At 62.5% G+C, this 57,671-nt stretch carries 44 protein-coding genes and 4 pseudogenes (2 of these 48 only partly in view); 29 read left to right on the top strand and 19 right to left on the bottom strand.

Features of this window, described 5'->3' with window-relative positions; genetic code table 11:
* The 9 genes from AQUI_RS0103445 to AQUI_RS0103485 form a co-directional block, all read left to right on the top strand.
* On the top strand, window positions 1–1,849 hold the 3' portion of the coding sequence (locus tag AQUI_RS0103445; RefSeq protein WP_027256255.1) for a CocE/NonD family hydrolase. The gene continues 131 nt to the left of window position 1, outside the view; 1,849 of the gene's 1,980 nt are visible here — the last part of the coding sequence; its start codon lies off the left edge, out of view; it ends in the stop codon at window positions 1,847–1,849.
* 22 nt (window positions 1,850–1,871) lie between these two features.
* The gene (locus tag AQUI_RS0103450; protein WP_027256256.1) at window positions 1,872–3,434 is read left to right on the top strand and encodes an ABC transporter substrate-binding protein; all 1,563 of its coding nucleotides are present in this window, start codon (window positions 1,872–1,874) and stop codon (window positions 3,432–3,434) included.
* Window positions 3,435–3,531: 97 nt separating this feature from the next.
* The gene (locus AQUI_RS0103455) at window positions 3,532–4,470 is read left to right on the top strand and encodes an ABC transporter permease (protein ID WP_027256257.1); all 939 of its coding nucleotides are present in this window, start codon (window positions 3,532–3,534) and stop codon (window positions 4,468–4,470) included.
* Between the two features lie 10 nt (window positions 4,471–4,480).
* Entirely contained in the window at window positions 4,481–5,338 is an 858-nt protein-coding gene (locus AQUI_RS0103460; protein WP_027256258.1) for an ABC transporter permease, read from the top strand.
* A complete protein-coding gene (locus AQUI_RS0103465) occupies window positions 5,335–6,315 on the top strand; it encodes an ABC transporter ATP-binding protein (protein ID WP_027256259.1) in 981 nt (326 codons plus the stop codon). The genes AQUI_RS0103460 and AQUI_RS0103465 overlap by 4 nt, the downstream gene beginning before the upstream one ends.
* The gene (locus AQUI_RS0103470; protein WP_027256260.1) at window positions 6,312–7,250 is read left to right on the top strand and encodes an oligopeptide/dipeptide ABC transporter ATP-binding protein; all 939 of its coding nucleotides are present in this window, start codon (window positions 6,312–6,314) and stop codon (window positions 7,248–7,250) included. The genes AQUI_RS0103465 and AQUI_RS0103470 overlap by 4 nt, the downstream gene beginning before the upstream one ends.
* On the top strand, window positions 7,247–8,035 hold the full coding sequence (locus AQUI_RS0103475) for an SDR family NAD(P)-dependent oxidoreductase (protein WP_027256261.1): 789 nt from the start codon (window positions 7,247–7,249) through the stop codon (window positions 8,033–8,035). The genes AQUI_RS0103470 and AQUI_RS0103475 overlap by 4 nt, the downstream gene beginning before the upstream one ends.
* A gap of 18 nt (window positions 8,036–8,053) precedes the next feature.
* Complete coding sequence (locus tag AQUI_RS0103480; RefSeq protein WP_027256262.1) at window positions 8,054–9,676, top strand: amidohydrolase; 1,623 nt, start codon at window positions 8,054–8,056, stop codon at window positions 9,674–9,676.
* 5 nt (window positions 9,677–9,681) lie between these two features.
* A complete protein-coding gene (locus AQUI_RS0103485) occupies window positions 9,682–11,178 on the top strand; it encodes a M81 family metallopeptidase (protein WP_027256263.1) in 1,497 nt (498 codons plus the stop codon).
* Window positions 11,179–11,234: 56 nt separating this feature from the next.
* Here AQUI_RS0103485 and AQUI_RS0103490 read toward each other — a convergent pair whose 3' ends face one another.
* The 4 genes from AQUI_RS0103490 to AQUI_RS0103505 all read right to left on the bottom strand — a co-directional run bounded on the left by AQUI_RS0103490 (window position 11,235) and on the right by AQUI_RS0103505 (window position 14,740).
* On the bottom strand, window positions 11,235–11,738 hold the full coding sequence (locus AQUI_RS0103490) for a universal stress protein (protein ID WP_027256264.1): 504 nt from the start codon (window positions 11,736–11,738) through the stop codon (window positions 11,235–11,237).
* A 16-nt stretch (window positions 11,739–11,754) separates the two neighbouring features.
* On the bottom strand, window positions 11,755–13,095 hold the full coding sequence (locus AQUI_RS0103495; protein ID WP_027256265.1) for a TRAP transporter large permease: 1,341 nt from the start codon (window positions 13,093–13,095) through the stop codon (window positions 11,755–11,757).
* A gap of 21 nt (window positions 13,096–13,116) precedes the next feature.
* Complete coding sequence (locus AQUI_RS0103500; RefSeq protein ID WP_027256266.1) at window positions 13,117–13,653, bottom strand: TRAP transporter small permease; 537 nt, start codon at window positions 13,651–13,653, stop codon at window positions 13,117–13,119.
* 73 nt (window positions 13,654–13,726) lie between these two features.
* On the bottom strand, window positions 13,727–14,740 hold the full coding sequence (locus AQUI_RS0103505; RefSeq protein ID WP_027256267.1) for a TRAP transporter substrate-binding protein: 1,014 nt from the start codon (window positions 14,738–14,740) through the stop codon (window positions 13,727–13,729).
* A 166-nt stretch (window positions 14,741–14,906) separates the two neighbouring features.
* Here AQUI_RS0103505 and AQUI_RS0103510 point away from each other — a divergent pair, with 166 nt between their 5' ends.
* The gene (locus tag AQUI_RS0103510) at window positions 14,907–15,836 is read left to right on the top strand and encodes a LysR family transcriptional regulator (RefSeq protein WP_027256268.1); all 930 of its coding nucleotides are present in this window, start codon (window positions 14,907–14,909) and stop codon (window positions 15,834–15,836) included.
* A 95-nt stretch (window positions 15,837–15,931) separates the two neighbouring features.
* Here the strand turns inward: AQUI_RS0103510 and AQUI_RS0103515 are convergent, their stop codons facing one another.
* Entirely contained in the window at window positions 15,932–16,381 is a 450-nt protein-coding gene (locus AQUI_RS0103515) for an Lrp/AsnC family transcriptional regulator (protein WP_027256269.1), read from the bottom strand.
* A gap of 307 nt (window positions 16,382–16,688) precedes the next feature.
* Here AQUI_RS0103515 and AQUI_RS31765 point away from each other — a divergent pair.
* The 5 genes and pseudogenes from AQUI_RS31765 to AQUI_RS30575 form a co-directional block, all read left to right on the top strand.
* Window positions 16,689–17,042 (top strand): annotated as a pseudogene (locus AQUI_RS31765) (hypothetical protein); the annotation flags it as partial.
* Between the two features lie 108 nt (window positions 17,043–17,150).
* Window positions 17,151–18,193, top strand: a pseudogene (locus AQUI_RS29120) (methyl-accepting chemotaxis protein); the annotation flags it as partial.
* Window positions 18,194–18,893: 700 nt separating this feature from the next.
* Window positions 18,894–21,152: a methyl-accepting chemotaxis protein gene (locus tag AQUI_RS0103530; RefSeq protein WP_027256270.1), complete on the top strand. Its 2,259-nt coding sequence runs from the start codon at window positions 18,894–18,896 to the stop codon at window positions 21,150–21,152.
* A 246-nt stretch (window positions 21,153–21,398) separates the two neighbouring features.
* A pseudogene (locus AQUI_RS27120) lies at window positions 21,399–22,375 on the top strand (IS30 family transposase).
* Between the two features lie 70 nt (window positions 22,376–22,445).
* Window positions 22,446–22,769, top strand: coding sequence for a hypothetical protein (locus AQUI_RS30575; RefSeq protein ID WP_156916744.1), 324 nt, complete (start codon window positions 22,446–22,448; stop codon window positions 22,767–22,769).
* 46 nt (window positions 22,770–22,815) lie between these two features.
* Here AQUI_RS30575 and AQUI_RS0103545 read toward each other — a convergent pair whose 3' ends face one another.
* Complete coding sequence (locus AQUI_RS0103545) at window positions 22,816–24,141, bottom strand: ISNCY family transposase (protein WP_027256271.1); 1,326 nt, start codon at window positions 24,139–24,141, stop codon at window positions 22,816–22,818.
* Between the two features lie 190 nt (window positions 24,142–24,331).
* Between AQUI_RS0103545 and AQUI_RS27125 the strand changes: the two are divergent.
* Window positions 24,332–25,314 (top strand): annotated as a pseudogene (locus tag AQUI_RS27125) (IS30 family transposase).
* Between the two features lie 40 nt (window positions 25,315–25,354).
* Here the strand turns inward: AQUI_RS27125 and AQUI_RS0103555 are convergent.
* The 6 genes from AQUI_RS0103555 to AQUI_RS0103580 all read right to left on the bottom strand — a co-directional run bounded on the left by AQUI_RS0103555 (window position 25,355) and on the right by AQUI_RS0103580 (window position 31,114).
* A complete protein-coding gene (locus tag AQUI_RS0103555) occupies window positions 25,355–26,044 on the bottom strand; it encodes an ABC transporter ATP-binding protein (protein ID WP_027256272.1) in 690 nt (229 codons plus the stop codon).
* Window positions 26,041–26,796 (bottom strand): ABC transporter ATP-binding protein, encoded by a 756-nt coding sequence (locus tag AQUI_RS0103560; protein ID WP_027256273.1) that lies wholly within the window; start codon window positions 26,794–26,796, stop codon window positions 26,041–26,043. Before AQUI_RS0103560 ends, AQUI_RS0103555 begins: the two co-directional genes overlap by 4 nt.
* Window positions 26,789–27,772: a branched-chain amino acid ABC transporter permease gene (locus AQUI_RS0103565; protein ID WP_027256274.1), complete on the bottom strand. Its 984-nt coding sequence runs from the start codon at window positions 27,770–27,772 to the stop codon at window positions 26,789–26,791. Before AQUI_RS0103565 ends, AQUI_RS0103560 begins: the two co-directional genes overlap by 8 nt.
* Window positions 27,773–27,774: 2 nt before the next feature.
* A complete protein-coding gene (locus AQUI_RS0103570) occupies window positions 27,775–28,695 on the bottom strand; it encodes a branched-chain amino acid ABC transporter permease (protein ID WP_027256275.1) in 921 nt (306 codons plus the stop codon).
* 67 nt (window positions 28,696–28,762) lie between these two features.
* Window positions 28,763–29,899: an ABC transporter substrate-binding protein gene (locus AQUI_RS0103575; RefSeq protein WP_027256276.1), complete on the bottom strand. Its 1,137-nt coding sequence runs from the start codon at window positions 29,897–29,899 to the stop codon at window positions 28,763–28,765.
* Window positions 29,900–30,232: 333 nt separating this feature from the next.
* Window positions 30,233–31,114, bottom strand: a complete 882-nt coding sequence (locus tag AQUI_RS0103580) for a LysR family transcriptional regulator (RefSeq protein WP_027256277.1) — start codon at window positions 31,112–31,114, stop codon at window positions 30,233–30,235.
* Between the two features lie 140 nt (window positions 31,115–31,254).
* Between AQUI_RS0103580 and AQUI_RS0103585 the strand changes: the two genes are divergently transcribed.
* The 5 genes from AQUI_RS0103585 to AQUI_RS0103605 all read left to right on the top strand — a co-directional run bounded on the left by AQUI_RS0103585 (window position 31,255) and on the right by AQUI_RS0103605 (window position 38,774).
* Complete coding sequence (locus AQUI_RS0103585) at window positions 31,255–31,875, top strand: glutathione S-transferase family protein (protein WP_027256278.1); 621 nt, start codon at window positions 31,255–31,257, stop codon at window positions 31,873–31,875.
* Between the two features lie 63 nt (window positions 31,876–31,938).
* Complete coding sequence (locus AQUI_RS0103590) at window positions 31,939–33,990, top strand: 2Fe-2S iron-sulfur cluster-binding protein (RefSeq protein ID WP_027256279.1); 2,052 nt, start codon at window positions 31,939–31,941, stop codon at window positions 33,988–33,990.
* A 144-nt stretch (window positions 33,991–34,134) separates the two neighbouring features.
* Window positions 34,135–36,540: a GcvT family protein gene (locus tag AQUI_RS0103595; RefSeq protein ID WP_027256280.1), complete on the top strand. Its 2,406-nt coding sequence runs from the start codon at window positions 34,135–34,137 to the stop codon at window positions 36,538–36,540.
* Between the two features lie 4 nt (window positions 36,541–36,544).
* Complete coding sequence (locus AQUI_RS0103600; RefSeq protein ID WP_027256281.1) at window positions 36,545–38,101, top strand: trimethylamine methyltransferase family protein; 1,557 nt, start codon at window positions 36,545–36,547, stop codon at window positions 38,099–38,101.
* 1 nt (window position 38,102) lies between these two features.
* Window positions 38,103–38,774, top strand: a complete 672-nt coding sequence (locus AQUI_RS0103605) for a TetR/AcrR family transcriptional regulator (RefSeq protein ID WP_027256282.1) — start codon at window positions 38,103–38,105, stop codon at window positions 38,772–38,774.
* Between the two features lie 127 nt (window positions 38,775–38,901).
* Here the strand turns inward: AQUI_RS0103605 and speB are convergent, their stop codons facing one another.
* Entirely contained in the window at window positions 38,902–39,867 is a 966-nt protein-coding gene (speB, locus tag AQUI_RS0103610) for an agmatinase (protein WP_027256283.1), read from the bottom strand.
* A 128-nt stretch (window positions 39,868–39,995) separates the two neighbouring features.
* Here speB and AQUI_RS0103615 point away from each other — a divergent pair, with 128 nt between their 5' ends.
* Entirely contained in the window at window positions 39,996–40,889 is an 894-nt protein-coding gene (locus AQUI_RS0103615; protein WP_027256284.1) for a LysR family transcriptional regulator, read from the top strand.
* Between the two features lie 473 nt (window positions 40,890–41,362).
* A complete protein-coding gene (locus AQUI_RS31120) occupies window positions 41,363–41,914 on the top strand; it encodes a TonB-dependent receptor (RefSeq protein WP_027256286.1) in 552 nt (183 codons plus the stop codon).
* A gap of 245 nt (window positions 41,915–42,159) precedes the next feature.
* On the opposite strand, the gene AQUI_RS0103630 is transcribed toward AQUI_RS31120, so the two are convergent.
* Window positions 42,160–43,029 carry a LysR substrate-binding domain-containing protein gene (locus AQUI_RS0103630; protein ID WP_027256287.1) on the bottom strand — a complete coding sequence of 290 codons (870 nt, stop codon included), beginning with the start codon at window positions 43,027–43,029 and terminating at the stop codon, window positions 42,160–42,162.
* Window positions 43,030–43,144: 115 nt separating this feature from the next.
* On the opposite strand from AQUI_RS0103630, the gene AQUI_RS0103635 reads away from it, so the two are divergent.
* The 5 genes from AQUI_RS0103635 to AQUI_RS0103655 all read left to right on the top strand — a co-directional run bounded on the left by AQUI_RS0103635 (window position 43,145) and on the right by AQUI_RS0103655 (window position 49,618).
* Window positions 43,145–44,182 (top strand): sterol desaturase family protein, encoded by a 1,038-nt coding sequence (locus tag AQUI_RS0103635; protein ID WP_027256288.1) that lies wholly within the window; start codon window positions 43,145–43,147, stop codon window positions 44,180–44,182.
* 350 nt (window positions 44,183–44,532) lie between these two features.
* The gene (locus AQUI_RS0103640; protein ID WP_027256289.1) at window positions 44,533–46,041 is read left to right on the top strand and encodes an FMN-binding glutamate synthase family protein; all 1,509 of its coding nucleotides are present in this window, start codon (window positions 44,533–44,535) and stop codon (window positions 46,039–46,041) included.
* A 43-nt stretch (window positions 46,042–46,084) separates the two neighbouring features.
* Window positions 46,085–47,758, top strand: a complete 1,674-nt coding sequence (locus AQUI_RS0103645) for an acetolactate synthase large subunit (RefSeq protein ID WP_027256290.1) — start codon at window positions 46,085–46,087, stop codon at window positions 47,756–47,758.
* Complete coding sequence (locus AQUI_RS0103650; protein WP_027256291.1) at window positions 47,755–49,140, top strand: aldehyde dehydrogenase family protein; 1,386 nt, start codon at window positions 47,755–47,757, stop codon at window positions 49,138–49,140. The genes AQUI_RS0103645 and AQUI_RS0103650 overlap by 4 nt, the downstream gene beginning before the upstream one ends.
* Before the next feature lie 133 nt (window positions 49,141–49,273).
* Complete coding sequence (locus tag AQUI_RS0103655; RefSeq protein ID WP_027256292.1) at window positions 49,274–49,618, top strand: RidA family protein; 345 nt, start codon at window positions 49,274–49,276, stop codon at window positions 49,616–49,618.
* Window positions 49,619–49,707: 89 nt separating this feature from the next.
* On the opposite strand, the gene AQUI_RS0103660 is transcribed toward AQUI_RS0103655, so the two are convergent.
* The 4 genes from AQUI_RS0103660 to AQUI_RS0103675 all read right to left on the bottom strand — a co-directional run bounded on the left by AQUI_RS0103660 (window position 49,708) and on the right by AQUI_RS0103675 (window position 56,079).
* Window positions 49,708–51,399, bottom strand: a complete 1,692-nt coding sequence (locus AQUI_RS0103660; protein ID WP_027256293.1) for a BCCT family transporter — start codon at window positions 51,397–51,399, stop codon at window positions 49,708–49,710.
* 223 nt (window positions 51,400–51,622) lie between these two features.
* Window positions 51,623–53,044 carry a carnitine 3-dehydrogenase gene (locus AQUI_RS0103665; RefSeq protein WP_027256294.1) on the bottom strand — a complete coding sequence of 474 codons (1,422 nt, stop codon included), beginning with the start codon at window positions 53,042–53,044 and terminating at the stop codon, window positions 51,623–51,625.
* Between the two features lie 152 nt (window positions 53,045–53,196).
* Window positions 53,197–54,114 (bottom strand): 3-dehydrocarnitine:acetyl-CoA trimethylamine transferase BcoG, encoded by a 918-nt coding sequence (gene bcoG / locus AQUI_RS0103670; protein ID WP_027256295.1) that lies wholly within the window; start codon window positions 54,112–54,114, stop codon window positions 53,197–53,199.
* 18 nt (window positions 54,115–54,132) lie between these two features.
* Window positions 54,133–56,079, bottom strand: coding sequence for an acetoacetate--CoA ligase (locus AQUI_RS0103675; protein WP_035919767.1), 1,947 nt, complete (start codon window positions 56,077–56,079; stop codon window positions 54,133–54,135).
* Window positions 56,080–56,207: 128 nt separating this feature from the next.
* Between AQUI_RS0103675 and AQUI_RS0103680 the strand changes: the two genes are divergently transcribed.
* Entirely contained in the window at window positions 56,208–57,194 is a 987-nt protein-coding gene (locus AQUI_RS0103680; protein ID WP_027256297.1) for a GlxA family transcriptional regulator, read from the top strand.
* On the opposite strand, the gene AQUI_RS0103685 is transcribed toward AQUI_RS0103680, so the two are convergent.
* Window positions 57,191–57,671, bottom strand: the 3' portion of a protein-coding gene (locus tag AQUI_RS0103685) for an AraC family transcriptional regulator (protein ID WP_027256298.1). 410 nt of this gene lie beyond the right edge of the window; only the last 481 of its 891 coding nucleotides appear in the window; its start codon lies off the right edge, out of view; its stop codon occupies window positions 57,191–57,193. The two genes, AQUI_RS0103680 and AQUI_RS0103685, sit on opposite strands and share 4 nt — an antisense overlap.

Below are 57,671 nucleotides of genomic sequence, written 5' to 3' on the forward strand. Positions count from 1 at the left end.
TGACGGCACCGCTGCGCGGGACGAGACCACACACAGGGTGTTTGCTGCGGAAAGTTATGCCTGCCTGCGGGTGGACATTGCTGGCACCGGCGACAGCGACGGCGCGTTTGACGACGAATATTCCGAACAGGAGCTGCGCGACGGCGAGGCTGTTCTTGCCTGGATCGCAGCGCAGTCCTGGTGCACCGGGCGGGTGGGGATGATCGGGATCTCCTGGGGCGGGTTCAACGGATTGCAGCTGGCCTTCCGCCAGCCGGAGGCGCTGAAAGCGGTGGTCACCGTGGCCTCGGCCGTGGACCGTTATGCGGACGACATCCACTTTATGGGTGGCTGTCTGGTGGGCGACAATGCCAATTGGGGCGCCCACATGTTTGCCTATCTGACCCGGCCCGCAGACCCGGAGCTGCGCCCGGATTGGCGCGATGACTGGATATCGCGGATGGAAAATGTGCCGTTCAGCGCCGCGGACTGGATGCTCCATCCGCGGCGGGACGGGTATTGGAAACACGGCTCCGTCTGCGAGGACTGGTCTGCAATCCAGGCACCGGTTCTGGCCATTACCGGCTGGGCCGACCCTTATGTGAATACCCCGCCCGCCCTGGCAGCCAATCTGAGCGTGCCCGCCAAAGCGATGACCGGCCCCTGGGAGCATCGCTATGCGCATCTGTCCAAACTGGCACCGGCCGATTTCCATTCCGAGGTGCTGGGCTGGTTCGACCGCTGGCTGAAGCAGGAGGAAAACGGCGCCGAGGATCTGCCCGCCTACCGCGCCTTTATGCAAGAGCATTTCAACCCCACTGCCTCGGCCTCCCCGCGCAAAGGCCGCTGGGTGGCCGAGGCAGACTGGCCTTCGCCGAATGTGTCCGAAGCGGCCTGGCATCTGGTGCCGGGAGGCTTTGCGGAAACGGCAGGGCAGGGGGTGCTGGCTGTCCGCTCGCCCGCCCATGCGGGGCAGGCCGGGGGTTATTTCTGTCCGGGCATGCGGATAGATAATGAGCTGGCAGGCGATCAGTCCGAGGATGACGCGCTGTCGGTCTGCTTTGACAGCGCCGCGCTGGATGCACCGCTGGAGCTGCTGGGGCGGGCCCGGCTGCGGCTGCGCTTTGCAGCGGACAAGCCGGCGGCGCAGATCACCGCGCGCCTGTGCGATGTTTCACCCGAAGGCGTGTCGCAACGGATCACCTTCAGGCCGCTGAACCTGACCCACTGCACTAGCCACGAGACGCCGGAACCGCTGGTGCCCGGACAGGTCTATGAGGCCGAGATCGCGCTCAATGAATGCGGGCACCGCTTGCGGGCGGGCCATAGGCTGCGCTTGGCGTTGTCGACCTCCTATTGGCCGATGATCTGGCCCGCACCGGAGGCCGCGGGGGTCACCCTGCATCTGGAAGGCTGCGCGCTGTATCTGCCGGTGCGCGCGGCGAGTGCGGAAATCGACCCGGCCAATCCCGGCCCGGCGCAGGATTATCCGGTGCTGCGGGCCGCGGAACTGCGCGCGCCTGCGGCCCGTTCGGAGCGCAGGGTGCTGGAAGACGGCACCGTGCTGCTGGAAACCTTCGATGACTTCGGCGAGACGCGGGATCCCTATCACGGGCTGGCCACGGGCAGCCATGTTACGATGCGCTATGCCATTCACCCCGGCGATCCGGCCTCGGCCCGGTTTGAAACGCAGTGGCGTTTCACCTTTGAACGGCAGGGCTGGCAGGTCGCCATCGATACCGAAAACACCATGTTTTGCGACGGGCGGAATTTCTATCTGACCCGGAAATTGCGCGCCACCGAAGGCGCGGATGAAACGGAAGTCCTGACAAAGGAATGGGCTGAAACCCTTCCGCGCGGGCTTCTTTGATCTGATCTTAAGGGAGGAAACCATGAAGATCGAATGGACCAAAGCGCCGGTGGGGCGCCGCAATTTTCTGAAAGGCGCAACCGCGCTCGGGGCGGCGGCTGCGCTGCCGATGGGCTTGGGAGGCCGTGCCATGGCGGCAGAGGGCGGCACTTTGCGGGTGCGCTCCTACGGTGATCTGCAAAGCATCGACCCGGCGTTTTCCAAAGGGGTGATCGACGAAGAAATCCACGCCTCGATCTACAACAAGCTGATCCAGTACAAACCCGGCCGCGAATGGGACTGGCAGATGGACGCCGCCGCGATGATCGAACAGGGCGACGAGACCCACATCAAATTCGCGCTGCGCGATGACATCGGTTTTACCAACGGCTTTGGCGCGATGACCGCCGAAGACGTGAAGTTCAGCTTTGAACGCATCGTCGCGGATGAAACCGAAAGCCCGAACAAACCCGACATGGGCCCGCTGAGCCACGTCGAAGTGACCGGCGAGCGTGAAGGCACCATCGTGCTGAAGGAACCCTTTGCGCCGCTGTGGAGCATCGCGCTGCCTTATATCACCGGCAATATCGTGTCGAAAAAGGCCTGGGAGGCCGCGGGCGGCAAGGCAACCACTGATCCGCTGGCGGAATCCGGCCCCTACCTGCGCGACAGCTGGTCGCCGAAGGAAAAAACCGTCTTGAAGCGCAACCCGGACTGGAAGGGTGATGCCCCGGCCTGGGATACCATCGAGATCCTGCCGATTGACGATGAAAACACTGCAGAGATCGCCTTTGAAGCGGGTGAGCTGGATTTCACCCGCGTCTCGTTGGGGTCGGTTCAGCGTTACCGCGACGGGGTGCCGAATGGCGGCACGCTGCTGGAATACCCGTCGCTGTATTACACCTGGCTGGGCATGAACCTGGATCACCCCAAGCTGCAGAACAAGAAGCTGCGGCAGGCGATCCAGCACGCGATTGATGTGCCCTCGGTTCTGGAGGCGGCCTATTTCGGGGCGGTGGACCCCTCAACAGGCATCATCGCGCCGGGCCTTGCCGGCAACCGTCCGCAATCGCTGGTGCCGCCGCAGGCGGATTTCGCAAAAGCGGCGGAACTGCTGGCGGAATCCGGTGAGACCAACGTCACCCTGAAGCTCGACACGCTGAACAAGACCACCTTCACCACTGCGGCGCAGGTGATCCAGGCGACGCTGGCGCAGATCGGTATCACGGTTGAAGTCAACGTGCTGGAATCCGGTGCCTTCTGGGCCAGCGCCGACAACGAGGACCTGCAGCTGGTGCTGAACCGCTACTCGATGACACCGGACCCGTATTACGCTACCTCGTGGTTCACCACCGAGCAGGTCGGCCACTGGAACTGGGAGCGCTTCAGCAATGATGAATACGACCAGATCCATACCTCGGCCTCGCAGCTGACCGATCAGGCCAAGCGGGCCGAGATGTATCAGCGGGCGCAGGATCTGATGGAAGAAAGCGGCGCCTACCGCTTCCTCACCCATGAGGCGACGCCGGTGATCCACTCGGCAGGTGTTGTCCCAGCATTGCGGCCCGACGGGCTGGCGCTGCTGCGCTACTTCGGCAAGGCCTGATCCTCCCCCAAGGCCTGACCGATGGGCACGGCTGCAATTTGCGGTGCAGCCGTGCCGAATACCTTCCGCACAGCGAGAACAAGGGAGCCATGCGGCCATGTTACTTTATGCACTCCGGCGCTTTGGGCTGGCGCTGCTGATCCTGATCGTGGCGGTCACCGTCATGTTCCTGATGATCCGCGCCGTGCCCGGCGATCCGGTCCAGATCATGTTGGGCCCGCGCGCCACGCCAGAACTGCAGGCGCGCCTGACGGCGGAGCTGGCGCTGGACCAGCCGGTCTGGAAACAGCTTGTCATCTTTTACGGCAACCTTTTGCAGGGCGATCTGGGGATTGATGTGTTCTCTGGCCGCTCGGTGACCGATATCGTGTTCCAGCAGTTGCCGCATACCCTGTGGCTGATCCTGGGTTCGATCATCTGGTCCGCCACCCTGGGGATCGGGCTGGGGGCCTATGCGGCAGCCCATCCCAATACCTTGATCGACCGTGTCACCGCAGCGATTTCCGTCAGCTTTGTTGCTGCCCCCGCCTTTGTGGTGGCGCTGCTGTCGCTGCTGGTCTTTGCCGTGCATCTGCAATGGTTCCCGGCCATCGGAGCCGGAGAAGGTTTCTGGGACCGTCTGAACCATCTGGTGCTGCCGGCCTTTGCTATCGGCCTCAGCTGGGTTGGCTATATCGCCCGGCTGGTGCGCGCCTCGATGCTGGAGGTGATGGGCGAGAGCCATATCCGCACCGCCCGCGCCTTTGGCATCAACGAGCGCCGGGTGGTGATGGTCTACGCGCTGCGCATCGCCATTCTGCCGGTGGTTACGGTGATCGGCGTCGGCATGGGCTTCCTGCTCTCGTCTGCCGTCTTTGCCGAGATCGTCTTTGCCCGCCCTGGCCTTGGCAAGCTGGTGATCGACAGCATCACCACCCGAAACTATCCGATCGTGATGGGATCCGTGTTGATCTCGACCGGCCTGTTTGTGGTCTCCACTGCACTGGCCGATCTGATCAACGCCTGGCTCGATCCCCGCGCTCGCACGGCGAATTAAGGAGGGCGTTATGACCAAATCCCGTTCCGAACTGGGCCAGATCATTCACGGCGTCGCCCGTGACCCGCTGGGGCTGATGGGGCTGATTATCGTCGGCACCATTGTGTTCTGCGCCGTCTTTGCCGTCTGGATTGTGCCCTATGATCCCGTGGCGATGAATATCAAGGATCGCCTGCAAGGGCCGTCCGCTGCACATGTCCTGGGCACCGATCAGCTGGGCCGCGATACGTTTTCCCGCGTCGTGATGGGCGGCCAGGTCGCCCTGAAAGTGGCGCTGCCCGCCGTATTCGGCGCTATGGCCATCGGCCTGACACTGGGCATGATCGCGGGCTACGGGCCGAAATGGCTCGACAACCTGCTGATGCTGTTTTTCGACACCATCCGGTCCTTTCCAACAGTGATGTTTGCGCTGGCCGTGGTGGCATTGGTGGGGCCAAGCCTGCAGACCGTGGTTGTCGTGGTTATGGCCACTTCGATCCCAACCTATGGCCGGGTGGCGCGGACCCAGACACTGACCTTGCGCAATTCCGAGTTCATCCTCGCCGAACGCTCGATGGGGGCCAGCATGAAACGCATCCTCGGCGTGCATATGCTGCCCAATATCGTCGGAGTGCTGGCGGTGCTGGCGGCGATGGACATCCCCACCGTGATCGCGCTGGAGGCCGGGCTGTCGTTCCTGGGCCTTGGGGTGAAACCGCCGACACCCAGCTGGGGCGCGCTGCTGAAAGACGGCTATTCGCTGATCCGCCAGACCCCCTGGCTGGTGGTGGGCGGCGGGCTGCCGATCATCTTGGCAACGCTTGGCTTCACCTTCCTGGGCGAAAGCCTGCGCGATGTGGTTGACCCGAAACTGAGGAAACAGCGATGACTGATACGCTTCTGGAAATCGACCGCCTCAGCGTCGATTATGAAACCGCCCGCGGTGACCTGAAAGCCCTGCGCGATATCAGCTTTGATGTGCGCAAGGGCGAGATTGTCGGCATCGTCGGCGAGTCGGGCTGCGGCAAATCCACCCTGATCTCCTCGATCCTGCGGTTGACTGCGCCGAACACCCGGTTCCGTCAGGGCGAGGTGCGGTTTAAGGGCGAAGACCTGCTGCAACTGCCGGAACGCAAGATGCGCGATCTGCGCGGCGCCGATATCTCTATCGTGTTTCAAGACCCGATGCAGACCCACAACCCGGTTTTGTCTATCGGCCAGCAGATGCTGGATATCCAGCACCGCTCCAAGGCGTCGAAGGCGGACAAACGGGCGCGCGCGGCGCAGATGCTGGGCGCCGTCGGCATCCCCGACCCGGAGGCGCGGCTCGCGCAGTTCCCGCATGAGTTCTCCGGCGGTATGCGCCAGCGGATCGCCATTGCCATGGCGCTGATGTCGGAGCCGGATCTGCTGATCGCGGATGAGCCGACAACGGCGCTGGACGCCACACTGGAAGTGCAGATCATCGAGCGCCTGCAGGAACTGCAACAAGAGTTCGACTGCGCCATCCTGTTCATTTCGCACCATCTGGGGGTGATAGCGGAACTCTGCGACCGGGTGGTGGTGATGTATGCCGGCGCGGTGATCGAAAGCGGTGACGTGCGCGAGATTTTCCACGATCCCAAGCACCCCTACACCCGCCGTCTGATCGACTGCGATCCGGGCCATATCAAGGAACGCGCCCGCGTGCTGCCGACCATCCCCGGCGAGGTGCCGGATCTGGCCAACCTGCCCGGCGGCTGCATCTTCCGTGACCGCTGCGACCAGGCGATGCCGCGCTGCGCCGCCGAGGTGCCGCCGCTGGCGCAGTTGAAAGAAGGCCACCACGCTGCCTGCTGGCTGAACCATAAGGAGGCCGCAGAATGAGCCTGCTGGATGTGAAAGACCTCAAGACCAGCTATGGTCCGGTCAATGTGCTGGCTGGTGTCAGCTTTACCGTTGAACCCGGCGAAACTTATGCGCTGGTTGGCGAAAGCGGCTCTGGCAAGACCACGGTGATCCGGGCGATTGCCGGGATGGCACCGGCACAGGAGGGGTCCGTCAAGTTCGACGGCCAGGAGATCCGCGGTGCCTCGGAGCGCACCTTGCGGCCTCTGCGCAAGAACATTGCGATGATGTTCCAGGACCCGGTTGGCTCGCTGTCGCCGCGTTTGACGATCCGCAGCCTGATCACCGAACCCTACCGCATTCAGGGCATGAAGGACCGTGATCTGGACGCCGAGGCCAAGCGGTTGCTGGAAATGGTGAACCTGCCGGCGCATTTTGCCGACCGCTATCCCTATCAGCTGTCGGGCGGTCAGGCGCGGCGGGTCGGTGTTGCCCGCGCGCTGGCGCTGGAGCCGAAGCTGATCCTGGCAGATGAACCCACCGCGGGTCTGGATGTGTCAGTCCAGGGTGAGTTGCTCAACCTGATGAACGACCTGCGCGAGCGGCTGGGACTGGCGATGGTGATCATCACCCACAATCTCAACGTGGTGCGTCATGTGGCTGACCGGATGGGCATCCTTTACCTGGGCCGCTTGGTCGAGGAAGGCGCCACCGAGACGGTCTTTCACGAGCCTCGCCACCCCTATACCCGCTGCCTGCTGAGCGCGAACCCGGAACCCGATCCAGATGCCCGGCTGGAGCGCATCGCCCTGAAAGGCGAGCCGCCCAGCCTGCTGAAACGCCCCTCGGGCTGCGAATTCCGCGAACGCTGTCCGTTTGCGCAGGAAATTTGCACGCAGACACCGCAATGGGAGGTCGACAACGGCCACGGGCTGCGCTGCCTGGCGCCATTGCATCAGGGAACGGCAGCATGACGCGCTTTACTGGCAAGACGGTCCTGGTGACCGGCGGCCATTCCGGCATCGGCCTGGCTATCGCTGAACGGTTTGCTCAGGAAGGCGGCGCATTGCTCCTAGCTGGGCGCAATGCTGAAAGGGGGAATGCCGCCGCTGCAAAGATCCGCGCTTCCGGTGCCGAATGCAGGTTCCTGCAAGGCGACCTGGCGCAGGAGGAAGATGTGGCGGCGCTGGCGGCAAACCTCACCCGGCTGGATGTGCTGGTCAACAATGCGGGGCTGGGCAGCCGCCGCACCGAGCACGGCGCGGATGACAGCCCCGGCACCCGCTGGGACCGCATCCGCGGCGGCAATCAGGACAGCACCTATCTGATGACCGCCCATTGCCTGCCGCTGCTCGAGGCCGCTGGCGGGTCGGTGGTGAACATCTCCTCGACTGCCGCCTGGCATGGCAACTGGGGGCTGTATGGCGTGGCCAAGGCCGGGGTGGAGGCGCTGACCCGCGCCTTTGCTGCCGAAGCCGCACCTGTGCGGGTGAACGCGGTCAGCCCCGGCTGGATTGAAACTGACGTCACTGCCGGCGCCTCGGGCAAAGCCGGCGGAGAGTGGGACATGCCGCCTTCGCTGCTGAACCGCATGGGCAGCGGCGCCGAGATCGCCGGGGCGGTGGCCTTCCTTGCCTCTGAAGATGCTTCCTTTGTTACCGGCCAGACGCTGATCGCTGATGGCGGGCTGACCCTGATCGACTACCCCTCGCGCCCGTTCCTGGAGCAGCGCGGGCATGTTCTGAAATCACAAAACTGAACTCCGGACTATCAAGCCATGACATCCGTGCTGTATTTCAATGGCCCGATCCTGACAATGGACGCGGCCAATTCCACGCCTGAGGCGGTGCTGACCGACGGTGAAACGATCCGCATGACTGGACCTGCGTCCGAGCTGCGCGCGCAAATGCCTGCAGGCACGCAGGAAGTGGATCTGCAAGGCCAGACCCTGATTCCCGCCTTCATCGACCCGCACGGGCATTTCCCCGATCCCGGCTTCATCCGGCTGTTCCGGGTGAACCTTGCCTCCGCCCCCAGCGGCGATTGCCCGGACATCCCCGCCGCGCTGGCGCGGCTGCAGGCCAGGGCGGCGGAAACCCCTGCGGGAGAGTGGGTGATGGGGGTGCTGTTTGACAACACGGCCATTGCCGAAGGCCGGATGCCGACACGGGCCGAGCTGGACAGTGTGTCAACCGATCACCCGGTTTGGGTGATTCACGCTTCGGGCCACAACGGGTCTGCAAACTCTCTGGCGCTGCAGAAACACGGTGTGAACCGCGATACGCCCGACCCGTTGGGCGGGCGGTTCGGGCGTGATCCGGAAACCGGCGCGCTGAACGGGCTGATAGAGGGCCTGTCAGCGATGCGCGACATGGGCGATACCGATTTCCTGATCGACCGCGAGCGGTTCTGGGCGGGTTTCAACAGCTGCCGCGATGAATACCTGTCTTATGGTGTCACCTACGCGCAGAACGCCTGGGCCACGCGGGAAATGCTTGAGCATTTCGCCTCGCTGCCTGCGGATCAGGATCCCGGCTATGATCTGATGCTGCTGCCTATCGGCGGGCTGGAACCGGCACTGACCAGCGGCCCCGATGCTCTGGACTGGCCCGGCAATCCGCATTTCACCCTTGGCCCGCGCAAGCTGTTCACCGACGGGGCATTTCAACTGCAGACCGCCTATCTCAGCGCGCCGTACCACAAACCAGTGGACCCGGAGCACCCCTGCGGGATGCCCTATGCCGATGAAGCGGAACACCGCCGCGAGGTGAAAAAGCTGCATGATCTAGGCTATCAGATCCACTGCCACTGCAACGGCGATGCCGGCGCGCAGATGTTCATTGATGCGGTCGCCGCAGCGCTGGAGGCCAACCCGCGCACGGATCACCGCCACACGATCATCCATGGCCAAGCCCTGCGCGATGACCAGCTGCAGCAGATGGCCGAACTGGGGATCACCGTCAGCTTCTTCCCGGCACATGTGCATTTCTGGGGCGACCGGCATTACGACACCTTTCTGGGGCCGGATCGTGCCGGGCGGATCTCACCCTGTGCCTCGGCTGAGCGGTTTGGCGTGCGCTATACCATCCACAATGACGCCTCGGTCACGCCGACGCGGCCCATCCACCTGGCCCATTGCGCCGTGAACCGGCTGACGGCCAGCGGGCGGCGGCTGGGCGAGGACCAGCGGATCAGCGCGCTGTCTGCCCTGCGCGCGCAGACCATCGACTCTGCCTGGCAGGTTTTCAAGGAGGACACCCGAGGCTCAATCGAGCCTGGCAAACTGGCGGATTTTGCAATTCTGAACCGCAATCCGCTGGAAGACCCTGTCCGCATTGAGACCACCAAGGTCACGCGGACAATCCGCCGTGGCAAAACGGTTTGGGCGCAGGGGCAATGACAGATATGCGAGTAAAACCGCGGATAGCCATCGCCGGTTTTCAACACGAAACCAATTGCTTCGGCACTACCATGGCCGGGATGGCGGAGTTCGAGATGGCCGACTCCTGGCCCGCTATGCTGCATGGCGACGAAGTGATCGCAGAGACGCGCGGCATGAACCTGCCCGTCGCAGGTTTCGCCAAGGCGGCAGAGGGCGCAGGGATGGTGCTGGTCCCGGTGCAATGGTGCTCGGCAGAGCCTTCGGCGCATGTGACCGACGCGGCCTTTGAAACCATCTGCGGCCGGCTGCTGGACGGGCTGCACGCCGCCGGGCCGCTGGACGGGGTTTTCCTGGATCTGCATGGGGCAATGGTCACGGAAACATATGCCGACGGCGAGGGCGAGATCCTGCGCCGGGTGCGCGCCCTGGTTGGGGCGGACCTGCCGATCGTGGTCAGCTTGGACCTGCACGCAAATATCTCGGCGGCGTCGGTCGATCTGGCCTCCTACATCGCGATTTTCCGCACCTATCCGCATCTAGACATGGCAGAAACCGGCGCACGCTGCGTGCCGGTGCTGCAGAACCTGCTGGCGGGTAAAGTGCTGCACAAGGCGTTCCGGCAGATGGAGTACCTGATCCCGCTGCATGCGCAATACACCGGCGCAACACCCGGGAAGCAGCTTTATGCAGCACTGCCGCACCTGGAGCAGGGCGGGGTTCTTGCGGATATCGCACTGGGGTTCACTGCGGCGGATTTCCTGGACACACGGCCGTCTTGCGTTGCCTATGGCCCAACAGCTGCGGCGGCAGTACAGGCGGCTGACCGTATTGCGGCGCTGTTTGCCGAACTGGAATCACAATCGGAACACCCGATGCTGACGCCGCAGCAGGCCGCCGCAATTGCCTGCCAGCCACGTTCGGGCAAGCTGGTGGTGCTGGCGGATGTGCAGGACAATCCGGGTGCCGGCGGCACCTCGGACACCACAGGTCTGCTGGCGGCATTGGCAGGCGCGGGTGCGCAAGGCGTGCTGATGGGCCTGTTTCATGACCCGCAAACAGCAGCGGCGGCGCATGAGGCCGGGCGAGGGGGTATCTTCCGCGCAGCCCTTGGCGGGCGGTCAGGCACGTCCGGAGACCAGCCGTTTGAGGCAGAGTTTCAAGTGGTGGCGCTTGGCGATGGCATGTGCCGTTACTCCGGCGAGATGTATGGCGGCGGGGTCGCTACGCTGGGCCTGACCGCCGCGCTGCGGCTGCATGGGGTCGAGGCGGATATCACCCTGGTGGTGACCAGCATCCGCAACCAATGCCTGGATCTGGCGCATTTCACCCATATCGGACTGCAGCCGGAGGGTTTCCGCACCATCTGCGTCAAAAGCACCGCCCATTTCCGCGCCGATTTCGAGCCGGTGTCGAGTGCGGTCTATCCGGTGGCGGCGCCAGGTGTGTTTCCCTGCGATCTGGGTTCGTTTCCCTACAAAAACCTGCATCCAGACGTAAAAGCCGCCCCTGCAAAAGCCTGAGGCTTGTTGCACGGGCGGAGTTTGCAAGCGGCCATAAACACCGCTTGCGGGGAGGATCAGTCGTCGTCTTCGCCGTTCTGGTAAGGCACCACCAGCGTCGGGATCTGCGAGCGGCGCAGCACCCGCTTGGCCACGGTGCCCAGGAACGTGTGCGAGAACCCGTGGTCATGGGCGCCCAGCACAATCAGATCGCAGCCCAGCTCAACCGAGCGGCGCAGGATCACCTCTGCCGGATGGCCGTCGGTCACCTCAACCGAGGTGACCTGTTCGCGGATCTTGGCATCATCGCCCTCCAATGCTGCCCAGAACCGGGCCTGCCGCTCGGCCAGGACCTTCTTCACCATCTCATGCCGCCGTTTGGCCGCAGATTTGCGGGTCTCGTCGTTCAGCACGAACATCTCGAAGGTGATCCTGGCATCATCCGAGATCGGCTCATTCACGTGCAGCACGTGGATTTCCGCCCCCGTCGCCTGCGCCAGGCTGGCCGCATGGCGCAACGCATAAGGCGAGTTCTGCGACAGATCGGTGGCAAACAGGATGTTGGTGATCATCGGTTTCATATCAGACCCTTTCACATCAATAGCCAAACAGCCGCGGCAGCCACAGCGAGATTTCCGGGAAGAACGCGATAACGAAAATCGCAACCGTGTTCACCGCAGCAAAAGGCACGGCGCGCAGCGAGATCTGCTCGATCGAAATATTCGATATGCCGGAGGCAATGAACAGATTTTCCCCCAGCGGCGGCGTCTGGAAGCCGATGCCCAGCGTACAGACCATCACCACGCCAAAGTGGATCGGGTCAATGCCGACCGAATAGGCCACCGGCAGCATCACCGGCACCAGGATCAGGATGGTTGCCAGGGTTTCCATGAACATGCCGACAAACAGCAGGAAGAAGATGATCAGCGCCCAGATCACATAGAGGTTCTGGGTGAAGCTCAGCATGCTGTCCGCGATGATTGCCGGGATCTGATTTTCCACCAGCAGGCGGCCGAACACAGTGGCGGTGAACAGGATCAGCAGAACGCGGCCCGTCAGCCAGGTGGTCGCCTCAAGCGATTGGAACAGCGACGACCAGGTCAGCTCGCGATAGATGAAGACACCAACCACCAGCGTATAGAAGATCGCAACAATGGCAGCCTCTGTCGGGGTGAAGAAGCCGGTGTAGATACCGCCCAGGATCACCAGCGGCGCCATCAGCGACCAGAAACCCCGGTACATCTCGCAGCCGACGTTGCGGAACGACCAGCCGTCAGCCATGCCTTTGTAGCCGCGCTTTTTCGACATGAAGTAGTTCAGGATCAACAGGCTGGTGGCAATCAGGAAGGCGGGCACAAAACCAGCGATGAACAGTTTCGAGATTGAAACGGACTGGAAGGTGCCGAATTTCTCGACCGCTTCCGGCGGCGGTGCCATGCCAAGGGCTGCAATGCCGAAGATCACCATCGGGATCGACGGCGGGATGATGATGCCCAGGCCGCCCGACGATGCGGTCACAGCAGAGGCATAGCCCTTCTCATAGCCGCGGTCGATCATGGCGGGGATCATCAGCATGCCAACGGCGGCCGTGGTGGCGGGGCCAGAGCCGGAAATGGCACCAAAGAACAGACACGCCATCACGGTGGCAGCCGAGATACCGCCGGTGAACGGCCCGGCCAGGCTTTCGGCGACATTGATCAAGCGTTTCGAGATCCCCGCAGCCTCCATCAGCGCGCCTGCGAGAATAAACGCAGGCAGCGCCATCAGCGGGAAGGAGCCGACCGAGGTAAAGGCGATCTGCACAAATTTGATCGGGTTTTCGTCCAGATACAGGAACGACACCAGCGAGGCGACGCCAAGGGCCACCGTGATCGGAGCGCCCATCAGCAACAGCACCAGGAACGATCCGAACAGAATTGAGACGATTTGAGTTTCCATGTTTTTCTCCCTGTCCGGCGCTTACTTGCCGCGCTCTGCTTCGGTGGCGGCCTTGATTTCATCAAGGTCGATCTGATCGGGGTCGTGGATATCCTCGCCCTTGATCAGCTTTTTGTAGTTCACCTGCAGAATTCGGATGGTCATCAGGGTGAAGGCGATCGGCAGCACCATGTAGACGTATTTCATCTCGACGCCCAAGGTCTGGGATTTCCAGAACTTGTTCATCCTGTTGAAGACAAAGTCGTAGGCCAGCCAGATGAAATACACATTGAAGAAGATCCAGAACAGATCGGCAAATGCTTCGATGTATTTGATGTAGCGGTCGGGCAGGAATTTGAATTGAAACGTCACCCGGTTGTGCGCGCTTTTCAGGGCCGCATAGCTGGCACCGAAGAAAACAAACCAGACGAACATGTAGACCGACAGTTCCTCGATCCATGAAAATGAATGGCCGAACACCTCGCGCGAGACGATCTGCACAAACAGCAGAATGACAAAGCCGGACAGCAATAGGCGGCAGATATAGCTTTCTATATTGTCCAGGAATTTCCAGAACATGATGTACTCCTCCCCTGTGCAAAGCAGCGCACGTGGCGCTGCTTTGTTATTTTTAGTTATATGCCAGAGGCTCTTACTGAACCGGGTCGCGGCCAATGGTGGTCAGCACCGTGTTCAGCTTGTCGACACCGCCGATGGAGTCATAGAACTGGGGCCACACCGCTTCGGTCGCCAGCTTGATGAACTCGGCTTCATCATTTGCCGGATCGTCAATCTGCATGCCCTTGGCGAGCAGGCCTTCCTTGATCTCGGCTTCGATGTCGCGCAGATACTGCGCCGATTTCACGGTGGCTTCCTTGCCCGCTTCGATCAGGATCTGCTGGTCTTCTTCGGACAGGTCCTGGAACACGGCCTCGGAGACGATCAGCGGTTCGATGGAGAAGATGTAGCGCAGGTTGGTCACATATTCCTGCACCTCATAGAACTTCATCGCATTGATGGTGGTGTAGGGGTTGTCCTGACCGTCGACAACTTTGGTCTGCAGGCCGGTAAAGGTCTCGGACCAGGCCATCGGTGTCGGGTTGATGCCCCAGGACTTGTAGGTTTCGATCATGATCTCGTTCTTGGGAACGCGAATGACCAGATCCTGCAGGTCGGCAACATTGGTGACCGGCTTTTTCGAGTTGGTCAGACGGCGGAAACCGGTGTAGGTCCAAGCCAGAATGCGCACGCCGGCATCGCGGATGGTGTTGTCGGTCAGCTCCTGGCCAATCGGGCCCTGGGTCAGCTTTTCCGCATCTTCCAGGGACAGGATCACATAGGGCAGGGTGAAGACGCCAACCGAGGGCGAAAACGGTGTGACGTTGTTGATTGCCAGCAGCGACATGTCCAGGGTGCCGATGGCGGCCTCGTTAACAGTGTCCTGCTCCGAGCCCAGCTGGCCGTTCAGGAACATGGTGCCGGTATGCGCACCGCCGGATTTTGCTTCCAGCGCTTCAATGAAGAATTTGCCGGTGCCTTCCTGCGAGCTGCCGGCGCCGTCGCCCACGGCAATCTTGAAATTCTTGGCGGATACAGCGCCAGTGGTCAGCATCGCGGCGGCAGAAACGGCTGCGGTCAGCGTGCAGACCTTTTTGAGAAATGACATAACTTCCTCCCGTATTGTCATCTTGAAGACAAGGCGCGCGCTGGCACGCCCTCCATAGCGCTTGTGCCAGTCCGATCCTGCCTTGCTGGCGAAAGGCTACATTGCGTTTCATGTTTCTAGAATGTAAACTTCTGAAAGCAAGGTTTCACATATATCGAACTTAAGAATGAGCCGCAAAACACACGTAAAACATATTGCCGATGCCGATCTGAAACTGCTCCGGGTGTTCAAGGCCGTAGCCGAAAGCGGCGGGCTGGCCGCCGCCGAGACCGAGCTGAACATCGGCAAATCGACAATTTCAAAATACATCGCCGACCTGGAGCTGCGACTGGATCTGAAGCTGTGCAACCGCGGCCCGGCCGGGTTTTCGCTGACAGACGACGGCAGCAAGGTGCTGAAATCCGCCGAGGAACTGCTGACCTCAGTGTCGGATTTTCGAGCCGAAGTGAATGAGATCAAACAGCAGATGGCCGGCACCATCCGGATTGCCTTGTTCGACCAATGCGCCTCCAACCCCGAAGCTTTTGTGCCCGGCGGCATCCGGGCCTTTAACAAGGCCGCGCCTTCGGTGGAGATCGAACTGTCGCTGGAGCCGCCGAACGTGATCGAAACCAAGGTGATCAGCGGCCAGCTCGACATCGGCATCCTGGCGCTGCACCGGCCTTCTCCCAGCCTGGACTACATGCCGCTTTATGGAGAGAACATGTTTCTTTACTGCGGCAAGGGGCATCCGTTCTTTGACTGCAACCACACCAGCCTGGGGCTGCGGGATGTGCAGGCGATGAATTATGCAGGCATCCGGGTGAACTCGCCCAACCTGCATGTGGGGCAGAAACTAGGCTTCCGCCGCTCTGCCAAGGTGCAGAACGAGCAGGCGCTGGCGATCCTGATCATGTCGGGCAGCTATCTGGGGTTTCTGCCGGATCATCTGGCCGCCGGTTTCGTCGGCAGCGGCCTGATGCGCAAAGTCCTGCCCAGAGAGGTCTTCTACCGCAGCCAGTTTGCCGCAGCCACCCGCAAGCGGCCCGCGGTAAACCGTATCACCAAACTGTTCCTGGACACGCTGGTTGCGGCGCACTCGGGGCAGGCAGCATAGGATTGATGCAGCTCAGCCGCCGCGCAGTACACTTCGGCACAATATTCCCGGTGTCATTCCCGGTGTCGGCCGGTTCGGGCCTCTGATCGCTGGGCCTAAATGATGTCCAGCGACACCTTGACCCGGTCCATCACAACCGAGGAGGTAAAGCGGCTGACATTGGATTCATCAAAAAAATATTCCTGCGTGAACGCTTCGTATTCCTTGATGTCGCCAACGATGACCACAAGAATGAAATCAGCCTCGCCAGTGGTGTAATAGCATTGCTGCACCTGACTGGCCTGGCGCATCTTGCGCTTGAAGGCGTCCAGGTGCATCCTGCTTTCGCGCTCCAACACCACTTGCACGATCACAGTCATCTCCCGCCCCAGCCGGGCCGGGGAAAGAATGGCGATTTCCTTTTCGATCACACCGGTATCGCGGAGCTTTTTCAGCCGTTTCTGCACCGCCGGTGCCGACAGGCCGATCTCATGGCTGATGGCTTCGGCGGTCAGTTGCGCGTTGGACTGTATCAGCCGGAGGATATCGTGGTCTTTTTCATCCATAGCTGATTTTTCCCCTGCTTCGGCCTGAATGACAACTCGAATCCGCAAGACCGCGGGCGGCCTGCCCCCGGGGTTGGCGTTACCAGTTTCTTAGGCTTGCTGCCGAAAACTTGCCTTTGAATACACATGCCACTGCTTCCAGGATCCGGTTTGTTCCATATCCGGCCCGCCTCATGCAGCTGTGCGCAGTTGTTGCGGAGTTTTAGATGGGTATCAATCACAATTCCCTGCTGTTCAAACTGATCATCCGGTTCCGGCGGCCCTGCTCGCCTGTCTTGCAGCGGCCTGGTTCACTATCCCGCCGGCGATGGAACGCAACAGCATTGACGCCGCCCTGCAGACTGTCAATCAGATCAAGAAGATCCGCGGCTATTATATCCGCTACATCGTTAAAGATGTGGTGGTATCGCAATCCCTGCGCCCGGGGATCAATCATCAGGAAGATCCCCGCGTCATTCCGCTGCCCGCAGCCTTTGTGCATGACGTCAGCGCCTTGATGGCCGCAGAACGGAGCAGTTTCACACTCTACAGCCCCTATCCCTTTCCGGACCGCGCGGAGCGCCGGATGGACGGCTTTGTGCAGGACGGGGAAACCTTCCTGCGGGTGGCCGTCGCCGACCGGATGGTGTCTGAAGTCTGCGTCAGTTGCCACAACAGCCATGCCGCCTCCCCGAAATCCGACTGGCAACTGGGCGATGTGCGCGGCATCGTCGAAGTGCGCCAGAACATCTGCAGCACCCTGGCAGCCTCTGGCGGGTTCACCCGCTATCTGCTGGCCGGGCTGGGTGTTGCCAGCGCCGTGCTGCTGGCCGCCGTCCTGTTTGCCGCACGCGCTGTCACCCGGCCGGTTGCGAATATCTGCACCAGCATGAAAGCGGTTGCAGCAGGCAATCTGGACATCACCATTGCCGAGGCCGGCCGGCAGGACGAAATCGGCGCATTTGGCAGAACAATTGTAGAAATGCAGGGGGACCTGAAAAAGGCCCGCAAAATCGAAGAGGAGCGGGCGGAAACACAGGCCCGGCAACAGCAGGTTGTGGACAGCTTGCGGACCGGGTTGTCGCGCCTGTCCAACGGCGACTTTGCCTTCCATCTGACCGAGGCCTTTCCCGACGAACATGAAGGGTTGCGCCAGGACTTCAACCAAACTTCCGAAACGCTGAGTTCCACTGTGGCCCAGGTGATTGAGGCCGCAGGCAGCATCCGCAATGGCGCCGCTGAGATCAGCCAGGCCTCGGACGATCTGTCCCACCGCACCGAAAGCCAGGCGGCCACGCTGGAACAGACCGCCGCGGCGCTGGATGAGCTGACCGCTTCGGTGAAATCCGCCGCCGAAGGGGCCGGCAGCGTCGGAACCACCATGGAGGAGGCACGCTTGCAGGCCGAAACTAACCGCACCATTGTGCAAAATGCTGTCTCCGCCATGGCGGAGATCGAACAAAGCTCGAACCACATTTCGCAAATCCTCTGCGTGATCGACGACATCGCTTTCCAGACCAACCTTTTGGCGCTGAACGCAGGTGTCGAGGCAGCACGCGCTGGCGAGGCCGGCAGGGGTTTTCGGTGGTCGCCTCCGAGGCGCGCGCTTTGGCGCAGCGCTCATCAGACGCGGCGATGGTGGAAGAGGCCACCGCTGCCGGCCACATGCTGAACACTGATGCCGGCAAACTCGCGGAACTGGTGGCGCATTTACGGCTAACCGGCGGCAGTACTGCCCCGGCCCCGGCAATCCCCGCTCCCCAGCCGGCGCCTTGCGCGGCTCCCGAAACCAGCAGCGGAAATGCCGCCCGCAACCTCTGGCAGGATTTCTAGCGCCCCCTGGATAACCCTGTACCCTATGGTGCCGCGTCCCGGCTGAGGCCATTGGACAGCCAGGAAACGGTTCTTCGCGGCCCGTGCGCAGGATTTAACTGCACGCCGCTCGAAAACAGCCGGGCTTTCAACAGCTATCATTGCCCCCCTGCCATCGGGGCCGCAGCCAACCGCTGCGGCAGACAGGCCGATCCGTCCTGCGCCAGAAGATACGTCAAGGCCCAATCCATGAAATAGAAACGTGATAGAGGCGGCCCCGCCACCGGAGCAGGCCCCGGCATGCAGGCTGCGCACCGCCGGGCCGTAGCCGAGGCCGGGATACTTGCCCTGTGCACCAGGGCAAACGCCGCGCAGAAAGTCACCCAGACAATGCGGGCGCTTAGCGCAAGGGCAGCTTGAGGCCGGTGCAGTCCATACAAGATCCCCAAATTTGAATGTGTTCCTATATGACGGCTTGCGCCACCCAGGCTTGCATTTCCGTAATACATACGGTGGCAAACACGAGAATAATAAGGGAAAATACGCGATTATCGCCCAAGGGAGTTGAAATTCAAATTTGCGGCACCACAATTCCCGGAATTCCGGAAAACTTCATTTGCGATAGGCTTGCGGTACACACTTTTTCAGGACTTTCCTGATTAACACTCCTATAGGCCCCGGCTGCAACCGGTGCGCCGCCGATAGCAGGAGACCTTCGCCAATGCCCCGGACCATGAAACTGCCGCTCAAGCTGAAACTGCCGCTGATCATGGTGGCGCTGACGGGGGCCTTCCTCGTCACTGTGTCGCTGCTGGTTTATTCAATGGCTGAGCGCAGCATCCGGGAAAACGCCTTTGCCGCGCAAAGGATCGAGGCCAAATCCGGCGCCCAGGCGCTGGAATTCCTGATCAGGGCAGCCCGGTCCGATGTTTCCAGCCTGGCCGGCCAGCCCGCAGTATTCCGGGCGATCGGCAACTTCGAACGGGTGATCGGGATGGTCGAAGAAGACGACCCGATCGCCTATCTGAAACAGACTTATGCCGCAGAAAACCCGCATCCAGCGCAGCAGCGCGAGGAGCTGACAGACGCGGGCGACGGCAGTTATTACAACCAATCGCATGTCACCTATCACCCCACTTTCCTGCAAAGCCTGCGCTTGAACGGCTATCAGGACCTTTACCTGATCAGCGCCAAGGGGCAGGTGGTCTACTCGGTCAAAAAGCAGGATGACTTTCTGACCGGCATCGAGCCGGGTGCGGACAGCGGACTGGCCCAAGCCTTCAAGGCCGCCCTGCAGGCAGAGGCCGGCACCGTGGTTGCCGCAGACTTTGCCGCCTACAGCCACAGCCCCGATGGCGTTGCAGCCTTTTTGGCTGCGCCTGTCTTCTCCAAACGCAAACAGATAGTCGGCGTTATCGCCGTGCAGCTGGGCAGCAAGGGCGTCGTCTCTGCGCTGACCAGCAACCTGTCGGGCGGCACACATCAGAACATCTTTGTCGCCAGCAGCGACGGCCTGGCCCGCAGCCCGTCCTCGGTTGAGGGGCTGTTCCCGGTACTGCAGAAAATGCCGGACACGCCGCAAATCCAGGCTGCCAAAGCGCGCGAAGCCGGCCAGTTTGAGGCGGTTGCCTCTTCGCTGGGCCAACGCGCCATAGCTCTGGTGATGCCGCTGGAGCTGCCCGGCTTTGACTGGTCGCTGGTACTGGAAACCGACGAGCACACTGCCTTTGCTGTGGTCGAGCGCATCCGGCTGATTGCCGCGGGGCTGATTGGCGCTGCTCTGCTGGCGGCCATCGGCGTGTCCTGGCTGGCGGCGCGAAGCGTCACCCGCCCGATCCACGCTCTGCGCGAGGCCACAAATGCGCTGGCGGACAGCGACTATGACACCGACATTCTGGGCCGCGACCGCGGTGATGAGCTGGGCGACCTGGCCCGCAGCCTCGACAGTTTCCGCGGCAAACTGAAAGAGGCCGACGCCGCAGCTGCGCGCGAAGTGGAAGCCGCCCGTCACACCGCCGCCGTGGTCGACAGTATGAGCGCAGCCTTGTCCGAACTGCAGCGCGGCAACCTGACCTGCGACATCCAAGCGCCGTTTGACGGGCAATATGAGACCCTGCGGGAGAACTTCAACCGCAGTCTTCAGCGGCTGCGCGGATCCATGGGCGACGTGGTGGAGGCGGCTGAAAACGTTGGACGGTTTTCCGAGGAACAACGGGGCGCGGCCACCGAAATGGCCCATCGCACCGAAAGCCAGGCAGCGACGCTGGAAGAAACCGCAGGCGCCATCCGCGAGCTGACCGGCGGTATCCGCGACACCGCGGACCAAGCGGGCCGGATGGATGCAACCATGCGCGGCGCCCGCAGCGAAGCGGAACAAAGCACCGATGTGGTGACCTCTGCGGTCGCAGCGATGGACCAGATTCAGGAAGCTTCGTCAGAGATTTCCAAGATTATCAACATGATCGACGACATTGCCTTCCAGACCAACCTGCTGGCACTCAATGCCGGGGTGGAGGCCGCCCGCGCAGGCCCCGCCGGCGCAGGGTTTGCCGTGGTCGCCTCTGAGGTGCGTGCCCTGGCGCAGCGGGCCTCCAATGCGGCGGGGCAGATCAAAGGGCTGACCTCCGCCAGCGAGGAGCACGTGGCAAACGGCGTCGCGATGGTGGGCCGTGCGGGTGACGCGCTGACCAGCATCATCGAACAGGTCTCGGCGGTATCCGGGCTGGTCACCGACATTGCCGATGGCGTGCGCATCCAATCGCGCGGGCTGGAAAAAATCGATGGTGCCATGCACCAGCTGGACAACATGACCCAGCAGAATGCCGCCATGTCCGAGGAAGCCGCCGCAGCTAGCCAGCTGCTGCAAAATGAATCGCACAGCCTGACGGGTATCATTAGCCGGTTCGATCTGGGCAGCGGCGGCGCCGCCCCCGCGGCCAGCCACAAGGTCAACAGCGGTCCCGGCCGCCTGAGCGCCTGATGCAATCCATGACTGGCTGAGGCGCCGCTTCAGCCAGTCAGTAAGCAGGCTGCGGGTCTGCGGGTCTGCGGGTCTGCGGGTCTGCGGGTCTGCGGGTCTGCGGGTCTGCGGGTCTGCGGGTCTGCGGGTCTGCGGTGACTATATTCAACATAATCCGCATTACAAGATACTGAAATGTAGCCGGGCACATTCTAGATTGGGTTGCGACAATTCCCCTATCTTGCTGGCAAGCAAGGAGAATGGAAGATGGCCCACATAGAGCTGGATTTGCGTGAACGGCGCGCAATTGAGGATATGCTGAACGCAAAGACGCCCGTGAGCAAGATCGCGGCTGCGCTCGGCAGGCATCGCTCTACTGTCTACCGCGAGATCAAGCGCAACCGCTTTGAAGACCGTGAACTGCCACATATCTGAACGGCTACTAGGGTGTGAACGCGCAGCGAACCGCGGCCGCCAGACGCATGCGCCGCCGCAAACTCGTGCGATTGAAAGAACTGCGCAAAGCAGTGATCACCCAATTGAAGGAAGGCTGGTCACCAGAGCAGATTGCCGGCCGCCTTGGGTTTGAAGGCCAACCGGTGCGTGTGAGCCACGAGACCATTTACGCTTACGTCTATGGCCCCGATGGCCAATCCGAAGAACTGGCGCGCCACCTGCCGAGCCGGCGCAAGAAACGGCAGCCGCGCGGCCTTGTTTTCCCGCCGGAGCGCTCCATTCATCAGCGCCCGGAGCACGTGAAGTCCCGCGAGACATTCGGTGAATGGGAAGGCGATCTGATGATCTTCGAACGCGCCCAGGGCAATGCCAACGTGGCCACGCTTGTAGAGCGAAAGACGCGGTTTGCCGTCTTGTTCAGAAACCAAGACAGGAGCACCACACACCTGATGAACCGGCTGATGGACGTCATGGAACCCCTGCCCCAGCCGGCGCGGCGGTCCATCACCTTCGACAGAGGGATCGAGTTCCGGAACTGGCGCAAGCTCAAGCCTGGGATCGGAACGGAGGCGTGGTTCTGCGATCCCCAGGCGCCCTGGCAGAAAGGATCCGTCGAGAACCTCAACAAGCGGGCGCGCCGCTACCTGCCACGGGATACGCCTGTGGCCGCGCTCTCAAATCGCTCAATGAAGGCGATTTGCGACCGCTTGAACGGCACACCCAGAAAATGCCTCGGATGGCGCACACCGGCTGAAGCCTTCCGGGACGAACTCATGAAGCTAGGATAGCAGGAAGCGTCGCAACGACCCTTGAGCCTCCAACCCCATCCAGGAATGTCACCGGCTGCGCAAAGCAGTAATGTCACCACAGGGCGCAACGGGAACAAGGCTTTTCAGCCCGCAGATCTCAAATATCGAAGGGCTGGAAAGCCTTGTGGGTAAAGGGGATGCCTATAGCGATTTTGACCTTGCGAGCTTAATGATCAGCGCTAGGAAAACCGCCGCCACTGCCGGTATTGCAACAAATGTGATCGGGATGCAGAAAAACACTGCGCCATGTCTCGCGATCAACTCGTCGCGTTCCGAAAGTTCGAAAGGCAGGTATCCCATCAGTGCAATCAACACGGCACCTGTTAGGAATGTCGCTCTCTTGAGCATTACAGATTGCTCGCCTCTTTTTTAATGAACTATGAGCCGCCTTTATTGGTAACTTGCCCACCGCAAACCGGTCAATCACCGATAACCGGCACCTCTGGCACACCCAGCTTGCGAGGCCTGGGCTGATACCCCATCTTCTCGGAGTTGGTCCGCAGCTTGGGCTTTGGCGGCGCCTTCTCCTGCATCTCTTTGACATAGGCAAGGACCGCGCCGAGCCGCTTGTTCTCGGTGACGGCCGCATGGGTGACGCGCTGGTCCATATCAAAGATCCTGTAGGGCAGGGCCTGGCCTTTCCAGCGCACCTCGAAGCCCCCATCCGCAAAGGCATAGGTATCAACGTATTTTCCGATAAGGGCGCGTGACAGCGCGTTCTCTTCCAGCATGATCCGCTTGCGGTCATAGGAGAACGTGAGCTGCTTGCCGACATAGCGGTTCTCGCGCCAGCACAGAACTTCCGCCAAACGGCCCGGTTCCACATTCAACGCCCGGTGCAGGTTATCCGGTTTGGCCGGGGCCTTGGAAAACTTGGCGTTGAAGCGAGTTTTGAAGCCTTCCAGAAAGGCGTTTCCGGCCTCCATATTCGAAACACCTGCCAGTCTCAGCTCTTTGACAAGCCGGTCCTGAAGCGTGCGGTTGGCCCGTTCAACGCGGCCTTTGGCCTGAGAGCTGTTTTCGCACAGGATCTCGATGTTCAGCTCATTCAGCGCGCGCCCGAGCTGGGTTATGCCTGCGCCATTCCTGGCGTCTTCTTTGCCACCCCGGAATACCGAATGTTTGTCGCTGTAAAAGGCCACGGGACGGCCATGCTGAAGCAAGTAGCTGTTCAGCGCCTCGAAATAGCTGAAGGTGCTTTCCGACTTCACAAACCGCAGTTCCATCAAGGTGCTTGTCGCGTCATCAATGAACACGAGAAGAGTGCAAGGCGGCGCGCGATCCTCAAACCAGCGGTGGTCGGAACCGTCAATCTGGATCAGCTCGCCATAACATTCCCGGCGCAGACGCGGCTGGTGAAATGTCCGGCGCTGTTTGCGCGAGAGCCAGATGCCGTCGTCGATCATCCATTTGCGCAGGGTCTCGCGGGACAGCTTGAACCCGTGATGTTCCGCCAGCATCTCGGCCGCCAGTGTCGGTCCGAAATCCGGGTAGTTCTCGTTGATCAGGCTCAGCGCATATTCGCGCTTCGCCTTGTGGATCCGGTTGTTCGGAGGCTTGCCGCGCGCCTTATGACGGATCGCGGATGCGCCATCCTGGCGGTATCGCTTCAGCAGCCGGAAAACTTGGCGCCGCGTCAAATCCAGCAGCTTCGCCGCATTTTCGACCGTCAACCGGCCATCATCGACCTGCGCCAAAACCTCCACGCGGTTCAGTTCGCGCTCGCTCATCGTTACCCATCCCATGTCTGCTCCCGCTGCCTGTTCTCATGGCAGGCGAGAGTGACATTCCTGAATTGCTAAAGGGTGACAGTTTAGCTTTGCGGCTATACGGGAATGCAGCCGGGGTGGATTCACAAACGAAGTGCAAATTCTGTATCAAAGCAGAAACTTGCACGGAGGATGTTGAATGGGGCGCCACTACTCACACCTGTGATTGGACGAACGCCGTAAGATTGCCAAGTGGTTTGAAGCCCATATGCCAATTTCTGAGATCGCGGACCGTTTGTGCCGTGATGCTTCGACAATCTACCGAGACATTAAACGGAACCGTTACACAGACTCTGAACTTCCGGAGCTGGAGGGTTATCACGCCGTGGCTGCTCAAGACATGTATGAGCGCCGCCGTGCCATTCATCGAAAGATGATTGTGTTCCCGGAACTCAAGGTTGCCATTGAGGACCGGCTCAAGGCCGGCTGGTCACCCGAGCAGATCGCAGGCCGGATGCGTTTGGAACGCCATCCGATCCGCGTGAGCCACGAGACGATCTACCGCTTCGCCTATTCGAAGGATGGCCGCGAAGAGCAGTTTTACCGCCATTTCCCCGAACATCGCAGACGCCGCGGACCAGGTGGGCACCGCAGACACAACCGCACCCGGATCTTTGACAGCCAGAGCGTGTCACATAGGCCAGAACGCATCGCAGAGCCACGGAGTTTGGCCACTGGGAATGCGGTTTGGTGATGTTCCGAAAGGAGCATGGCAAGGTGAATATCACCTCCCTGGTCGAACGGGTCAGCCGCTATACCGTCGTCATGCGCAATGAAGACCGTCAATCAAAGCCGGTCATGGAATCTCTGATCCAGGGGCTGGCTCCCCTGCCCGCGGATGCACGTCAGTCGATCACCTTCGACCGCGGAACGGAATTCTCGGCCTGGCAACGGCGCAAAGACGGGATTGGAGCCGGCAGTTGGTTCTGCGACCCACAGGCGCCTTGGCAGAAAGGCACCGTCGAGAACACCAACAACAGGCTGCGAAGATACCTGCCCCGATCAACCGAACCGACGGCGCTGACAAATCGATATTTAAGGTCGATTTGCCACCGCCTCAATTCCACCCCGCGCAAATGCCTCGGATACCGGACCCCCGCGGAGGTGTTTGAAAACCACCAGATAGAAATTCAGAACCAATTGGAATAAAACAGAATATCAGAAGCTGCACTTCACCGTGAGTTCACAATCACACGCCCAAGAACCGGTTTGCCACTTCGGCCGGAAGCTCTTCGATCCGGCCGCCCCAAGCATTGCAGCCCTTGTTAAGTATCACCGCACGGTCAGCAATGGCCGAAAGCTCCTTCAGCGATTTGTCGACTACCAGAATGGCCAGCCCGGCGGTGGTTTTGAGCCGGGCAATCGCCGCCCAGATCTCTTGCCGCACCACTGGCGCTAAACCCTCGGTCGCCTCATCCAGAATGAGCAGCCGCGGGTTGGTCATCAGGGCGCGGCTTATGGTCAGCATCTGCTGTTCACCGCCTGACAAAGACCCGGCTTTCTGGCTTCGCCGCTCCTCCAGCCGCGGGAACAGCTCTGCAACTTTCTGAAAATCCCACGGGCCGGGGCGCGCTGCAGCCGTCAGGTTTTCCTCAACCGTCAGCGGCGCAAAGCAGCGCCGCCCTTCGGGCACCAGCCCGACGCCCAGCCGGGCGATTTTGTACGACGGCAGCTGGCGCAGATCATGGCCCTCAAACCGCAGCTCTCCCTTGGTGGCTGCGAGCATCCCGCAAATGGTCTTGATGGTGGTGGATTTTCCCATGCCGTTGCGGCCCATCAGCGCCACAACCTCGCCCTCGGCGATTTCCAGGTCGACCCCGAACAGGGCCTGCGCCGGACCGTAGGCGGCTTCAACCCCCTGTAAATACAGCAGGTTCATGCGGCGTCCTCCTCTCCCAGATAGGCGCGGCGCACCTCGGCGTTGGCGCGGATATCGGCGGCAGTCCCGGTGGCAATGATCTGGCCATAGACCAGCACGCTGATCCTGTCGGCCAAGGCAAAAACCGCATCCATGTCGTGTTCCACCAAAAGGATCGGCGCCTCCTGCCGCAAATCATCCAGAAAGCCGGTCAGCGCCTTGGACCCGGCGCTGCCCAGCCCGGCCATCGGTTCGTCCATCAGGAACAGTTTTGGCTGCAGCGTCAGCGCCACGGCCACCTCCAGCTGGCGGCGCTGGCCGTGCGACAGGTCAGCGGTGCGGCGGCCGGCGTCATCACTCAGGCCGACACGTTCTAGCGCATCGCGCGCCGGTTCCAGCAGCGCCGGATCCTTCATCACATTGCGGAACAAACGGTACGGGCGCCCCTGTCCGCCAAGCGCCCCCAGAACCGCGTTCTGCAGAACGGTGTACTCCATCGCCAGCGCCGAAATCTGGAACGTCCGCCCCAGCCCCATCCGCGCCCGCGCCACGGTATCCAGCGCGGTCACGTCGCGGCCCAGCAGCTCCACCTTGCCGCTGTCTGGCGCGATATTGCCCGCGATCTGCTTGATCAGCGTTGATTTCCCGGCCCCGTTCGGCCCGATCAGCGCGTGGATTTCACCGGGCCGCAGGTCCAGCGAGACATCGCGGCTCGCCTGCAATGCACCAAAGCTCTTGTTCAGTTTTTTGGTTCTCAGAACCGCATCAGCCATGTGCCTTCTCCCGTCCTGCCAGCGCCCCGATCAGCCCGCCTCGGGCAAACAGCACGATCAGCAGCAGCAGCAGCCCGAGAAAAATCTGCCAGTAGTCGCTGATCCCGCCCAGAAGATGCTCCAGCAGAATATACAGCGCGGCGCCCGCCACCGGGCCGTACAGCCGTCCGACTCCGCCGAGGATCACAAAAATCATGATCTCGCCGCTAGTGTGCCAGCTGAGCATAGTGGGGCTGACAAAGCGGTTAAGGTCGGCAAACAGCGCCCCGGCCAGCCCGGTGATGGCGCCGGAAATCACAAAGGCCGTCAACCGCAGGGTAAAGGGTGTGAGACCCACCGCCTCTACCCGGTCCTCATTCTGGCGCGCAGCGGCCAGCGCCAATCCGAATGGCGAGCGCGCCAACCGTGCGGCGAAAAACAGCGCCAGGCACAGGATTACATAGGCAATCGCAAAAAACTGGATCGGGTCCAAGGTGTTGAGACCAGGGAATTCATTGCGGACCCAGATCGACAGCCCGTCCTCGCCGCCATAAGCGCTCCAGCTGATCGCGAAGTAGTACAGCATCTGCCCAAAGGCGAGCGTGATCATGATGAAATAGACACCCGATGTGCGCAGGGACAGCGCGCCGATCACCAGCGCGGCCGAGGCACTGGCGGCAACCGCCACCAGCCAGATCAGCGGCATCTGGTTGCTGCCTTCAAAAAGGAACGGCCAGCCGAACAGCGGCTCATAGTTCTGGGCGTGGGCAGCAAGGATGCCCATGGCATAGCCGCCAATGCCGAAAAATGCCGCATGGCCAAGGCTGATCAGCCCGCCCTGCCCCAGCGCGATGTTCAGCCCCACCCCGGCCAGCGCCAGGATCGCAGCCTTGGTCGCCAGGGTGATGATGAACGGCTCATCCAGCGTCCAGGCCGCCAGCGGAACGAACAAGAGCGCCGCAATCATCGCCCAGTTCAGCATGTATTCACGGGTCAGCATCAGGCGCTCCCTCCATAAAGGCCCGACGGGCGCACCAGCAGAACACCGGCCATCAGGATGTAAATCAGCATCGATGCCAGCGACGCCCCGGCCGAGGCTGCGCTGGCAGGCTCCATGAACAGGGTGAAAAGCCGCGGCAGGAACACCCCGCCCAAAGTGTCGGTCATCCCCACCAGCAGCGCGCCGGCAAGGGCGCCCTTGATCGAGCCGATGCCGCCGATGACAATCACCACAAAGGCCAGGATCAAAACCGGCTCACCCATGCCGACCTGCACCGACTGGATCGCCCCTACCAGCGCACCGGCCAGCCCGGCCAGCGCCGCGCCAAGGGCGAATACCAGCGTGTAGAGTTTGGAGATATCGACGCCAAGGGCCGCGATCATCTCGCGGTCGGCCTCGCCTGCGCGGATCTGGATGCCAATCCGCGTTCGGGCGATCAGCAGGAACAGACCCGCGGCAATTGCCAATCCAATCAGGATGATCGCCAGCCGGTACAGCGGATATTCAATGCCGCCCGGCAGGGTAACCGGCCCTGACAGATAAGGCGGCACGTCCAGGAACAGCGGGAAAGATCCGAACAGCCAGCGGGTGCCTTCGGAAAAGATCAGGATCAGTGCGAATGTCGCCAGCACCTGGTCCAGATGGTCGCGCCGGTACAGGCGGCGGATCACCACCAGCTCCATCAGCGCGCCGGCTGCGGCGGCAGCGGCAAGGCTGGCAATCAGCGCCAGCAGGAACGAGCCGGTCCACCCGGCAACGGCGGCGGCAGCAAAAGCGCCCACCATATAGAGCGAACCATGGGCCAGATTGATCAGCCCCATCACCCCGAATACCAGCGTCAGCCCGGCTGCCATCAGAAACAGCATGACGCCGAACTGCAGCCCGTTCAGGATCTGCTCCAGAACTAGAATATAGGTCATTTGAATTTCCGAAGGGGAAGCATTGCCGCGGCGGAGGCGCTGTGGCGCCTCCGCTTGGCGGTCTGTCTTACATCTTGCACTCGCCGGCGTAGGCGTCGGCGTGGTCGCTCAGCCCGGTGGCGATGATCTTGTTGGTATAGACATCGCCTTCTTTGATCACTTCGCGGACATAAATGTCCTGCACCGGATGATGGTTGTCGCCGAACTTGAAATCACCGCGGACAGACGCGAACTCTGCCGCCTTCAGCGCCGAACGGAACGCGTCCTGATCGGCAGGCTCAGCCTTGTCCAGTGCACTCAGGATCAGGTTGGCGGTGTCAAAGCCCTGGCTGGCATAGAGCGAAGGCAGGCGGCCGTATTTCTCCTGAAAGGCGGCGACAAAACCGGCGTTGGCTGCATTGTCGATATCCTTGTTCCATTGCGAGGTGTTCTTCACCCCCAGCGCAGCGTCACCCACCGCCTGCAGGATACCCTGATCAAAGGAGAATGCCGGGCCGACCACCGGCAGGTCCACGCCGCTGCCCGCGTATTGCTTCAGGAAGGAAATCCCCATGCCGCCGGGCAGGAAAAAATAGACCGAGTCGGCGCCGGAGGCGCGGATCTGGGCGATCTCGGCGGCATAATCGGTCTGCCCGAGCTTGGTGTAGATCTCACCGGCCAGTTCGCCGCCGTACATCCGCTTGTAACCGGTCAGCGCGTCCTTGCCCGCCGGGTAGTTCGGCGCCAGGATGAAGCTGTTTTTCAGCCCCGCCTCATTGGCATAAGCGCCTGCGGCCTCGTGCAGGTTGTCGTTCTGCCAGGCAACGTTGAAGTAGTTCGGGTGGCAGCGCTTGCCTGCCAGGGCCGAAGGGCCGGCGTTCGGCGACAGGTAGAACACCCCCTGTGCTGTGGCAGCGGGCACCACCGCCATCGCCAGGTTGGACCAGATGATGCCGGTCAGGATATCGACCTTCTCTGACTGGATCATCCGGTCGGCGATCTGCACCGCGGCATCGGGTTTGCGCTGATCATCCTCGATCACCACTTCGACGCCGTCGCGGCCGTCCTGTTCGATTGCCAGCATGAAACCGTCGCGCACATCCACGCCCAGTCCGGCTCCGCCGCCGGACAGGGTGGTGATCATGCCGATCTTGGTGTCGGCCTGGGCCGCAGCCGCCAGCGCCGGGACCGCAGCGGCCATGGCGAGCATCCGAATGGTCTTCATTACGTCTTTCCTCCCAGAATATGCCCTGGCCTTCAGACCTGGGTTCTTGATCAAATGCTTGCGACTTTAACGCCGTCCCGGCAGAAGCCAAGACCCGCAACAGCCCGCATCTCCCCGGCTGATCTTGCGCCAGCCGTTGGGACAAGCCTACGCAGGCTTGAATATATATTTCAAGCATAAAATAAATGGAGCAATATTGTTGCCCTATTTACCCCTCGGCCTATTCATCGGCCGTTTTGCTGATGCAAGGGGTCAGCCCTTCGCGCTTCCTGGGGTATTGGAAACCAGAAAGAAGAAGCCAGAGGCTGACATGACGCACAGGACTGGTTACCCCTAACCGAAACAGCCCGCCAAGTGGTCGATCAGCGCCCGGATCCGTGCCGTTAGATGGCGGCTGGCGGGATAAACCGCATAAAGTGTTGTTGGGTCGGTTTCCTGTTGTTCGAAAAGCACTTGCAGCCTGCCGTCGCGCAGAAACGGAAGCGCGGTGTAGTGCGGGCACCGGGCAATGCCGAGGCCGCTGGCCGCCATATGCGCCACCGCCCGGGGCGAATTGGCACGGAAGCTGCCGCCAACAGTGACGGCCCATTGTGCAGACCCTTTGCCAAAGACCCAGACGTCCGGCTGCGGTGAGGTCATTTGCAACAGGCAGTTGTGTGTCGCCAGTGCTTCCGGCTCTGCAGGTTCGCCATGAGCGGCCAGGTACTCAGGCGACGCCACCACCACCAGCCGCATGCTGCAGAGTTTGCGGGCAACCAGTGTCGAGTCCTTCAAGGCACCGAAACGCACCGCCAGATCGACACCCTCCTCCAGCATTGGAAGGTGGCGGTCGGACAACACCAGTTCCACCGAAAGCTTGGGATGCGCCTGCTGGAACGGCTGCAAAGCCTCCACCAGCTCGCGGCTGCCAAAGCCTGTGGGCGCGGTGATGCGGATGGGGCCTGCCAGCTCCTGCTGGCGCAGCTGCACCACGTCCTCCAGCTCGTCGAACTGGTCCAGCAGCGGCAGGCAGCGCTCCAGATAGGCGCGGCCCGTATCAGTCAGCGTCACCTTGCGGGTGGTGCGGTTCAACAGCTGCGCACCCAGCTGTTCCTCCAGCCGGGCGACATATTTGCTGGCCAGCTTGGTGCTGATCCCCAGCTGCAAGGCACCGCTGGTAAAGGAGCTTTGCGCCGCAACCGCCGCAAAGGTGCGCATGCAGTCCAATTTATCCATCGTTCCCTCCGGTCTGCATATTATGTACCACGCATACATAATCAATCGCCAGATTAGAATATTATCGCCAGGAACGTCATGACGTATCTTCCCGGTGTCTTCAAGCAACCAGGCCTATGCCACATAGAAGGACCCAAGATATGCCGCATCCAATCCGAATTCACGGCTTCCCCCTCTCCGGCCACACCCACCGGGTGGAGCTGTTCGCCAGCCTCGCCGGGATCGCCCATGAAACGATCACCGTTGATCTCGCCGCGGGTGAGCACAAGCAGCCGCCTTTCCTGGCGCTGAACCCGGCGGGCCAGGTGCCGGTGATCGAGGACGGCGGCGATGTAATCACCGATTCCAACGCGATCCTGGTTTACCTGGCGCGCAAATACGCGCCGGCCTGGCTGCCCTCGGACCCATTGCTGGAGGCAGAGGTGCAGAAGTTCCTGACCCTGGCGGCGGGCGAGATCGCCTTTGGCCCGGCGGCAGCGCGGCTGATCACCGTCTTCAACGCGCCGCTGGACGCCGAGGCCTGCAAGACCGTGGCCGCGCGGGTTCTGGGCAAGCTCGACGCCCATATGGACGGCCGCAGCTTCCTGGTTGGCGATGCCCCGACAATTGCCGATGCGGCGGCCTATGCCTACCTCGCCCACGCGCCGGAGGGCGGCATCTCGCTGGATCCCTACCCGAACGTGCGTGCCCTGCTGACCAATATCGAAGGGCTGAAAGGCTTCAAGCCGATGCCCGTCACCAGGGTTGGGCTGGCCGCCTGATCCACAGCGCGGCGGCCTCCGCGCGGGCCGCCGCGTAACTCTCTCAGAACACAGGAGGTTTCCATGACTCCCAATGATGCAACCGGTCCTTCCCCCTTCCATGAGGGCGAACAGGAAATGCAGCGACGCGTCGGCAAGCACGAGATGATGGAGACCTTCGGCCGCCGGGTGATCCGCCCCTTCATGCCGGATCAGCACCGGGCGTTCTATGCCCAGCTGCCGTTCCTGGCGGTTGGCGCGGTGGATCACGAAGGCTGGCCCTGGGCGAGCCTCTTGAGCGGCCAGCCCGGTTTTGCCAGCGCACCGGATGCGCGGCATCTGCATGTCGCGCTGAGCGGCGGCACGGAGGATCCCGTCCGCGCTGCGATCCGCAAGGGAGCTGCGCTTGGGATGCTGGGGATCGAGTTGCACAGCCGCCGCCGCAACCGGGTCAACGGGCGCGTTATCGCCGCGGCCCGCAATGGCTTTACCATGCGGGTCGACCAGTCATTCGGCAATTGTCCGCAGTACATCCAGCTCAGGAATCTGAAACCGGCGGAGCGGCAGGCACCCGCCAAGCCTCAGCCCTTCACAGAGCTTGACAGCAGCCACGCGGCGCTGATCTCAGGAACCGACATCTTCTTTGTCGCCAGCCACGTCCCCGCGGGCAGCCACCCCGAGCGCGAAGGCGTCGATGCCTCGTACCGGGGCGGGCGCCCCGGCTTTGTCCGCATTGACGGCAACACCCTGACCATCCCCGATTTCCCCGGCAACAACCACTTCAACACGCTGGGGAACTTCCTGCTGAACCCGCGCGCAGGGCTGGTGTTCCCGGATTTCACCACCGGCAGCCTGCTGATGCTGACCGGCACCGTCGAGCTGCTGGATGAGGATCACCCCGATGTGACAGCCTTCCAGAGCGCCGGCCGCGGCTGGCGGTTCACCCTGCGCCAAGGTCTTTGGCTGGAGGGCGCCCTGCCCTGGCGCGCTGAGCGCGGGGAGTTTTCGCCCAATACGCTGCTGACGGACACCTGGGCTGAGGCAGCGGCGCGCGCGCAGCAGGAAGAACAGCGCAACACCTGGCGCCGCTACCGGATAGCCCGCACCGAACAGGAAAGCACGGTGATCCGCTCCTTCTATCTGGAGCCGGAGGACAGCGGCCCGCTGCTGGCGTCTGAGGCCGGCCAGTTCCTGACCCTCCGGGCCACGCCGCCCGGCGCGGAAAAGCCGCTGGTGCGGACCTACACCGTGTCCTCCGCGCCGGGCGAAGGCCATTACCGGATCTCGGTCAAGCGTGAGGAGGCCGGCACTGTGTCCCGTCACTTGCACGCCCATCTGCAAACGGGGGCAGTGATCGAGGCCAAGGCGCCGCGCGGCGGCTTCTTTCTGGATGCGTCACAGGAACGGCCGGCTGTGCTGATCGCCGGCGGCGTCGGCATCACCCCGATGATCGCCATGGCGCGCCACGCGCTGCGTGAGGGGGTCCGCACCCGCCATCTGCGCCCGCTGACCATCCTGCACGCGGCCCGCACCGTCCGGGAACGCGCCTTTGCCCGTGAATTCCGCGATCTGGAACAGGCCTCCGGCGGGCAGATCCGCTATCTCTCGCTGATCAGCGCACCCGCCGCGGGGGAGACCGAGGGCCGGGAATTCGATCTGACAGGTCGGGTCAATGGTGAAACCCTGCAACAGGTTCTGCCGCAGGAAGACGCCGATATCTACCTCTGCGGCCCCGGCGGGTTCATGCAAACCGCCTATGACAGCCTCCTCAGCCTTGGGGTTCATGACACAGACATTCATGCCGAAGCGTTCGGGCCATCCGCCTTGGCGCGCACCCAAGATGCCCCGCGCCTCAAGGAAGCCGTGCCAGAATCCGAAACCGCCATCGTCCGCTTCACCAGATCCGGATTTGAACAGCCATGGACCCCTGCTGACGGGACTCTGCTGGAGCTGGCCGAAAACCATGGCCTGACGCCGGAATTCAGCTGCCGCGCCGGAAATTGCGGCAGTTGCAGCACCCGGCTCGGCGCAGGCAAAGTAACCTACCGCAGCGCTCCGTCGGCGGCGCTTGCAGAGGGGGAAACACTGATCTGCTGCGCAGTTCCTGCGTCAGACACAATCGAACTGGATTTGTAACCCGCTTCCGCGCCTTGATCTGCTGCGCAAGATTTTTCTGGACAAGACTGTCCAGGATCGCCGATGAATTGGACAGCAATGTCCAAAGGGTAGATTCGGCGGCACGCCCCGCTGGCCCGGCGGCAGCAGACAGGGAGCAAGCTTATGAAGTCGCACTATCGTGCCGTTGTCATCGGGGGCGGCGTTGTTGGCGCCTCCGTCCTCTATCACCTGGCGAAATTCGGCTGGACCGACGTCTGTCTGATCGAACGCTCGGTGCTGACGGCAGGGTCCAGCTGGCACGCCGCAGGCGGTTTTCACGCGCTGAATGCCGACCCCAACATCGCTTCGCTGCAGGCCTACACCATCGACTTGCTGAGCGAGATCGAACAGGAATCCGGCCAGTCCGTCGGCATGCACATGACCGGCGGCATGACGCTGGCGGGCACCTCCGACCGCTGGGAATGGCTGCAATCGGCCTATCGCACCTTCCAGTCGATCGGCATCGACGACTGCCGCCTGATCACCCCGCAAGAGGCGGGCGAGCTGTGCCCTATCATGTCCACCGAGGGCATCCTCGGTGGTATGTGGGCCGACCGCGAGGGCTATGTCGACACCACCGGGACCGTGCATGCCTATGCGGGTGCTGCCAAGAAACGCGGCGCGGAAGTGATAGAACACAACCGGGTGCTGGAGCTGCATCAGGTGGACAATGGCTGGCAAATCGTCACTGAGAAGGGCACCATCCACGCCGAACATGTGGTCAATGCCGCGGGCCTTTGGGCCAAGCAAGTGGGCCGCATGGCGGGCGTCGAACTGCCAGTGTCGCCGCTCAATCACCACTACCTGATTTCCGACACCATTCCGGAGCTGGAACAGCTGGATTTCGAGGTGCCGATGACCGTCGACCTCGAAGGTTTCACCTATATGCGGCAGGACCAAAAGGGCATTCTGCTCGGCATTTACGAAATTGACCACGAGCATTGGATGATGGACGGCGCGCCCTGGGAATACGGGTTCGAGCTGCAGCAGGAAGACCCCGACAGGATCGAACGCGAACTGACCCTGGGCTTTGAGCGCTACCCGGCGCTGCAGACCACCGGCGTGAAAACCTGGGTCAACGGCGCCTTCACCTTTGCCCCCGACGGCAACCCGCTGGTTGGCCCGGTGCGCGGCAAGCCCGGCTACTGGTGCGCCTGCGGCGTGATGGCGGGTTTCCTGCAGGGCGGCGGCGTTGGCAAATCCTTGGCCGAGTGGATGATCCATGGCGAGCCCGAGGCCGATGTCTTTGGCATGGATGTGGCCCGTTTCGGCGACTACGCCCAGAACAAGCGCTTTATCAAGGAAACCACCGGCCAGTTCTACACCCGTCGCTTCGTGATGACCTACCCGAACGAGCAGCTGCCCGCCGGCCGCCCGTTGAAGAAGGCGCCCGCCTATTCGGACATGACCGCCGCAGGCTGCCGCTGGGGCGCCAGCTACGGGCTGGAAATACCGCTCTATTTCGCGCCTTCCGAAGATTTCACTGAAACCCCGACCCTGAAACGCTCCAACGCCTTTGAAATCGTCGCAGATGAATGCAAGGCGGTGCGCGAGACCGTTGGCCTCTTGGACATCTCCGCCTTCTCCCGCTTTGAGGTCTCAGGCGCGGGTGCCGAGGCCTGGCTTGACCGCATCATGGCCTCGAAACTGCCCAAACCCGGCCGCGCCAAACTGGCGCCGATGCTGTCCCCCGAAGGCCGCCTGAAGGGCGACCTCACCGTGTTCAACTGGGGAGATGGAACCTGGTGGATCATGGGCAGCTACTACCTGCGCGAATGGCACATGCGCTGGTTCCAGGACCACATGGGCGAGGGCGTCGCGGTGCGCGACGTGACTGATGCCATCACCGGTTTCAGCCTCGCAGGCCCCAACAGCCGCAAGGTGCTGGAAAAGCTGACAGACGGCCCCATCGCAGACTTGCCCTTCATGGGCTGCGGCACTTTCGACATCGGGATGCTGCGCCTCAAAGTGGGCCGCCTCTCGGTCGCCGGTGAGCTGGGCTATGAACTCCACTGCTCCGCCGCTGAGCACATCACCCTGCGCGAAACCCTGCTGGAAGCGGGCGCGGACCTTGGCATCCGCGAATACGGCTTCAACGCGCTGCTCAGCCTGCGGCTGGAAAAGAGCTTCGGTATCTGGAGCGCGGAATTCACCCAAGGCTACACTGCGGCGCAAACCGGCATGGACCGCTGGATCAACTGGGACAAGGACTTCATCGGCCGCAGCGCCGCGCTGATTGAACGCGACGCGGGCGGCCCGGCGCAGATCGTGGTGCCGGTCGAGGTGGACGCCACGGATGCAGACGCCAGCGGCTATGAACCGGTCTGGCAGGGAGATAAGCGCGTCGGCTTTGTCACCTCCGGCGGCTATGGCCACACACTGGGCAAATCGCTTGCCATGGCAATGGTGGACCGCGACGCCGCTGAAGAAGGTAGCAAACTGACAGTGCATATCGTCGGTCAGGAGCGTGCCGCCCGCGTGATTGCACCCTCCCCCTACGACCCTTCCGGCAAAGCGATGAGAGGCTGACCCCATGACCATCGAAAACCAAGGCAATGCTCGCGGACGCCGGCGCCGGGGACGCGGGGGTGAAGCTACCCCTGCCCCGCAGCGCAATGTAAACTACCGCCAGCTGAAGAACCCTTTCCCGCTGATGGAGGTCTTCCCGGCGCATCAGATCGCGGACATGCATGAAACCGCACTGAAAATGCTGGAAGAGCTGGGCATGAAGGTGCTGTTGCCCGAGGCCCGCAAGATCTACGCCAAAGGCGGCGCCCGTGTCGATGAAGACACTGAGATGGTCTATATTGGCCGTGACATTATCGAGGCTGCGCTGACCACCGCACCACGCTCCATCACCTGCCGGGCAGGCACGCGGGAGCGCGACATCACGCTGGAGCTCGGCAGCCTGGTGTTCCAGGCAGGCGCCGGTGCGCCCAATGCCACCGATCTGGAACGCGGACGCCGCCCCGGCTCAGCCCAGGACTATCTGGAATACCTCAAGCTCACCCATCACTTCGACGTCTTCCACATGATCTCGCCCCAGGTGGAGCCACAGGACGTGCCCGTGCACCTGCGCCACTACTTCACCACCGAGGCGCAGATGACGCGGACCGACAAATTCCCCTTCATCTTCTCGCGCGGCACGCCGCAGGTGATGGACTGTTTCGAGATGATCCGCGATTTCCGCGGCCTGTCCGACGCCGGGTTCCAGGCCGAGCCGCGCTGCTACACCATCATCAACACCAACAGCCCGCGCACGCTGGACATTCCGATGGCGCAGGGGCTGATCGACTTTGCCCGCCACGGCCAGGTCTCGATCATCACGCCGTTCACCCTGATGGGGGCAATGGCGCCGATCACCGTGGCGGGCGCCATCACCCTCAGCCATGCGGAGGTGCTGGCGGCGCTGACCCTGACCCAGCTGGCAAACCCCGGCGCGCCGGTCTGCTATGGCACCTTCACCTCCAACGTCGACATGAAATCCGGCGCGCCTGCGTTCGGAACACCGGCGCATTTCCAGGCGTCCTTGGCGGCAGGCCAACTGGCGCGCTTCCTTGGCCTGCCCTGGCGCTCGGCGGCGGGGTCTGCATCCAACACCAACGACGTGCAGGCGGCCAATGAAAACCAGATGGGCCTTTGGGGCTGCCTGATGGCCGGCGCCACCGTGATCATCCATTCAGCCGGATGGCTGGAAGGCGGGTTGTCGGTCTCTTACGAAAAGCTGATCACCGACGCCGAGGTGCTGAACATGGTTGCCGAGCTGTGCGCAGGCACGCAGGCCGGGACAGAGGAAATCGGCTACGCCAGCGCGCTGACACAGGTGGAGCCGCAGGGGCATTTCTTTGCCGCCCCCCAGACCATGGAACGCTACAGCACCGAATTCTACGAACCGGTGGTGCATGACTATGCTAACTTCGGCACCTGGAGCGAGCGCGGGGCGTTGGACGCCAACCAGCGCGCAACCCGGGTCTGGAAGGATATCCTGGCCCATGATAACCGGCCCAAGACTGACGACACCCGCGTTGAGGCCTTGAAAAGCTTCATCGCCAAGCGCACCGCAGAAGGCGGCGCCCCGCCGGAGAGCTGACATGGCCAAACGCACCGCCCCGGTGCTGCACCGGGACAACCCCGACAAAGAACCCTTGAGCGGCCATGTCAAAGTGACCCCCGAGGACTGGCTGAACGTGGCCCGCGATCTGCTGATCAGCGACGGCGTGGCGGGGGTCAAGGTGCTGGCCATCGGCGAGCGGCTGGGGGTCTCGCGCTCCAGCTTCTACTGGTATTTCAAAAGCCGCAAACACCTGCTGGAGGCGCTGCTGGACGACTGGGAGACGCGCAACACCGATCCGATCCTGACCCATTGCGAATTGCCGGCCGGCAATATTTCCTGGGCGGTCTGCAATTTCTTCCGCTGCTTTGTCGATCCGGAGCTGTTCGACGCCAATCTGGATTTTGCGGTGCGCGAATGGTCGCGGCGCGACGGCAAGGTGCGCAACCGGATCGATGCGGCGGATGCGCTGCGGCTGAAGGCGGTCACCGCGATGTTCATGCGCCATGGGTATACGCCGTATGACGCCGATTCGCGGGCGCGGATTCTGTATTTCATGCAATGCGGCTACCACGCGCTGGAAGTCCGCGAACCGATGCAGGCCCGCACCGCCCGGCTGGAAGGCTATCTGCTGGGATTCACCGGGGCAGCGCCGGACCCGGCGGCAGTGGCGGCAGCCCGGGCGTTTGCAGAAGGCAAGATGCCCGCTTGAGGCATTGGCGTTTGCGGCCGCGGCAGGAGCGAGGGGCCGGCCCCTCGCGCTCCCCGGGGTATTTTTGACCAGAAAGAAGCAATTGGGCCGGTCCAGTAAATGCCTTGGCACGCCAACGGGAGAAGGCCTATTTCTTGTTGTGACAGATGAATCCGATGAAGTTCAAGAGCAGCTGCGCGGCCAGAATCTGGGTGCTTTCCGAAGGGTCATAGGCCGGAGCGACCTCGACCAGGTCGATCCCGACCACGTCGCCGCGTTTGCTGAGACCCTGCAAGATCTCCAGCACGTCGTAATACTGGAAACCGCCGTGGCTGGGAGTGCCGGTGCCCGGCGCGATTGAGGGGCAGAAGGCGTCGATGTCGATGGTGACGTAATAGCGCGCGCCTGCGGGGATACGCGCCAGCACCGCATCCGTCCCCAGCTTGCGCACCTGGCGCACGGACAGGATATCCGAGCCGCGCGCCCGTGCGTCCTCGTACCCCTCACGCGCAGTGGAGGAGACATTGCGGATGCCCAGCTGGGTCATGCCGGAGACATAGTCCTTTTCAATCGCGCGTCGCATCGGGTTTCCGTGGCCATCCGTAACACCATGGCGTTCATCGACAAAATCCAGATGCGCGTCGATCTGCACCACGTGGATCGGGCCCTTTTCGGCGCAGTCTCCGGCGTAGGCGCTGATGCAGGGAATGTTGATCGAATGATCGCCGCCGATCGTGACGGGCAAGGCACCAGCCGCCAGGATCTTCTTCACGCCGTATTCGATATTGGCGTGGCTTTCCTCAGTCTTGGTGTGGATGATGTCAGCATCGCCCAGATCGACGATCCGCACGTCTTCGCCCAGGTAGGTGGCGTCATCTTCGTGGTCGTAAGCGCCGGCATGGCCGAAGCTGAACAGCGTCGAGGCCTCGCGCACTGCGCGCGGGCCGAAACGCGCGCCCGAGCGGAACTGGCAGCCGAAATCAAACGGCGCACCAAGGATGGCGACGTCAGCATTTATGCTGTCCCAATCCTCGACATAGGGTTTCTTGCCGAAGGTCGCGATGCCGACAAAGGGCAGGTTCAGGCGGCCGGCTTCGTAACCGTGTCCAGACATATGTGTCTCCATCTAAGGGTCTGGCGGCAACTCAGCACAGCACATTACGTAACAAAATATCATACTGCTTATCTTCATATGACAGTTTTTCATGTAATGCCTGCATGACCACCAGGGAGGACGGCCCCATGAAACTGCTGCGCAACACGCTGCTGGAAACTTTTGTCACCGTGGCCGACTGCGGCGGGTTCTCCGATGCACAGTATGCGCTGGGGATCACCCAGTCCGCCATCAGCATCCGCATCCGCGACCTGGAAACCGCGCTCGGCTATCGGGTGTGCGAGCGCGGCCGCGGCGGGTTCCGGCTGACGGAACGCGGCGCCATCGCCTATCAGAAGGCCCGCAGCATCCTGCGGAGCGCCCGCGATTTCGACGCCGACCTGCTGGAGCTGCGCGATGCGGTCACCGGCGATCTGCGTATCGGCGTGGTTGATGCCGTGAGCAGCCTGCCCGGCCTCAACCTGGCCCAGGCCCTGCAGCAATTTCTGGCCCGCCCGAACCAGGTGCGGCTGGAAATCGTCGTCGCCTCCCCCGCCGATTTGACCCAGCAGCTGATCTCCGGCGCGCTGAATCTGGCCATAGCGCCGTTCCGCAACCAGATCACGGACCTGTCCTATGAGCCGCTGTGCCGCGAAGAGCACCGGCTTTATTGCGGCCGGGACCACCCTCTGTTCACTGCGCCCGATGCGCAGATCAGTCCGCAGGAGATTGCAAGGTATCCGCTCTGCCAGCGCTCTTATGACAGGCTTGTCTCTCCCGGTCTTGGCCGCCCGGATCCAACTGCAGTGGTCGCCAATATGGAAGCAATGGCGATGCTGATCGAGACCGGGCAGTATCTGGGCCCGCTGCCGGTGCATTTCGCGGAAAGCCGGATCAAAGCAGGCCTGTTCCGGGAGCTGGCACACCCGCAGTTGCGCTGGCAGTCCGCCTTTTCGCTTGCGGTCCGGCGCAGTCAGGTTCAGCGGCGCGCGGTGGAATTGTTTGGCCAGGATATGCGCGACGCCTGCAGCGCGGCCCTATAAAGCCCGGGAACGCCGGGCCAGACACTTGTGCGGCACCCGGACTCCGCACAGCCGATTGACAGCGCATTTCGAATTTGTATTTTGCGGCGACCCAGGGAAGCCCCCAGGCAAATCCATCCCTTTTGCCAACAAACAGGCACCGGCCGGTGCATTGCACCCTTTGAGCCGCAAACCTGGGACACCATGATAACTTTCCAACCTGGCCCGGCAGCCGCTGGCCGGCCCGCTCTGCGCGCCCTCATGCGCCGTACCGCCCTTGGCGCTTGCCTCATTGCCGCCCTGCCCGCCGCCGCCCAAGTTCAAGAGCTGGTCGAGCTGGCCGCGGTCATCGTCCGCGACAAGCTGCAATATGCAAGTGCCGACGAAGGCTACCTGGCGCCCGCCACCGAAACCGGGGTGAAATCCGGTGTGCCGCTTGCCGAGGTGCCGCAATCGGTTCCCGGTAGTGACCTCCACCGAGCTGGAGCGGCGCATTGTACCGCGACGGGCTGCCAAACAAATCGCACAACTCTGCCAGCTTCACGATCGCCCCCTACATCTTGGACCGGATTGATCACCTGGATCTGTACCTGGCCTCTACGGGCTTCGCTACCGGTGACATGGGCTTTACCGCGCAAGCCAATGCCGAGGACGCCCATAACATCGGTTTCGACAACTATCCGGAGTGGAAAAGCGGCGGCAACAGCCTGATCGCCGGCGCCGACTACCAGCGCCGCAAGACGGCATACCGCCAGCATCAGGCCTATGGCGTCTATTCCGTCAGCTTTGCCGATCCGGTGTTCGATTTCGACGCCGCCTACCCGCCGCTGGCGGCAGATACCCGCGAGGAATACACCGAAAAAGGCATCTACCTGCAGGACCATTTCAAGTTCGGCAATGGCCTTTCCGTTACCGCAGGCCTGCGCGGCACCAGCTGTCGCTGTGGCCGGACTACGATGCCTCGCAGCTTGTGCCCGGCCTCAGCATTGGCGGCGGGCTGCGGTATAATGACGATGCGTTCTCCACCCAGGACAATCTGCGGGTGACGCCGTCCTACACTCTGGCTGGTCTGGCACTGCGCTATGAATGGCAGGCGATGGAGCTGAACCTGCGGGTCTCAAACCTGTTCGACCGCCGCTATGACAGTGTCTGCTATGACAGCTATGACTGCTCCCGCGGCCAGAAGCGCACCGTGTCCTTCACGATCGGCAAACCTTCTGATCCTTCGGGCGGCGCGGGGCAGCCTGCGCCGTCGCAGCCCGTCACCCGCCAAAACGCACGGCGGCGCGCCTTACTGAAAGATCTCTTCCAGCCAGGCTTCAAACAATTGCTTGCCGGCGTCCTGTTCTGCCGGCGCGGCCATCCCCAGCAAATAATGCGCCTGATCGACCGGCACCGGATCACCGGCAATTTCAATCCGCTTGCCGGTCTCAATCGCAGTCCGGGCAAAGCGTTCCAGCACCACCGCGTAGCCGCCCCCCGCCGCGACAATTTCCAGCGCCGCCACCGTGGTATCAACCGCAAACTGCGCCGCATCGCCGGGCGGCACCAACCCATGCGCATTCAGATAACGCAGCAGCATGTCCTCGAAGCCCAGGATCTGCACCAGCGGCCCCTGCCGCAGCTTTTCCGGGGTCAGCCTGCCGCCGCCCGCCGCGCAAACCGGCACCAGCCGCTCGGTTGAGATCTTACGGGTCGCCGCCCCGTCCCAGCCGCCCGAGCCGAAGCGCAGCTCGACATCCACCTGTTCCGGCGCCTCGGATCTGGCCCAGATGTTGGAGACCAGCCGTACCGAAATGCCCGGATGCCGCTGTGCAAATTCCGGCAGCCTGGGCGCCAGCCACAGCCCGGCGGTGGACATCTGCACCCGCACCGTCAGCATCTGCCCGGTCTCCGCTCCAAACAGGCTGGCAGTGGAAAACGCCATATCCCCCAGCGCCTGACGCAGCGAATAGGCATAGGCCTTGCCCATTTCCGTCAGCGCCAGCCTGCGCGCGGCGCGGGTGAACAGTTTGCAGCCCAGCTCGGCCTCCAATGAGCGCACATGCAGGCTGACCGCGGTCTGGGTCAGCCCCAGCTCCTGCGCCGCCACCGTGAAGCTCAGATGCTGCGCCGCGCTTTCAAACGAGCGCAGCCAGGCCAGGTTGGGCAGTTTCCGCATTTATCACCAAAATTATTTTGCGATTTACCTTCGAATTACTCGTTTTACTTGGCGCAGGCTATCCTCTTATTCCTGTATTCAACGCCGCAACCCGTTTCAGGCGAGGATTTCCCTGATGACCACCACCGACATGAACACCGCTAGCCCGCAGGCAGAGTGCCCCGAGCCCGGCCCGATGAGCCGCGAATGGCATTGGCACCCGGACCTGCCGGTGAATCACGCGCCCTACTGGCACTGGCCGCCCAAGCCCCGCAGGCTGGCAAAATGGCTGTGGCAGAACTGGCTGCAGGTCTCTGACCGTTCAATCTATCTGGCGCTGGCTTTTGCGGTGGCCTTTTGGCTGCAGCCGGTAACCGCAGCGCAGTCCGGTTTCGCCTTTGGCTGGACCTCGATGGTCTTCCTGCGCAACTGGGGGCTGCTGCTGATCGTGGCCGGCGGTCTGCACCTGTGGTTCTATGGCATCGACGGCCAGGGCAAGCTGCTGAAATACGACCCGCGCCCCTACATGAAACGCAAAAATGCCCTCTATAAATTCGGCTATCAGACCTGGGACAACATCTATTACTCGATGGTCTTCGGCGCGAGTTTTCTGTCGGTTCTGGAGTGTTTCCTGCGCTGGACCTACGCCAGCGGATTCACCGGCACACTCAGCTTTGCCGCCCATCCGGTCTGGTTCATCGCCCTGTTTCCGCTGCTGGCGCTGTGGCAGAGCCTGCATTTCTACCTGGTGCATCTGTTCCTGCATCAGCCTTTCATCTACCGCCATGTGCACGCGGTGCATCACCGCAACGTCAACACCGGACCTTGGTCCGGCATGTCGATGCACCCGGTCGAGGCGGCGGGCTACCTTAGCGCCATCCTGATCGTACTGGTGCTGCCCAGCCATCCGGTGCATATGGTTTTCCTCGGTTACTGGCTGATGCTGGGCGCGGCCTCGTCCCATTCGGGGTATGAGGCGATCTGGGCCCGTGACCGTCAGGCCCTGCTGCTGGGCGCTTTCTTTCACCAGCTGCATCACCGCTATTACGAGTGCAATTACGGCAATGCGGAAATGCCCTGGGACAAGTGGTTCGGCACCTATCATGACGGCTCCGAGGACGCGACCCGCCGCACCCGCGACCGCAAACGCCAGATGCACGCACAGGCGAAGTAGCGCACCGGAACGTCAGGCGCTGCGCAACCCGGCCCGTCAAACCGGCTTCCCAGGCACAGGGGGGCCGGCTTATCTGTCTTGCGCGGGGCCCAGCAGCGGCCGCCGCACCCGCAGGCTGGACAAGGTTCCCCCCATTGCCGCACTATCCGGGTATTGGCCGCTCCGTGCGGAACCATTGCGCAATACCGCGCGTTCTCCTTTGCGACAGCAATCTGCCCGTCTCTGCGGCTCCAAAGGAAGTGATCACCCCGTGAATGCAATGCCCGCTACAAAGGCGCATTCTTTATAGGCAAAAACCAGGCCCGCGGAACCAACCGCGCCGCCAAACCTCCAAAGGAGCGACGGAACACATGTCCCAGATATCCAGCACCGTCCTGGCGCTGCTCGAATTCCTGTCTTATGCGTTCATTTTTGTCTTCGGCGCCGGCGTTTTGTGGCTGGTGGTGATCTACATCCGCGACAAGACCCAGACCGACAGCACCCTGCGCCGCAATTACCCGGTGGTGGCCCGTTTCCGCTATTTCTTCGAACATATGGGGGAATTCTTCCGGCAGTATTTCTTTGCCCTGGACCGCGAGGAAATGCCGTTCAACCGGGCCGAACGCTCCTGGGCGTACCGCGCTGCTAAAAACGTGGATTCCACCGTCGCCTTCGGCTCAACCCGCGATCTGCGCCCGGCGGGCACGGTCTATTTCGCCAATTGCCCCTTTCCGGCGCTGGAACAGGACGCCAAGGATCCTGCGGCCGTCACCATCGGCCCCTATGCACGCACGCCTTATACCACCGCGTCGATCTTTAACATTTCCGGCATGAGCTATGGCGCCATTTCCGTTCCCGCCGTGCGGGCGCTGTCGCATGGCGCCAAAAAGGCTGGCATCTGGCTCAACACCGGCGAAGGCGGGCTGTCGCCCTACCACCTGGAAGGCGGCGCCGACATCGTGTTCCAGATCGGCACCGGCAAGTTCGGCGTGCGCAAGCCCGAGGGCGGTTTTGACGAGGATAAGCTGCGCGCGGTCGCGGCGCATGAAACCGTCCGCATGTTCGAACTCAAGCTCAGCCAGGGTGCCAAACCCGGTAAGGGCGGCATCCTGCCCGGCGCCAAGGTGACCGAGGAAATCGCCGCCATCCGCGGCCTCACCCCCGGCCAGGACGCGATCAGCCCCAACCGCCACCCCGAAGTTGACTGCGTCGGCGACCTGCTGGACATGATCGCCTATGTCCGCGACGTGACCGGCAAGCCGGTCGGCTTCAAGGCGGTGGTCGGCGCCTATGGGTTTTTCGAGGGGCTGTGCCAGGAGATCCTGTCGCGCGGTATGAAAAGCGCGCCGGATTTCATCACCATCGACAGCGCCGACGGCGGCACCGGCGCCGCCCCGATGAGCCTGATCGACAATATGGGCATGCCCCTGCGTGAAAGCTTGCCGCTGACGGTGGACATCCTGACCCGCTATGGGTTGCGCGGCCGCATCAAGGTCTGCGCCAGCGGCAAGCTGATCAACCCGTCCGAGGTTGCCTGGGCGTTCTGCGCGGGGGCGGATTTCGTCAATTCCGCACGCGGCTTCATGTTTGCGCTTGGCTGCATCCAGGCGCTGCAGTGCAACAAAAACACCTGCCCTACAGGCATCACCACCCATGACCCCAAGCTGCAGTTCGGTCTGGACCCGGCGAGCAAGTCCGAGCGCGTCGCCTATTACGCCAAGAACATGAAAAAGGAGGTCGGCATCCTCGCCCACAGCTGCGGCGTCGCCGAGCCGCGGCTGCTGAAACGCTATCACGCGCGGATTGTGATGGATAACGGCCGCTCCGTCTCGATGGAGGAGCTGTTTCCGGTGCCGGAGCAGAAACACGCAGCGGAATGATCCCATCCGCCGTCAAAACCATATTCAACGAACAGGAGCCCTCATGCCTGACTCTCATTCTGTACCCCATGGGCCGGTCAAAGCCTCGGACCTCTTTGCCGCCGCGCTGGAGGCTGAAGGTGTCGAGTATGTCTTTGCCGTTCCGGGCGAAGAAAACCTCGACCTGCTGGAATCCCTGCGCACCTCCAAGATCGAACTGGTGCTGACCCGCCATGAACAGGGCGCCGCCTTCATGGCCGCAACCTATGGCCGTCTCACCGGCAAGGCGGGTGTCTGCATGGCCACCCTTGGGCCCGGCGCCACCAACTTTGCCACGCCTGCGGCCTATGCCCATCTGGGCGGCATGCCCTTGATCATGATCACGGGGCAAAAGCCGATCAAGAAATCGAAACAGGGCCAGTTCCAGATCATCGATGTGGTCAATCTGTTTGATCCGATCTGCAAGATGTCCAAGCAGATCGTGCACGGCAACACCATTCCCGCGCTGATCCGCGAGGCCTTCCGCACCGCTGAGGAAGAACGCCCCGGCGCTGTGCTGCTTGAACTGCCCGAGGATATTGCGGCCGAGGAAACCGATACCCCGGTCCTGCAGCCGCATCCCCGCCATTACGCCGTGGCCGGTGACACAGTGCTGAACGAGGCGGCAGAGATGATCCGGGGCGCCAAGATGCCGCTCTTGCTGGTGGGCGCCGGAGCCAACCGCCGCAAGGCGCGCTCTGCCTTGTGCGATTTTGCCGATCTGACCCGGATCCCGTTCTTCAACACCCAGATGGGCAAGGGCGTGATCGACGAACGCTCGGACCTGTTCCTGGGCACTGCTGCGCTGTCCGACGGCGACTATCTGCACTGCGCCATCGAACGCGCCGATCTGATCATCAACGTCGGCCACGATGTGGTCGAAAAACCGCCCTTCTTCATGGTCGAAGGCGGCACCAAGGTGATCCATGTGAACTATAAGGCGGCGCAGGTCGATCAGGTCTATTTCCCGCAGGTTGAGGTGGTCGGCGATCTGGCCCAGACCATCACCCGGCTGGGGGAAATCCTGGGCGGGCCGCTGGATTTCGAGCGCGGCTATTTCGAGCGCATCAAGAAAGAAACCGATGGGCATATTGCCGAAGGCGCCGATGATCCGCGCTTTCCGGTGATCCCGCAGCGGCTGGTGGCCGACACCCGTAAGGTGATGGATGACTGCGATATCATCGCGCTGGACAATGGCATCTACAAGATCTGGTACGCCCGCAACTACAAGGCCTATCAACCCAACACCGTGCTCTTGGACAATGCACTGGCGACCATGGGCGCTGGCCTGCCCTCGGCGATGATGGCGGCGCAGCTGAACCCTGACCGCCGGGTGATGGCAATCTGCGGCGACGGCGGCTTTATGATGAACAGCCAGGAACTGGAAACCGCCGTCCGCCTGGGCCTCAACCTGGTGGTGACAGTGCTGAACGACAGCTCCTACGGCATGATCCGCTGGAAGCAGGCGCACGCAGGCTTTGCCGACTGGGGGCTGGAATTCGGCAATCCGGATTTTGTCCAATACGCAAACAGCTATGGCGCCACCGGCCACCGGATTGCGCGCACCGAAGACCTGGTGCCGACGTTCGAGAAAGCTTTTGCCGCGGGCGGCGTGCATTTGATCGACGTGCCGGTTGATTACAGCGAAAACCAGCGCGTGCTGATTGATGAGCTGGCCGCAAAGGTGTGCCTGATATGAGCAAGACAATCGAGGTTGTGAACCCCTACTCGCTGGAATGCATCGGCAGCGTTGAAACAACCGGCTGGGAGCAGATCGACGCAATGCTGGACACGGCGCACGGGCTGTTCCGCCAACGGGATGGCTGGCTTCCGGCCTATCAGCGGATCGAAATTCTCAAGAAAACCGCCCGGCTGATGGAGGCGCGGTTTGACGAACTGGCCCTGCTGATCGCCAGCGAGGGCGGTAAACCGCTAGTGGACGCCCGCGTGGAGGTCAAACGCGCCATCGACGGGGTGGAACTCTGCGTGCATGAGATCGGCCAGATGACGGGCCGCGAAATCCCGATGGACCTGACCGCGGCGGGTGCCGGCCGCATTGCCTTTACCCAGCGCGAGCCGATTGGCGTGGTGGTGGCCGCCAGCGCCTTTAACCACCCGCTGAACCTGATCGTGCATCAGGTGGCGCCTGCCGTGGCCACCGGCTGCCCGGTGATTGTGAAACCGGCGCAGGACACGCCTCTGTCCTGCCAGACCTTTGTTGCCATGCTGCACGAGGCCGGCCTGCCGCAGGACTGGTGCCGCGATGTGGTCTGCAGCAACGAGGTGGCCGAACAGATGATCACCGACGCCCGCGTCGGTTTCTTCTCCTTCATCGGCTCTGCCCGTGTCGGCTGGATGCTGCGCTCCAAACTTGCGCCCGGCACCCGCTGCGCGCTGGAACACGGCGGCGCCGCCCCGGTGATCGTGGCAGAGGATGCAGACATCGACGCCATGATCCCGGCGCTGGCAAAGGGCGGCTTCTACCATTCCGGCCAGGTCTGTGTTTCGGTCCAGCGGGTGTTTGCGCCTGCTGCCAAGGCCGAAGAAATTGCGCAGAAACTGGTCGAGGCCGCACAGGCACTGAAAGTGGGCGATGCCACCGATCCAAGCGTCGATTGCGGCCCGCTGATCCGCCCCGCCGAGGTCGACCGGGTCGAAGACTGGGTGAATGAAGCCGTGCAGGGCGGCGCCAAGGTTCTGACCGGCGGCAAGCGCCTGGGCGCGACCACCTATGCCCCCACCGTGCTGCTGGACCCGCCGGCAGAGGCCCGCGTGTCGCAACAGGAGATCTTCGGCCCGGTGATCTGCGTCTACAGCACCGCCAGCATCCCGCAAGCGATTGAGGTTGCCAACAGCCTGCCCGTCGCATTTCAGGCCGCGGTCTTCACCAAAAGCCTGGACACCGCCATGCAAACTGTCCGCCAGCTGGATGCCACTGCGGTGATGGTCAACGATCACACCGCCTTCCGCGTTGACTGGATGCCCTTTGCCGGCCGCCGCCAGTCCGGCTACAACACTGGCGGCATCAGTTACACCATGCATGACATGACCCAGGACAAGATGGCGGTGATCAAACTCTGACATCGCCGTACCGGGGCGCGGCCCGAGACTGGCCATGCCCCGGCAATGCCCTGGCACATCCCGTTTCACCCTTTCAGCCCTGCCGCTCTGCCGCTATGACCGCCTCATCCCTGCAAATGAGAGGCACCAAACCATGACCATCACCCGTTCCGGCACCACCGCCCGCTCCAGCAAGATCGTCAAGCACAACGGTGTTGCCTACTTCAGCGGCCAGGTTTCCGAGGCCGAAACTGCAGCAGATCAAACCCGCGAGATCCTGGCCAAGGTCGACGCCCTGCTGGCCGAGGCAGGCAGCGACAAGACCCGCCTCTTGCAGACCGTGATCTGGCTGTCCGACATGTCCTATTTCGCTGAGCTGAACGAAGTCTGGAACGCCTGGGTTCCCGAAGGCCACGCCCCCGCCCGCGCCTGCGGCGAGGCCACGCTGGCGCGCGAGATCCTGAAGGTCGAGATCATCGTCACCGCCGCCTGCGACTGATACAGGCTGAGAAGATTGTCAGCTGACAATTTTTGCGCGCCGGGCCTTTCGCAGGCCCGGCGCCTTTTGTTTCTGCGGTCTGAGCCGCCTCAGGCGTGCAGATCCTGCGTGATCCTTGTGCCGTCCGGTGCGGCGCCCGCCTCGCTGATCGGCGCAGCCGAGGGGTCGCTCTTCAGCGATTTGTAAAGTCCTACGGTCATCCCGATGATCACAAAGGAAATCGGGAAGGCCGCCGCAATCGACGCGGTCTGCAAGGCGCTAAGACCGCCCGCCATCAGCAGCACAATCGCCGTGGCGCCAATACCCGCGCCCCAGATGATGCGGAACTTCTTTGGCGGGTTGTCATCCCCCATCGACAGCATGGTGGTGATCACCAGCGTGCCGGAGTCCGCCGAGGTCACAAACCACGAGAACAACAGCAGCGTTGCCAGCGCCGACAGCGGCCAGGCGGTCCAGCTCAGGTCGCCGAGCCAGGAAGTGGCGCCCAGATTGCCGATGGTGCCATAAAGCGCCGCAGGCAGATCCCAGGCCCGCACAGTGGCGATAATCCCGGCGCCGCCTTCCGCAGCCGGGCCCGCGCCCATGTTCATTTCCTGCCAGATCGCATTGCCGCCGAACATGCAAAGCCAGAAGAAGCCGATAGCTGTCGGAACAAACAGCACGCCCACCATGAACTCGCGAATGGTGCGCCCGCGCGAAATGCGGGCGATGAACATGCCCACCATCGGCGCCCATGCGATCCACCAGCCCCAGTAGAAGATGGTCCAGCCGCCCTGCCAGGCGATGTTCTCATCCGAGCTTGCAGTCCAGAAACCCATCGGGATGAAGTTCCAGATGTAATCGCCCAGCGTGGTCACATAGAAGCCGAGCAGCCACTTGACCGGCCCGATCACCACAAAAGCCAGCAGCAGGAACATCGACAGCCAGATGTTCCATTCGGAGATGATCCGGATGCCCTTGCCGACGCCCGAAACGGTCGAGGCGGTGGCGATGATGGTCACGACCACGATCAGCACGATCTTCAGCGTCATCGTCGGCTCCAGCCCGAACAGCACGTTCAGGCCGGTCGCCATCTGGCTGGTGCCCAGACCCAGAGAAGTCGCGATGCCAAAGACCGAGCCGAACACTGCCAGCAGGTCGATGCAATGCCCCCAGGGGCCATAGATCTTGTCGCCGATCAGCGGATAGAACGCCGACCGGATGGTCAGCGGCAGCTTCTTGCGGAAGCCGAAATAGGCGAGGCACAGCCCGACGATCACATACAGGGCCCAGCCGTGGAACCCCCAGTGGAAATAGGTCACCCGCATCGCGTCAACCGCGCGCTGCATGTTCATTTCCGAATGGCCCGCCAGCTCGGCATGCGGGTTGTTCGGATAGCCCCAAACCGCCGAGTTGTCGAAATAGAATATCGGCTCAGCCACGCCAAAGAACAGGATGCCGATGCCGATACCGGCGGAAAACAGCATCGCAAACCAGCTGAAGTTGGTGAATTCCGGGCGCGAGTCGTCATCCCCCAGCCGGAGGCTGCCGAATTTCGAGAACATCAAGAAGAAGCAGAAGAACATGATCCCGGCCAGAACCGAGATGTAATACCAGCTGAGACCGCCTTCGATCCAGCTGCGCACCGATTTATACAGGCCGCCTGCGAATTCCACGTTCAAAACTGTGAAAATAACAAAAGCGGCGATCATCGCCTTGGCGGCGATGCCCATCCCCGGATGCAGACCGGTAAAGAAACCGGATTTCGCCACCAGGTGGCTGTTGGAATTGCTTTCGGACATATGGCCCTCCCTTTGTCCCTATACGCTTGCGCTCCCCGGATCCTCCGCCCAGGAAAGCTGCCCGGTCCGTGCAGACGGGATGAAGCCCTCCCGTTTGCACAGCTGTCCGGAAAATCCCTCCCCCGGGGTGCCGCCTCTGCCGCGGGCAAATTGCGGACCGGATCGGGGAGGAGACCCGGCCCGCATAAGGAAAACCGGCAGCCGCAAACTGCCGGTTCCCAAATTATCCGCGCTGGCCGACGTGGCGCCCGGCGCCCTCCGGCAACGCCAGCCCGGCATGGGCGGCGGCAAAACTTGCCAGTTTGTCGGCGACCTCCGGCGACGGCAGCGAGGTGCCCCGCGCGTTCAGGTCCATGTGCAAAAGCAGCGTTTCCACCGTCGCCGCCAGCTTTCCCTCGGGGCCAATCAGGCGGTGGAACAGATGCATCTTCTTGCCTGCGCCCTGCAGCACCTGGGTGGTCACACTCAGCGCATTGCCCACGTGCAGCTCGTCCAGGAACCGCACGTGGTTCTCGACGGTGAAATAACTGCCGCCCGCGGCGATGTACTCCGCATCGCAGCCGATCATCTCCATGAAGCGGTCGGTCGCCTGGGCCGAAGCCTCGGTGTAATGCGCCTCGTTCATATGGCCGTTGTAGTCGGTCCAGCTCTGCGGCACCGGGCGGTAGACGGTGACCGGCAGATCAGCCGCCTCCGGCACGGGCAGCATCGCCTCATGCGCAGTGATCACACCGCCAGCCCCGCTGCCGGATTTCTTCAGCGCCCGCATCATGCCAACCAGGTTGTCATCCCGCAGCCGCTCCAGATCGCGGATCGGCATATGCCCGGATTGCGCATCCGACTGGCCCGCGATCAAATCCACCAGCTCCTCGGTGAACTCCGGCACATCCATCAGCTTGGTCCAGGGCCATTCCAGCGCCGGGCCGAACTGCGCCATGAAATGCTTCATACCCGCCTCGCCGCCGGCAATCCGGTAGGTCTCAAACAGGCCCATCTGCGCCCACCTGAGGCCGAAGCCCATGCGGATCGACTCGTCCAGCTCCTCGGTGGTGCAGATGCCGTCCTTGATCAGCCACAGGCCTTCGCGCCAGACCGCTTCCAGCAGCCGGTCGGCGATATGCGCGTCGATCTCCTTGCGCACGGTCAGCGGGTACATCCCCACTTCGCGCAACAGGTCCGAGGCTTGCGCGCAAGTGTCTGCATCGCCCACCAGCTCGACCAGCGGCAGCAGGTAGACCGGGTTGAACGGATGCGCCACCACAGCGCGGGCGCCCTCGGCGTTCAGCTCCGACGGCTTGAACCCTGAGGTCGAAGAGCCGATCACCGCGCTAGCAGGCGCGTGCGCCTGAATCTGCGCGTGGATCTTGTGTTTCAAGTCCAGCCGTTCCGGCACGCTTTCCTGGATCCAGGAGGCCTCTGACACGGCCTCCGCCATATCCGCGTGAAAGGTCAGCGCGCCTTCAGCCGGCAGCGCCTTGTCATAGAGCGACGGCAAGGAGCGCCGGGCATTGGCCAGCACTTCGCCGATCTTGCGTTTTGCGTCCGGGTCCGGGTCGAACACCCGCACGTTCCAGCCGTTCAGAAGGAACCGCGCGGCCCAACCGCCGCCGATCACCCCGCCGCCGATAATTGCTGCTGTCTTCATCTGATGCCCTCATAAGAACCGCCCGGTTCTTCCTCTTGCCGAAAATATCCTGGGGGTTTGGGGGCAAGCCCCCAAATTGCCTCCGGTGCCGCAGCGCGGCGGTGCACAGGAGGCGTACCGGGGGTGCACACAGGCCACCCCCGGTTTCCCGCTTACTTCACCACCGGCGCCCGCTTGGTCAGGCCCAGCTTCTCACGCACTGCATCCGGGCCGATGATCCTGGCGCCCATACCCTCGATCACGCCAACCGCGCGCTCCACCAGCTGCGCATTGGTCGCCAGCACGCCTTTCTCCAGGAACAGGTTGTCTTCCAGCCCAACCCGCACGTTGCCGCCCGCCAGCACCGACTGGGCCGCATAAGGCATCTGATCCCGGCCCAGCGAGAACGCCGACCAGGTCCACTCAGCCGGCACATTGTTGACCATCGCCACGAAAGTGTTGAGGTCGTTCGGCGCCCCCCACGGCACCCCCATGCACAGCTGCACCAGTGCGTTCGGCTCCAGAATTCCCTCTTTTACCAACTGCTTGGCAAACCACAGGTGGCCGGTGTCAAAGGCTTCGATCTCCGGCTTCACGCCCAGATCGGTCATCATCTGCCCCATCGCGCGCAGCATGCCGGGGAAATTGGTCATGACGTAATCGGCCTCGGCAAAGTTCATGGTGCCGCAGTCGAGGGTGCAGATTTCTGGCAGGCATTCGGCGATATGAGCCATCCGCTCTGTCGCGCCGATCATGTCGGTCGCCGCCGCGTTGACCGGGAACGGACTTTCAACGCCACCGAACACGATGTCGCCGCCCATGCCGGCGGTCAGGTTCAGCACCACATCCACCTCCGAGTCGCGGATCCGGTCGGTAAGCTCCCGGTAAAGCTCAAGCTTCCGGGACGGCGCACCGGTCTCCGGGTCGCGCACGTGGCAGTGCACAACCGCTGCGCCAGCCTTGGCGGCCGCGATTGCCGACTCGGCAATCTGCTTGGGCGAGCGCGGCACATGCGGGGATTTGTCCTGGGTGCCGCCAGAGCCGGTCACGGCAGCAGTGATGAAGACGTCTCGGTTCATGGTCAGGGGCATGGTTTCGCTCCTTTGGGGTCAGGTTTGCAATTCAGGGTGATCCGCAAACAGCTCCAGCGCCTGCGGGTTCGCCAGGCCGGAAAGATTGCGGACGGGGTGTTTGTTCACCACATCGCGCACCGCCAGCTCGGCGGTTTTGCCGGATTTGGTGCGCGGGATGTCAGTAACGGCGATGATCTTCGCAGGCACATGGCGCGGCGAGGCGTTCTTGCGGATTTCCGTTTTGACAAGGGCGGTTAGCGCGTCATCCAGCACCGCGCCCTCTGCGGTCTGCACAAACAGAACCACCCGCACGTCGTTGTCGAGGGTCTGGCCGACAACGACGGCGTCGGCGACCTCTTCGATCTTGTCGAGCTGACGGTAGATCTCTGCTGTGCCAATCCGCACGCCGCCGGGGTTCAGCGTCGCATCCGAACGGCCCAGCACCACGTAGCCGCCTTGCTCCGTGCGGATGGTGAAATCGCCCTGCCGCCAAATGTTCGGGTAGGTCTCATAATAGCTGGCCCGGTAGCGGGCATTGCCCGGATCGTTCAGGAACCGGGTCGGCATCGACGGATGCGCATTGCGGCAGACCAGCTCGCCCGCCACGCCCTCGACCGCTTCGCCCTGATCGTTCAGGGTCGCGGCATCCAGCCCCAGCATCGGCGCCTGGATCTCGCCCTGATGCACCGGCAGCACCGGGCAGCCGCCGATGAAGCAGCCCAGAATATCGGTACCGCCGCAGATCGAGGCCAGCTGCACATCCGCCTTCCAGTCGGCATAGACATGGGCAAAGCCTTCGGGAGAGAGCGGCGAGCCGGTCGACAGAACCACCCGCAGGGCGTCCAGATCGTGGCTATCCGCAGGCCGGTTCCGGCGTTTCAGCGAGGCGTCTATGTATTTGGCGGATATACCAAAATGGGTGACTTTCTCGGCCTCCACGACGTCGAACAGCCGGCTGATGCCGGGATGCGCCGGGTTGCCGTCGAACAGCACGATAGAGGCCTCCGATGCCAGCGCCGCCACCTGCCAGTTCCACATCATCCAGTTGCAGGTTGTGTAATAGAACATCCGGTCGCCGGGGCGCAGGTCGCAGTGCAGCTGCTGCTCCACCAGCATCCGCAACAGGGTGCCGCCGCCGGAATGCTCAATGCACTTGGGCTTGCCCGTGGTTCCCGAGGAAAACATCACATAGAGCGGATCGCGGAACCCCATCAGGCGGCAGTCCAGCGCTGGGGCATCTTTCTGTTTGAACGCCTCATAGGGCTGCACCCCCTCCGGAAGCGCCGCAGCATCGCCCGCATAGGGCCAGACCACGATGTGCTCAATGGACGGCACCCGGGCGGCGACCTCGGCAATGGCGGCGCGGGTTTCAAAGGTCTTGCCGTTGTAGAAGTAACCGTCGGCGGCAAACATCAGCTTGGGCGCGATCTGGCCGAACCGGTCCACCACCACGTCCGGCCCGCTTTCCGGCGCGCAGGAGGACCAGACCGCGCCCAGCGACGCCGTCGCCAGCATCGCAGCCACGGTTTGCGGCATGTTCGGGACATAGCCGGCCACATGGTCGCCCGCTGCGATCCCGGCGGCGCGCAGGGCGGCAGCAAGCTGTTCCACCTCGCGCTTCAGCCCGGCCCGGGTCCAGGCCATGCGACGGCCGTCTTCGCCAATGAAGACAATGGCCTCGCGCCCGTCGGCGTTCTTCAGAAAAGTGTCCACGATGTTCAGCCGCGCCCCGGGGAAGAACCGCACCTGCATCGGGTCGGCATCCGCCACCAGCGGCACCGCGCCCTTGTCCCCGATGAGCCCGCAGAAATCCCAGGTCAGCGGCCAGAATTCCTGTGGCTGGGCAACCGACCAGGCATGCATACCGGCGAAACTGTCCAGCGCCGTGCCAGCGGCGGCAGAAGCCTGCGCCATGAACTCACACAGCAGAGGTTTGCGGCGCGCCGAAAGATCCGGCTGCCAGAGAAGGGGAGCAGTTGTCATGGGACTATCAGTGATTAGAGAGCGGGCGTCGGTTCAGCGTCGGCGGGTGGTCAAGAGGCTTGACTTCGGCTGTGATTAGCCCACGAATTGACCCTACGCTTATACAGTTTTGGTCAAAAAACACACAAATGCCGTCAAATCCGCCGCCAACCTTTGAGTTTCTGCTGTTCGACGGGTTTTCGAACATGGTGCTGGCCAGCGCCATGGAGCCGCTGCGCGACGTACGGATGAATGCAGGGCAGGAGACGGCGGGCTGGCGCGTCAGCACCCTGGACGGGGCGCCGGTCAGCAGCTCCAGCGGATTGCAGATCACCCCGGACGGCAGTTTTGACGAACGCGCAGGCAACCGCACCCTGGTGCTGGTTGCGGGCTACCGCGTGCGCGAACAGCTCAGCCCGGCGTTGCTTGCAAAGCTCAGGACCGCCACCCGGCAGGCCAGGCTGGTTCTGGCGCTGGACACCGCCGCCTGGCTGCTGGCTGCTGCGGGGGTGCTGGACGGCCATACCGCGACAATCCACTGGCAGGAGCTGGACGCCTTTGCCGAAACCTTCCCCAAGGTCGAAGTCTCCACCGCGCGGTTTGTACGCTCCGGTGCGTTCCTGACCTGCGGCGGCGCCAGCACTGCGCTCGACATGATGCTGAGCCTCATCCAGGACCTCTATGGATCTGCCGCGGCCTTTGGCGCTTCCACCATGTTTGTCTACGACCCCTCGCGCCAGTCAGAACTGAACCGCGGCGCGGCACGGCTGGAGCAGAAGGGCTCAGCCAAGATCCTGCAGGCGGCCAACCTGATGGCGGAGACTATCGAGGCGCCTTTGAACACCGCCGACCTGGCAAGACGGGTGTCGCTGTCCGAACGCACCCTGGCCCGCGCATTCCAGCGCGAACTGGGCATGACGCCGGGCAAATACTACAAGATGCTGCGGCTTCAGCACGCCCGCTATCTGTCCGAGGAAACCAATTTGAGCCTGGAGCAGATTGCACTGCGTTGCGGGTTTTCCTCGGCGTCCTCATTGGGGCGGTCCTACAGCGGGCTTTATGGCCGGACCATCCGCGAGGCGCGGGTTCAAGAAGAGCCTTGGGTGGCATCCAGCCATAAAACCGGAGGACGCTAGGACGCTGCCGCCGGCAGCGGTTTTTCATCCCGCGGCGGCACCCCGAATTTGCGGGCATATTCGCGGCTGAACTGTGTCGGGCTTTCATAACCCACGTCATAAGCCGCCGCCGCGACCGAAGTGCCGCCGCTGATCAGCAGGCGGCGGGCCTCCATCAGGCGCAGCTCCTTTTGGTACTGCAGCGGCGTGGTCGATGTCAGGGTTTTGAAATGCTCATGAAAGGTGGACTGGCTCATGCCCGCCGCGGCAGCCAGATCCGCCACCGGCAGCTGGGCCTTGTACCGGTCCCGGATCATCGCAATCGCCTTGGAAATCCGGCTGGCCGGACTTTCGTGCAATAACAGCTGCCGCAGCATGCCGCCGTGCTGGGCGCGCAGCAGACGGAAATGGATCTCCTTCAGCACCAGGGGTGCCAGTGCCTGGACCTCGACCGGGTTCTGCGACAGGCGGAACAACCGCCCGATTGCGTCAATCAGC

Source organism: Leisingera aquimarina DSM 24565 (assembly GCF_000473165.1).
Taxonomy (GTDB): domain Bacteria; phylum Pseudomonadota; class Alphaproteobacteria; order Rhodobacterales; family Rhodobacteraceae; genus Leisingera; species Leisingera aquimarina.

Coding starts and splice junctions, on each gene's coding strand:
- AQUI_RS0103450 (WP_027256256.1), top strand. CDS start 1,872: ATGAAGATCGAATGGACCAAAGCGCCGGTGGGGCGCCGCAATTTTCTG.
- AQUI_RS0103455 (WP_027256257.1), top strand. CDS start 3,532: ATGTTACTTTATGCACTCCGGCGCTTTGGGCTGGCGCTGCTGATCCTG.
- AQUI_RS0103460 (WP_027256258.1), top strand. CDS start 4,481: ATGACCAAATCCCGTTCCGAACTGGGCCAGATCATTCACGGCGTCGCC.
- AQUI_RS0103465 (WP_027256259.1), top strand. CDS start 5,335: ATGACTGATACGCTTCTGGAAATCGACCGCCTCAGCGTCGATTATGAA.
- AQUI_RS0103470 (WP_027256260.1), top strand. CDS start 6,312: ATGAGCCTGCTGGATGTGAAAGACCTCAAGACCAGCTATGGTCCGGTC.
- AQUI_RS0103475 (WP_027256261.1), top strand. CDS start 7,247: ATGACGCGCTTTACTGGCAAGACGGTCCTGGTGACCGGCGGCCATTCC.
- AQUI_RS0103480 (WP_027256262.1), top strand. CDS start 8,054: ATGACATCCGTGCTGTATTTCAATGGCCCGATCCTGACAATGGACGCG.
- AQUI_RS0103485 (WP_027256263.1), top strand. CDS start 9,682: ATGCGAGTAAAACCGCGGATAGCCATCGCCGGTTTTCAACACGAAACC.
- AQUI_RS0103490 (WP_027256264.1), bottom strand. CDS start 11,738: ATGAAACCGATGATCACCAACATCCTGTTTGCCACCGATCTGTCGCAG.
- AQUI_RS0103495 (WP_027256265.1), bottom strand. CDS start 13,095: ATGGAAACTCAAATCGTCTCAATTCTGTTCGGATCGTTCCTGGTGCTG.
- AQUI_RS0103500 (WP_027256266.1), bottom strand. CDS start 13,653: ATGTTCTGGAAATTCCTGGACAATATAGAAAGCTATATCTGCCGCCTA.
- AQUI_RS0103505 (WP_027256267.1), bottom strand. CDS start 14,740: ATGTCATTTCTCAAAAAGGTCTGCACGCTGACCGCAGCCGTTTCTGCC.
- AQUI_RS0103510 (WP_027256268.1), top strand. CDS start 14,907: ATGAGCCGCAAAACACACGTAAAACATATTGCCGATGCCGATCTGAAA.
- AQUI_RS0103515 (WP_027256269.1), bottom strand. CDS start 16,381: ATGGATGAAAAAGACCACGATATCCTCCGGCTGATACAGTCCAACGCG.
- AQUI_RS0103530 (WP_027256270.1), top strand. CDS start 18,894: ATGCCCCGGACCATGAAACTGCCGCTCAAGCTGAAACTGCCGCTGATC.
- AQUI_RS30575 (WP_156916744.1), top strand. CDS start 22,446: ATGTCACCACAGGGCGCAACGGGAACAAGGCTTTTCAGCCCGCAGATC.
- AQUI_RS0103545 (WP_027256271.1), bottom strand. CDS start 24,141: ATGGGATGGGTAACGATGAGCGAGCGCGAACTGAACCGCGTGGAGGTT.
- AQUI_RS0103555 (WP_027256272.1), bottom strand. CDS start 26,044: ATGAACCTGCTGTATTTACAGGGGGTTGAAGCCGCCTACGGTCCGGCG.
- AQUI_RS0103560 (WP_027256273.1), bottom strand. CDS start 26,796: ATGGCTGATGCGGTTCTGAGAACCAAAAAACTGAACAAGAGCTTTGGT.
- AQUI_RS0103570 (WP_027256275.1), bottom strand. CDS start 28,695: ATGACCTATATTCTAGTTCTGGAGCAGATCCTGAACGGGCTGCAGTTC.
- AQUI_RS0103575 (WP_027256276.1), bottom strand. CDS start 29,899: ATGAAGACCATTCGGATGCTCGCCATGGCCGCTGCGGTCCCGGCGCTG.
- AQUI_RS0103580 (WP_027256277.1), bottom strand. CDS start 31,114: ATGGATAAATTGGACTGCATGCGCACCTTTGCGGCGGTTGCGGCGCAA.
- AQUI_RS0103585 (WP_027256278.1), top strand. CDS start 31,255: ATGCCGCATCCAATCCGAATTCACGGCTTCCCCCTCTCCGGCCACACC.
- AQUI_RS0103590 (WP_027256279.1), top strand. CDS start 31,939: ATGACTCCCAATGATGCAACCGGTCCTTCCCCCTTCCATGAGGGCGAA.
- AQUI_RS0103595 (WP_027256280.1), top strand. CDS start 34,135: ATGAAGTCGCACTATCGTGCCGTTGTCATCGGGGGCGGCGTTGTTGGC.
- AQUI_RS0103600 (WP_027256281.1), top strand. CDS start 36,545: ATGACCATCGAAAACCAAGGCAATGCTCGCGGACGCCGGCGCCGGGGA.
- AQUI_RS0103605 (WP_027256282.1), top strand. CDS start 38,103: ATGGCCAAACGCACCGCCCCGGTGCTGCACCGGGACAACCCCGACAAA.
- speB (WP_027256283.1), bottom strand. CDS start 39,867: ATGTCTGGACACGGTTACGAAGCCGGCCGCCTGAACCTGCCCTTTGTC.
- AQUI_RS0103615 (WP_027256284.1), top strand. CDS start 39,996: ATGAAACTGCTGCGCAACACGCTGCTGGAAACTTTTGTCACCGTGGCC.
- AQUI_RS0103630 (WP_027256287.1), bottom strand. CDS start 43,029: ATGCGGAAACTGCCCAACCTGGCCTGGCTGCGCTCGTTTGAAAGCGCG.
- AQUI_RS0103635 (WP_027256288.1), top strand. CDS start 43,145: ATGACCACCACCGACATGAACACCGCTAGCCCGCAGGCAGAGTGCCCC.
- AQUI_RS0103640 (WP_027256289.1), top strand. CDS start 44,533: ATGTCCCAGATATCCAGCACCGTCCTGGCGCTGCTCGAATTCCTGTCT.
- AQUI_RS0103645 (WP_027256290.1), top strand. CDS start 46,085: ATGCCTGACTCTCATTCTGTACCCCATGGGCCGGTCAAAGCCTCGGAC.
- AQUI_RS0103650 (WP_027256291.1), top strand. CDS start 47,755: ATGAGCAAGACAATCGAGGTTGTGAACCCCTACTCGCTGGAATGCATC.
- AQUI_RS0103655 (WP_027256292.1), top strand. CDS start 49,274: ATGACCATCACCCGTTCCGGCACCACCGCCCGCTCCAGCAAGATCGTC.
- AQUI_RS0103660 (WP_027256293.1), bottom strand. CDS start 51,399: ATGTCCGAAAGCAATTCCAACAGCCACCTGGTGGCGAAATCCGGTTTC.
- AQUI_RS0103665 (WP_027256294.1), bottom strand. CDS start 53,044: ATGAAGACAGCAGCAATTATCGGCGGCGGGGTGATCGGCGGCGGTTGG.
- bcoG (WP_027256295.1), bottom strand. CDS start 54,114: ATGCCCCTGACCATGAACCGAGACGTCTTCATCACTGCTGCCGTGACC.
- AQUI_RS0103675 (WP_035919767.1), bottom strand. CDS start 56,079: ATGACAACTGCTCCCCTTCTCTGGCAGCCGGATCTTTCGGCGCGCCGC.
- AQUI_RS0103680 (WP_027256297.1), top strand. CDS start 56,208: ATGCCGTCAAATCCGCCGCCAACCTTTGAGTTTCTGCTGTTCGACGGG.